The sequence below is a fragment of the Moraxella sp. genome, assembly GCF_030525845.1.
In the GTDB taxonomy this organism is placed as follows: domain Bacteria; phylum Pseudomonadota; class Gammaproteobacteria; order Pseudomonadales; family Moraxellaceae; genus Moraxella.
Genome location: NZ_JAUNDY010000008.1, coordinates 1 through 57,671, shown reverse-complemented (window position 1 = coordinate 57,671; position 57,671 = coordinate 1). Strand labels below are relative to the sequence as shown.

Annotated in this window: 54 protein-coding genes, 1 tRNA gene, 1 other RNA gene and 2 pseudogenes (1 of these 58 running past the window's edge); 26 read left to right on the top strand and 32 right to left on the bottom strand. The window is 44.0% G+C overall.

All coding sequences use genetic code 11. The features are described 5' to 3' along the window. The 3 genes from ssrA to Q4B79_RS04835 all read right to left on the bottom strand — a co-directional run. Position 1: a transfer-messenger RNA gene (gene ssrA / locus Q4B79_RS04845) on the bottom strand (it extends 357 nt beyond the left edge of the window). 50 nt (positions 2–51) lie between these two features. After that, positions 52–879, bottom strand: a complete 828-nt coding sequence (locus Q4B79_RS04840; protein WP_303085301.1) for an ABC transporter substrate-binding protein — start codon at positions 877–879, stop codon at positions 52–54. A gap of 70 nt (positions 880–949) precedes the next feature. Beyond that, positions 950–1,771 carry an ABC transporter substrate-binding protein gene (locus Q4B79_RS04835; RefSeq protein ID WP_303085300.1) on the bottom strand — a complete coding sequence of 274 codons (822 nt, stop codon included), beginning with the start codon at positions 1,769–1,771 and terminating at the stop codon, positions 950–952. A gap of 506 nt (positions 1,772–2,277) precedes the next feature. Here Q4B79_RS04835 and Q4B79_RS04830 point away from each other — a divergent pair. Genes Q4B79_RS04830 through Q4B79_RS04810 form a run of 5 tightly spaced genes read left to right on the top strand, consistent with a single transcriptional unit; the run spans position 2,278 to position 6,321 of the window. Then, entirely contained in the window at positions 2,278–2,904 is a 627-nt protein-coding gene (locus Q4B79_RS04830) for an inner membrane-spanning protein YciB (RefSeq protein WP_303085299.1), read from the top strand. Between the two features lie 23 nt (positions 2,905–2,927). Further along, positions 2,928–3,230 carry a YciI family protein gene (locus tag Q4B79_RS04825; RefSeq protein WP_303085298.1) on the top strand — a complete coding sequence of 101 codons (303 nt, stop codon included), beginning with the start codon at positions 2,928–2,930 and terminating at the stop codon, positions 3,228–3,230. Beyond that, complete coding sequence (locus Q4B79_RS04820; RefSeq protein WP_303085297.1) at positions 3,227–3,667, top strand: hypothetical protein; 441 nt, start codon at positions 3,227–3,229, stop codon at positions 3,665–3,667. The genes Q4B79_RS04825 and Q4B79_RS04820 overlap by 4 nt, the downstream gene beginning before the upstream one ends. 4 nt (positions 3,668–3,671) lie before the next feature. After that, a complete protein-coding gene (gene mnmC / locus Q4B79_RS04815; protein ID WP_303085296.1) occupies positions 3,672–5,564 on the top strand; it encodes an FAD-dependent 5-carboxymethylaminomethyl-2-thiouridine(34) oxidoreductase MnmC in 1,893 nt (630 codons plus the stop codon). A 16-nt stretch (positions 5,565–5,580) separates the two neighbouring features. Next, positions 5,581–6,321: a ribonuclease HII gene (locus Q4B79_RS04810; RefSeq protein WP_303085295.1), complete on the top strand. Its 741-nt coding sequence runs from the start codon at positions 5,581–5,583 to the stop codon at positions 6,319–6,321. A gap of 131 nt (positions 6,322–6,452) precedes the next feature. Here the strand turns inward: Q4B79_RS04810 and Q4B79_RS04805 are convergent, their stop codons facing one another. The 8 genes from Q4B79_RS04805 to der all read right to left on the bottom strand — a co-directional run bounded on the left by Q4B79_RS04805 (position 6,453) and on the right by der (position 12,215). Further along, positions 6,453–6,695, bottom strand: coding sequence for a hypothetical protein (locus Q4B79_RS04805; RefSeq protein ID WP_303085294.1), 243 nt, complete (start codon positions 6,693–6,695; stop codon positions 6,453–6,455). Between the two features lie 16 nt (positions 6,696–6,711). Continuing rightward, positions 6,712–7,155, bottom strand: a complete 444-nt coding sequence (locus Q4B79_RS04800; RefSeq protein WP_303085293.1) for a hypothetical protein — start codon at positions 7,153–7,155, stop codon at positions 6,712–6,714. A gap of 3 nt (positions 7,156–7,158) precedes the next feature. Next, on the bottom strand, positions 7,159–8,370 hold the full coding sequence (locus Q4B79_RS04795) for an RtcB family protein (protein ID WP_303085292.1): 1,212 nt from the start codon (positions 8,368–8,370) through the stop codon (positions 7,159–7,161). Positions 8,371–8,877: 507 nt separating this feature from the next. After that, on the bottom strand, positions 8,878–9,495 hold the full coding sequence (locus Q4B79_RS04790) for an aminotransferase class IV (RefSeq protein WP_303085291.1): 618 nt from the start codon (positions 9,493–9,495) through the stop codon (positions 8,878–8,880). After that, entirely contained in the window at positions 9,492–10,250 is a 759-nt protein-coding gene (locus Q4B79_RS04785) for a hypothetical protein (RefSeq protein WP_303085290.1), read from the bottom strand. Before Q4B79_RS04785 ends, Q4B79_RS04790 begins: the two co-directional genes overlap by 4 nt. A 6-nt stretch (positions 10,251–10,256) precedes the next feature. Beyond that, the gene (locus tag Q4B79_RS04780; protein WP_303085289.1) at positions 10,257–10,505 is read right to left on the bottom strand and encodes a hypothetical protein; all 249 of its coding nucleotides are present in this window, start codon (positions 10,503–10,505) and stop codon (positions 10,257–10,259) included. Then, positions 10,495–10,797 carry a BrnT family toxin gene (locus tag Q4B79_RS04775; protein WP_303085288.1) on the bottom strand — a complete coding sequence of 101 codons (303 nt, stop codon included), beginning with the start codon at positions 10,795–10,797 and terminating at the stop codon, positions 10,495–10,497. The genes Q4B79_RS04780 and Q4B79_RS04775 overlap by 11 nt, the downstream gene beginning before the upstream one ends. Further along, entirely contained in the window at positions 10,797–12,215 is a 1,419-nt protein-coding gene (gene der, locus Q4B79_RS04770; protein ID WP_303085287.1) for a ribosome biogenesis GTPase Der, read from the bottom strand. Before der ends, Q4B79_RS04775 begins: the two co-directional genes overlap by 1 nt. Positions 12,216–12,449: 234 nt before the next feature. On the opposite strand from der, the gene groES reads away from it, so the two are divergent. From groES to Q4B79_RS09640, 5 genes and pseudogenes are all read left to right on the top strand, one after another. After that, positions 12,450–12,737 (top strand): co-chaperone GroES, encoded by a 288-nt coding sequence (gene groES, locus Q4B79_RS04765; RefSeq protein WP_303085286.1) that lies wholly within the window; start codon positions 12,450–12,452, stop codon positions 12,735–12,737. A gap of 58 nt (positions 12,738–12,795) precedes the next feature. Then, positions 12,796–14,427: a chaperonin GroEL gene (gene groL / locus Q4B79_RS04760; RefSeq protein WP_303085285.1), complete on the top strand. Its 1,632-nt coding sequence runs from the start codon at positions 12,796–12,798 to the stop codon at positions 14,425–14,427. A gap of 337 nt (positions 14,428–14,764) precedes the next feature. Further along, positions 14,765–15,592, top strand: a complete 828-nt coding sequence (locus Q4B79_RS04755) for an ABC transporter substrate-binding protein (RefSeq protein WP_303085284.1) — start codon at positions 14,765–14,767, stop codon at positions 15,590–15,592. Between the two features lie 447 nt (positions 15,593–16,039). Further along, positions 16,040–16,273, top strand: coding sequence for a hypothetical protein (locus Q4B79_RS09645; RefSeq protein ID WP_368500046.1), 234 nt, complete (start codon positions 16,040–16,042; stop codon positions 16,271–16,273). Positions 16,274–16,397: 124 nt separating this feature from the next. Further along, positions 16,398–16,622: pseudogene (locus tag Q4B79_RS09640) on the top strand (IS1 family transposase); the annotation flags it as partial. A gap of 182 nt (positions 16,623–16,804) precedes the next feature. Here Q4B79_RS09640 and Q4B79_RS04745 read toward each other — a convergent pair. The 3 genes from Q4B79_RS04745 to Q4B79_RS04735 form a co-directional block, all read right to left on the bottom strand. After that, a complete protein-coding gene (locus tag Q4B79_RS04745; protein WP_303085283.1) occupies positions 16,805–17,554 on the bottom strand; it encodes a glutathione peroxidase in 750 nt (249 codons plus the stop codon). A 189-nt stretch (positions 17,555–17,743) separates the two neighbouring features. Further along, a complete protein-coding gene (locus Q4B79_RS04740) occupies positions 17,744–19,186 on the bottom strand; it encodes an NAD(P)H-hydrate dehydratase (RefSeq protein ID WP_303085282.1) in 1,443 nt (480 codons plus the stop codon). Between the two features lie 15 nt (positions 19,187–19,201). Next, on the bottom strand, positions 19,202–19,876 hold the full coding sequence (locus Q4B79_RS04735; RefSeq protein ID WP_303085281.1) for a tRNA-(ms[2]io[6]A)-hydroxylase: 675 nt from the start codon (positions 19,874–19,876) through the stop codon (positions 19,202–19,204). 445 nt (positions 19,877–20,321) lie between these two features. Between Q4B79_RS04735 and Q4B79_RS04730 the strand changes: the two genes are divergently transcribed. The 3 genes and pseudogenes from Q4B79_RS04730 (at position 20,322) to nadS (ending at position 22,086) form a co-directional block, all read left to right on the top strand. Next, on the top strand, positions 20,322–21,284 hold the full coding sequence (locus tag Q4B79_RS04730) for a porin (RefSeq protein WP_303085280.1): 963 nt from the start codon (positions 20,322–20,324) through the stop codon (positions 21,282–21,284). Between the two features lie 386 nt (positions 21,285–21,670). Then, positions 21,671–21,826, top strand: coding sequence for a hypothetical protein (locus Q4B79_RS04725; protein ID WP_303085279.1), 156 nt, complete (start codon positions 21,671–21,673; stop codon positions 21,824–21,826). Continuing rightward, positions 21,807–22,086 (top strand): annotated as a pseudogene (gene nadS / locus Q4B79_RS04720) (NadS family protein). The gene Q4B79_RS04725 and the pseudogene nadS overlap by 20 nt, the downstream one beginning before the upstream one ends. Before the next feature lie 145 nt (positions 22,087–22,231). On the opposite strand, the gene Q4B79_RS04715 reads toward nadS, so the two are convergent. Beyond that, positions 22,232–23,389 (bottom strand): D-alanyl-D-alanine carboxypeptidase family protein, encoded by a 1,158-nt coding sequence (locus tag Q4B79_RS04715; RefSeq protein WP_303085278.1) that lies wholly within the window; start codon positions 23,387–23,389, stop codon positions 22,232–22,234. A 259-nt stretch (positions 23,390–23,648) separates the two neighbouring features. Continuing rightward, positions 23,649–24,155 (bottom strand): MCR_0457 family protein, encoded by a 507-nt coding sequence (locus Q4B79_RS04710; protein ID WP_303085277.1) that lies wholly within the window; start codon positions 24,153–24,155, stop codon positions 23,649–23,651. 284 nt (positions 24,156–24,439) lie between these two features. Here Q4B79_RS04710 and ruvB point away from each other — a divergent pair, with 284 nt between their 5' ends. Together ruvB and Q4B79_RS04700 are read left to right on the top strand one after the other, a co-directional pair. Then, positions 24,440–25,432 carry a Holliday junction branch migration DNA helicase RuvB gene (gene ruvB, locus Q4B79_RS04705; protein WP_303085276.1) on the top strand — a complete coding sequence of 331 codons (993 nt, stop codon included), beginning with the start codon at positions 24,440–24,442 and terminating at the stop codon, positions 25,430–25,432. Positions 25,433–25,569: 137 nt separating this feature from the next. Next, positions 25,570–26,103, top strand: coding sequence for a glutathione peroxidase (locus Q4B79_RS04700; RefSeq protein ID WP_303085275.1), 534 nt, complete (start codon positions 25,570–25,572; stop codon positions 26,101–26,103). 71 nt (positions 26,104–26,174) lie between these two features. On the opposite strand, the gene Q4B79_RS04695 is transcribed toward Q4B79_RS04700, so the two are convergent. Next, a complete protein-coding gene (locus tag Q4B79_RS04695; protein WP_368500047.1) occupies positions 26,175–26,414 on the bottom strand; it encodes a hypothetical protein in 240 nt (79 codons plus the stop codon). A gap of 153 nt (positions 26,415–26,567) precedes the next feature. Between Q4B79_RS04695 and Q4B79_RS04690 the strand changes: the two genes are divergently transcribed. Then, complete coding sequence (locus Q4B79_RS04690; RefSeq protein WP_303085273.1) at positions 26,568–28,238, top strand: NAD+ synthase; 1,671 nt, start codon at positions 26,568–26,570, stop codon at positions 28,236–28,238. Positions 28,239–28,321: 83 nt separating this feature from the next. On the opposite strand, the gene Q4B79_RS04685 is transcribed toward Q4B79_RS04690, so the two are convergent. From Q4B79_RS04685 to Q4B79_RS04640, 10 genes are all read right to left on the bottom strand, one after another. Beyond that, positions 28,322–28,693 carry a hypothetical protein gene (locus tag Q4B79_RS04685; protein ID WP_303085272.1) on the bottom strand — a complete coding sequence of 124 codons (372 nt, stop codon included), beginning with the start codon at positions 28,691–28,693 and terminating at the stop codon, positions 28,322–28,324. Positions 28,694–29,034: 341 nt separating this feature from the next. Continuing rightward, on the bottom strand, positions 29,035–33,267 hold the full coding sequence (rpoC, locus tag Q4B79_RS04680) for a DNA-directed RNA polymerase subunit beta' (protein ID WP_303085271.1): 4,233 nt from the start codon (positions 33,265–33,267) through the stop codon (positions 29,035–29,037). A 77-nt stretch (positions 33,268–33,344) separates the two neighbouring features. Beyond that, positions 33,345–37,451: a DNA-directed RNA polymerase subunit beta gene (gene rpoB / locus Q4B79_RS04675; RefSeq protein WP_303085270.1), complete on the bottom strand. Its 4,107-nt coding sequence runs from the start codon at positions 37,449–37,451 to the stop codon at positions 33,345–33,347. A 320-nt stretch (positions 37,452–37,771) separates the two neighbouring features. After that, entirely contained in the window at positions 37,772–38,143 is a 372-nt protein-coding gene (gene rplL, locus Q4B79_RS04670) for a 50S ribosomal protein L7/L12 (RefSeq protein ID WP_303085269.1), read from the bottom strand. A gap of 62 nt (positions 38,144–38,205) precedes the next feature. Further along, entirely contained in the window at positions 38,206–38,709 is a 504-nt protein-coding gene (gene rplJ, locus Q4B79_RS04665) for a 50S ribosomal protein L10 (RefSeq protein WP_303085268.1), read from the bottom strand. A gap of 258 nt (positions 38,710–38,967) precedes the next feature. Beyond that, positions 38,968–39,669 carry a 50S ribosomal protein L1 gene (rplA, locus tag Q4B79_RS04660; RefSeq protein WP_303085267.1) on the bottom strand — a complete coding sequence of 234 codons (702 nt, stop codon included), beginning with the start codon at positions 39,667–39,669 and terminating at the stop codon, positions 38,968–38,970. Next, positions 39,669–40,100 (bottom strand): 50S ribosomal protein L11, encoded by a 432-nt coding sequence (rplK, locus tag Q4B79_RS04655; protein ID WP_263075707.1) that lies wholly within the window; start codon positions 40,098–40,100, stop codon positions 39,669–39,671. Before rplK ends, rplA begins: the two co-directional genes overlap by 1 nt. 155 nt (positions 40,101–40,255) lie before the next feature. Continuing rightward, positions 40,256–40,789 carry a transcription termination/antitermination protein NusG gene (nusG, locus tag Q4B79_RS04650; protein WP_303085325.1) on the bottom strand — a complete coding sequence of 178 codons (534 nt, stop codon included), beginning with the start codon at positions 40,787–40,789 and terminating at the stop codon, positions 40,256–40,258. Positions 40,790–40,817: 28 nt separating this feature from the next. Further along, positions 40,818–41,318 carry a preprotein translocase subunit SecE gene (gene secE / locus Q4B79_RS04645; RefSeq protein ID WP_303085266.1) on the bottom strand — a complete coding sequence of 167 codons (501 nt, stop codon included), beginning with the start codon at positions 41,316–41,318 and terminating at the stop codon, positions 40,818–40,820. A 59-nt stretch (positions 41,319–41,377) separates the two neighbouring features. Then, positions 41,378–41,453, bottom strand: a tRNA-Trp gene (locus tag Q4B79_RS04640). 130 nt (positions 41,454–41,583) lie between these two features. On the opposite strand from Q4B79_RS04640, the gene Q4B79_RS04635 reads away from it, so the two are divergent. The 6 genes from Q4B79_RS04635 (at position 41,584) to Q4B79_RS04610 (ending at position 49,982) form a co-directional block, all read left to right on the top strand. Continuing rightward, on the top strand, positions 41,584–42,057 hold the full coding sequence (locus tag Q4B79_RS04635) for a DUF302 domain-containing protein (RefSeq protein ID WP_303085265.1): 474 nt from the start codon (positions 41,584–41,586) through the stop codon (positions 42,055–42,057). Between the two features lie 211 nt (positions 42,058–42,268). Next, a complete protein-coding gene (locus Q4B79_RS04630; protein WP_303085264.1) occupies positions 42,269–43,048 on the top strand; it encodes an ABC transporter ATP-binding protein in 780 nt (259 codons plus the stop codon). Continuing rightward, entirely contained in the window at positions 43,045–43,965 is a 921-nt protein-coding gene (locus Q4B79_RS04625) for an ABC transporter substrate-binding protein (RefSeq protein ID WP_303085263.1), read from the top strand. The genes Q4B79_RS04630 and Q4B79_RS04625 overlap by 4 nt, the downstream gene beginning before the upstream one ends. Next, positions 43,955–45,904 carry an iron ABC transporter permease gene (locus Q4B79_RS04620; protein ID WP_303085262.1) on the top strand — a complete coding sequence of 650 codons (1,950 nt, stop codon included), beginning with the start codon at positions 43,955–43,957 and terminating at the stop codon, positions 45,902–45,904. Before Q4B79_RS04625 ends, Q4B79_RS04620 begins: the two co-directional genes overlap by 11 nt. A gap of 225 nt (positions 45,905–46,129) precedes the next feature. Next, on the top strand, positions 46,130–48,310 hold the full coding sequence (locus Q4B79_RS04615; RefSeq protein WP_303085261.1) for a TonB-dependent siderophore receptor: 2,181 nt from the start codon (positions 46,130–46,132) through the stop codon (positions 48,308–48,310). Positions 48,311–48,386: 76 nt separating this feature from the next. Then, positions 48,387–49,982 (top strand): multidrug ABC transporter permease/ATP-binding protein, encoded by a 1,596-nt coding sequence (locus tag Q4B79_RS04610; protein ID WP_303085260.1) that lies wholly within the window; start codon positions 48,387–48,389, stop codon positions 49,980–49,982. Here the strand turns inward: Q4B79_RS04610 and Q4B79_RS04605 are convergent. The 5 genes from Q4B79_RS04605 to Q4B79_RS04585 all read right to left on the bottom strand — a co-directional run bounded on the left by Q4B79_RS04605 (position 49,976) and on the right by Q4B79_RS04585 (position 55,219). Beyond that, positions 49,976–50,872, bottom strand: a complete 897-nt coding sequence (locus tag Q4B79_RS04605; RefSeq protein ID WP_303085259.1) for a DMT family transporter — start codon at positions 50,870–50,872, stop codon at positions 49,976–49,978. The genes Q4B79_RS04610 and Q4B79_RS04605 overlap by 7 nt on opposite strands. Positions 50,873–50,884: 12 nt before the next feature. Continuing rightward, a complete protein-coding gene (ligA, locus tag Q4B79_RS04600) occupies positions 50,885–52,927 on the bottom strand; it encodes an NAD-dependent DNA ligase LigA (protein ID WP_303085258.1) in 2,043 nt (680 codons plus the stop codon). A 77-nt stretch (positions 52,928–53,004) separates the two neighbouring features. Next, entirely contained in the window at positions 53,005–53,889 is an 885-nt protein-coding gene (locus Q4B79_RS04595) for a cell division protein ZipA C-terminal FtsZ-binding domain-containing protein (protein WP_303085257.1), read from the bottom strand. A gap of 107 nt (positions 53,890–53,996) precedes the next feature. Next, a complete protein-coding gene (hemH, locus tag Q4B79_RS04590) occupies positions 53,997–54,959 on the bottom strand; it encodes a ferrochelatase (RefSeq protein ID WP_303085256.1) in 963 nt (320 codons plus the stop codon). 101 nt (positions 54,960–55,060) lie between these two features. Then, complete coding sequence (locus Q4B79_RS04585) at positions 55,061–55,219, bottom strand: oxidoreductase-like domain-containing protein (protein ID WP_303085255.1); 159 nt, start codon at positions 55,217–55,219, stop codon at positions 55,061–55,063. A gap of 80 nt (positions 55,220–55,299) precedes the next feature. Here Q4B79_RS04585 and Q4B79_RS04580 point away from each other — a divergent pair, with 80 nt between their 5' ends. The 4 genes from Q4B79_RS04580 to Q4B79_RS04565 all read left to right on the top strand — a co-directional run bounded on the left by Q4B79_RS04580 (position 55,300) and on the right by Q4B79_RS04565 (position 57,571). After that, positions 55,300–55,620, top strand: coding sequence for a BolA family transcriptional regulator (locus tag Q4B79_RS04580; protein ID WP_303085254.1), 321 nt, complete (start codon positions 55,300–55,302; stop codon positions 55,618–55,620). Positions 55,621–55,661: 41 nt separating this feature from the next. After that, positions 55,662–56,060, top strand: coding sequence for a hypothetical protein (locus Q4B79_RS04575; RefSeq protein ID WP_303085253.1), 399 nt, complete (start codon positions 55,662–55,664; stop codon positions 56,058–56,060). A 124-nt stretch (positions 56,061–56,184) separates the two neighbouring features. Next, the gene (gene lgt, locus Q4B79_RS04570; protein WP_303085252.1) at positions 56,185–57,060 is read left to right on the top strand and encodes a prolipoprotein diacylglyceryl transferase; all 876 of its coding nucleotides are present in this window, start codon (positions 56,185–56,187) and stop codon (positions 57,058–57,060) included. 34 nt (positions 57,061–57,094) lie between these two features. Beyond that, complete coding sequence (locus tag Q4B79_RS04565) at positions 57,095–57,571, top strand: hypothetical protein (protein WP_303085251.1); 477 nt, start codon at positions 57,095–57,097, stop codon at positions 57,569–57,571. Positions 57,572–57,671 lie beyond the last annotated feature (100 nt).

Here is a 57,671-nt window from a genome sequence, read left to right as displayed (position 1 = left end):
CAGAGACTTGATTTTAGCAAATTTTATTACAAAAATCAAGTCCATCTACTTTTATTGGGTTTGAGCATTATTGCTATTATCAAACCATTTCTTTTCAAGACGAGCAAGCTCGCCTGAGGCTTTCATGTCGGCAATGCCTGTATTGAACATCTGTATGAGTGCCGTTTGATTTTTTGAGGCAAGTGCCACTGTGTATGAGCCTTTATCGTTAATATCGCCAGCCTCCAAAAGATTAAACTGATAGTCAGGATAATTATCCGCCATATGTCCAACAATCTGCTTACCAGCAATGATGGCATCGACATCACCACGCACCAAGTCTTTAAAAGTCAAGAAGTTTTTACTTTGAAATACCACTTGGTCAATACCATGAGCGTTGGCAAAATTTTGAAAAATAGAACCCGATAACATACCCAAACGCAAGGGCTTTAAATCCTCCACCGAAGAGATCCCTGTTTTTTCTAGTGATAAAATGCTAGCAGGCATGTACGTATAAGGATTGGATAGTAGGTACTTACCCTCACGCTCGACAGAATATAAGATGGCAGAAATCGCCATATCACTACCACCACTTTCCACCGATGGGAATAAATCCTGCCATGGCAAAATGTTGAATTTGACCTCATAGCCATTTTTGGTGGCGATGTGTGTGATAACATCAACATCGAAGCCGATAGGTAAGCCCTTGTTATCCACAAATGTAAAGGGGGCTCTATTGCCAGTTACCGCAACCTTTAAGGTTTTATTTTCAGGTTGTGCCACTCTGTCTTTGGTGTCTGCCTCATCGCCACAGGCAGATAAAAGAACTGCCATACCAACAACACCCATCACAGCACCGAATTTTAAAAACGACGCATACTTTGCACGAGAGGATTTCATCATATCTCCTTATACTTGATTAAAATTTATGGACTTGGGCAAACCAAGCCCACATTCATGCTCATTAATTTTACTGAACCTTTGTGGTATCTCCAAACCATTTCTTTTCAAGACGAGCAAGCTCGCCTGAGGCTTTCATGTCGGCAATGCCTGTATTGAACATCTGTATGAGTGCCGTTTGATTTTTTGAGGTAAGTGCCACTGCATAAGACCCTTTGTCATTGACATCGCCATGCTCTAAAATATTAAATTTATAATCAGGATAATTATTAGCAATATAACCAACAATCTGTTTGTCAGAAATGATGGCATCGACATCGCCACGCACCAAGTCTTTGAAACTCAAAAATATCCGTTCCTTGACCACAGTTTGGTTGATGCCGTGCGTAGTTGCAAATTCCATAAATACCGAGCTTGGCATCATACCCAAACGCAAGGGTTTTAGGTCTGCCACTGACGTAACACCTGTTTGCTCCAACGACAAGATACCAGCAGGCATGTACACATAAGGGTTACTTAGTAGATACTTACCCTCACGCTCAACAGAGTAAGAAATCGCCGACAAAGCCACATCACTATCGCCCTTTTCTACCGATGAAAATAAATCCTGCCATGGCAAAATGTTGAATTTGACCTCATAGCCATTTTTGGTGGCGATGTGTGTGATAACATCAACATCGAAGCCGATAGGTAAGCCCTTATTATCAATGAACGTAAAGGGAGGCATGTTGCCACCTACCGCAACCTTTAAAGTTTTGTTTTCAAGTTGTGCATCATCGGATTTGGCAGCCGCCTCATTACCACAGGCAGACAGTACAGACGTTAGAGTAACCATGCCAATCACAGCACCAAATTTTACCAGTGAAGTGTATTTTTTAGTAGAGCATTTCATAAAATTTCTCAATGTTTTATTAAGCATATGTTAATTTTGTTATAAATGAAAGATGGTTTTTATAAACCACACATATCTATAATCGCCAATAATCATACCTCAAAAAATTTAAATTATCAATACAATAAATTAAAAATTTTTACAAAAAAAATCTATTAATAAAATTATGGAATTTTTTTATAACTCATTGAAAATATTACATTTTTTATAATTTGATTAATTCACTGTTTAGTATATTTTAATAAAAATATGTTTCTTTGTTTTTATTAAAATAACTTTTTAATACATATAAAAAATAATTCAATAATCATTTTATGGATTTAACAAATATAATTTTAAAAAATAATGCCATTTCATTTAAATAACATCCAATTTATTATGAATGGTTGTAAACAAATTGCAATAAATCAAAAAACAACGGTCAAACTTTCATGTGTGGTTTGGCAAATTTTGCTTTTTATGCCAAAAACGTGTAAAATAGGCAGATTTTATTATGTTTGAACATCATGAAAGCCCTGCTTGATTACATACCACTGATTGTGTTTTTTTATCTGTACAAGACCACAAATAAGACCGACCCAAACCACCCCCTGCTGGCATTTTTTGGTCTCACAGGGGGGGACAGCAATAATCACATCATCGTTGCCACCGCAGGGCTTACGCTGGCAACACTGGCGGTTTATGGATTTTTATTCATCAATCAAAAATTTCGCCTAGAAAAACAGCAAATTTTTGTACTTGCCATGACGGTAATATTTGGCGGTCTGACGCTGGCACTAAGAGACGACTTTTATATCCGCCTAAAAGCGGTACTGATTAATCTTGGTTTTGCCATCGCACTTTTTTTATCGCCCTTATTTTTAAGCAACAAAGAATCCGCCATTCAAAAGTTATTTGCCCCCATTTTTGAGCTTTCGCCATCAGGTTGGAAAAAACTCAACTGGACGTGGTCAGGATTTTTTGTACTCATGGCAAGTTTGCACGCCTTTTTTGCCTTTGTCTTTATGGGGGGCGAATACTGGGGCGAGTTTACCGCTTTTGGCGATATGATTGTGATGATAACTTTTATGATTGCGATGTTTGTCGTTTTAAGAAAGCACCTAAAATTAGACGAAAACGCCGCTAAAAAATAACCCCACTATGTTGAGGAAACTTTATGCCTTTATTTGCCATCATCGGACATGACGTGGCGGACAGCACCGCCAAACGAGCTGAGATTCGCCCTGCTCATTTAGAGCGATTGACCGCCTTAGATGCCCAAAACCGCCTTGTCATCGCAGGTCCTACCCCCATCAATCATGGCGAGCCTGCCATGAGCGGTAGTCTTGTCATCGCTCATTTTGATGACATTGAACAAGCAAGAGCGTGGGTCGCTGATGAGCCATATTTGCACGGTGGTGTGTATAGCCATGTGGACATCAAACCTTTTATTCAAGCCCTACCCCAAACATCATCATGAATAATCAAACCAAGTATTTTCCGAAAACCACCTTGATGGCTTCCTTGTTGTGCTTGTGTATGGCAACTGGTGCGTACGCCCAAAATACCGCCCAAGAACCAAAAAAACAAGACGCCACAAGCCAAGAGACAACCAACCAAGAGGATGCAGACCAAGAAGCTCCTGCCCAGCCCATTCCCAAAAATCCTCACGACACCGACGCTCCCACATTGGCAGATCTACAAGACCCTAATGAGAGCGAACTTTCCCAAGCCAACATGGATTTGCTCGCCAAAAATTCTGAACTTCAAGGGCGTATTGATGAGCTAACCACACAGGTAAACGTCCTAGTCAACGAAAGAAGCGGGCAATTGTTTCTCTATGGGGCGGTCAGTACCTTTATGTCGTTTGTAGCAGGATTTGGTTTAGCATGGATTCTTGCCAACAAAAAGCAGTAAAATCATGAGCTTAACAAATGCTGACATCACATGGCAAACAGACGAGCTGGGTAACATTACGCCCATCTCAACCCTCTTTGACGATGTCTATTTTTCAAAAACGGGCGGACTTGCCGAGACGGATTATGTCTTTTTACAGAGCAATCATTTGCCCGAGCGATTTGCCAATTTGCAACCCAATCAATCCTTTATCATCATGGAAACAGGCTTTGGCACGGGGCTCAATTTTCTTGCTACCTGTCAGCTTTGGCAAAGAGTTGCTCCGCCGTCCGCTCGCCTATACTTTGTCAGTACAGAAAAATACCCACTCACCAAAGATGATTTACGCCAAGCCCTAGCCGTCTGGCAAAATGACGATAACGCTCACATTATCCATGCGTTAATCCAAAACTACCCTTTGGCGTTGGCAGGTTGTCATCGTTTGCATTTTGGCAACATCGTGCTGGATTTGTGGTTTGGGGACGCTTTGGAAAGTTTTAAGCTCATGCACGCCAAAGCCGATGCGTGGTTTTTGGACGGTTTTGCCCCTGCCAAAAATGGCGAGCTGTGGTCTGATGATATTTTTAATCAAATCAAATACTTATCCAAGCCCAACGCCACCCTTGCCACTTTTACCAGTAGCGGAGCGGTTCGCCGTGCCTTACAAGGTATTGGCATGAATGTCCAAAAAATCAAAGGCTTTGGGCGTAAGCGAGAAATGATAACCGCCCATTTTACAGGCGACTTCGCCCCCACACCCACGCCCAAAACCGCCACCGTCATCGGGGCTGGCGTGTCAGGACTATTTACCGCCCATGCCCTTGCCAGTCGTGGCGTTGCTGTTACACTCGTGGACAAAACCGCCCCGCTCGCAGGTGCGTCAGGCAACCCCAAAGCCCTGTTCGCCCCCAAGCTCACGCAAATCAGCGAAGTCGCCCACCATTTATCCACGATAAGTTTTTTGTACAGTGAGCGGATTTATCGCACGCTAAACACCCTTGCTGATGATGAGATTTTTACACAAACGGGCGTGGTCGATTTTATGCTCCCCACCCAAAAATCCCATGAGAAATTGGCAAGTTTGGTTAAAGATTATCCTGATGAACTTATTCAGCTTTTTAATGGTGAGTTTAATTCGGATAATGAGGATTTTAATCAGCAAATCATCAATACTTTTATTGCCAAAGCAGGGCTGATTGATACGGCAAAATTGGCAAATTGTATATTAAAACACCCTTTGATAAACTTTAAACAATTTAATGTAAAAAGCATTTATCAAGATGATGATAAAGTCATTATCGGCAATGACACCGAACAACATTCATCAGACATCGTGGTGATTTGTGCAGGGTTTGAAAGTTATTTATTGCATGATGAGTTATTTAATCCCAGAAAAATTCGTGGACAAGTTTCATGGCTGAATATCAACGACAAATCCGCCGAATTAACCCAATCCTTAAAAACGCCCATTAAATATGACGGTTATTGTGCCACTTTCACCCAAAATAATAATACGGTATTTTTAATGGGGGCAAGTTTTGTGCGTAATGATACGGACATGAGCGTACGAGCTGATGAACATCAGTTTAATTTGGATAAATTAGCCCAAAGTTTGCCCAACATCTCCACGCAATTAAATATCAACATCAATGATTTAGAGGGGCGTGCCAGCATTCGAGCCCAAACGCCTGATTATCACCCCCTAGTCGGAAAAGTTGCGGGTAAAACTGGCGAACAAAATAGCCGAATTTATAGCCTGTATGGCATGGGTTCAAAGGGCTTTTGTTTTGCTCCATTGTGTGCAGATATTTTGGTTGCCCAAATATTTGATGAGCCACTACCCATTTCTCAAAATCTACTTAATAAATTAAATCCACACCGTCCAAGATTACAAACACCCATTGACCAAAATCATTAGATACCATAACTACACCATGACAAAAGCCCATACCCAAAATACTCACACCCATGACTGTTCTATCATCTGCCATAAAAATCATGAATTAAACAGCGATACCATTGTGATTGGTATTGATGAAGTGGGGCGGGGGTCATTATTTGGACAAATGACGGTGGGGGCGGTGATTTTGGACAATCATCTGACGGGCGAATTTGGACAAATTGATTTAACTCATACTCCCCTTTCATTCATCAATGATAGTAAAAAATTATCTGAGAAAAAACGAACCCAATTATTTGACCCCATTAAACAGCATTGTCAAAGTTATGTCATCGTTGATATTCCTGCTTTTGTTATTGATGAGATTGACATTTATCAAGCGACTTTATTAGGCATGCGTTTGGCGATTGAAAAACTCATCACTCTCAATCAAATTACCGCCAATCATGATTTGACCATTTTAATTGATGGTAATGCCACGCCAATATTATCAGATGATTTTAAAACATATCAAAACAATATCCAAACACTCATAAAAGGCGATAGTATTCACACCGCCATTTCTTGTGCCAGCATATTGGCAAAAGTACATCGTGATAATGCCATGAATGAATTTGCCAAAATCTATCCTGATTATCAGATAGATAAACATAAAGGCTATGCCAGCAAAACTCATCGTGATGCGATTATGCAATATGGCATATTAAAAGAACACCGCAAAAGTTTTAACCCCATGCGGACGATGTTAGAAAATGGGCAGGGGGAGTTGTTTTAATCATTATCAAAATAATTTAACTTTTTAATCTTTAAATAAACATCAGTAAGGTGCGTACCACGCACCATTTAAAAGCCTAAGCCCCAAACAGTGCGTAATACACACCTTACGCTTGCCCTTGACTTCAAAATTCAATCCAACTCCACCCCCTTCAACCAATCCGTTCGCCTTAAATCTTGCTTACATTGCCGTCTTTGTTTTTTGCGGGCAAGGGCGACATCGTCTTTATCGTGCAATCCGCCTTTTTGTAATAGCGGATTTAGGGCAAGATAATTTCTGGGTTTAATGGGTTTTTGCGACTGGGCGATTAAATTAGGATTTTTTTCTAATTGTTCGCCAAGTTTAATTAGAGATTTTTGGGTTTTAGGTTTCATAACATTTTCCTTTAAATTAACCATACTGCACAATCAATGTATAATTTTTACTTAATTGCACAAATTCAATCAAATCGTTGCAAACTGCAATCAAATTATCTTTACACCAAAAATCTTGATAGATTTTCTCGCTATCCAAAAATAATTGAATGTTTTGCATAAAATTATCCTTATCATAAATAATTGATTGTTCAGGATTTTCAAAATCCAAATCACGACAATTATCAAGATAATCTGACAATAATTGACACGGATTTATTGGAGAAATTTCCGCCAAACCATTCAATAACAGCTCAATATAATAAGTTGCACAAATAAAATAATAAGTATCATTATTTTGTTTATAACAAAATTCAACACTTTGCAACATATCTGTATAAGCATCAAAATACTTAGAAAATATATAAGTGCTTTCTTTTTGCAATAATGGTTTAGACGCTTCTACAAATTGAATTACCATAGTTCACCCCTTAATACACATCACTTGTTTTAGCGTATGCACCACTTCCACCAAATCATTTTGATTTGCCATTACCGTATCAATGTCTTTATACGCCATTGGAATTTCGTCCATTACGCCTTTATCTTTTCGGCATTCAATGCCTGCGGTTTGAGCTTTTAAATCATCAATCGTAAACGACCGAATCGCCTTGCCCCGACTCAGCCGACGCCCCGCCCCGTGCGAACACGAGCAAAAGCTCTCGCTGTTGCCCTTACCCCGCACGATATACGACTTCGCTCCCATAGAGCCGGGGATAATGCCAAGCTCGCCGTCATAGGCACTAATCGCCCCTTTTCTGGTGATGAACACTTGTTCGCCAAAATGCGTCTCTTGGTTGACATAATTATGATGACAATTTATCGCCTCGCGGGTCGGCACAAAATGGGGCAATTCATTTTTTAAGACATTTAAAATAAGTCTCATCATCTCCTTGCGGTTCTCATAGGCATAATCCTGAGCCCACCCTAGGGCTTCAATATAGTCATCAAAACTGTCCGAGCCCATCGCAAAATACGAAAGCTCCCTATCAGGCACATAGCCCAGACGGGTCTCGCATTCTTTTTTGGCAAGGGTGATAAAATACTCGCCAATGCACGCCCCAATGCCCCGACTGCCCGAATGGAGCATTACCCAGACATCGTCATTTTCGTCCACGCACAGCTCAATAAAATGGTTGCCCCCACCCAGCGTGCCAAGCTGTTTTGCCCAAGTGCGGTCAAAATTACGGAGCATTTTTAATAAGCCTTTGTGCTTGTCGGTGATTTTTTTCAGGCGAATGGCGAGCGGGTCAAGGGTGCTCATTTTGACCGAAATGCTTTGGTGCTGATTAAAGCCGACAGGGACTTTTTGTTCAATTGCCGAGCGGATTTTGCTAAGATTATCAGGCAGTTGCGAGCCTTTGATAGACAACCGCACCGCATTCATACCACAGCCAATGTCCACACCAACGGCGGACGGGATAATGGCGTTTTTGGTAGGAATCACGCTCCCCACGGTCGCCCCTTTGCCGATATGCACATCGGGCATTACGGCAATGTGCGAATGAATAAAGGGAATTTGCGACAGCGTTCGCAGTTGGCGAATGGCATCGTCTTCAATGTCGTTTGTAAAAATTTTGACAGGAACGCCTTTACCGATTTTGGCATTTTTGTTTAAAGTTAGTTGGATTGGCATAATAAAAATCTCTTGTTTTGGTATTTGGGATTTTAAAAAAAATAAAAATCAACAGACAATAAAATCCCATTACCATAAATATGAATTTTTGGTATTTTAATAATTAAAAGACAACACTTCCCCAATCATTTTTAATCATAAAAATGACATAAATCAATGAATTGGAAAAGCAAAGCCGAAAAGGACTTTAAGAGATGAAATTTGGGCAATAAAAAACGGCGTAAGCCTTGATAATAAAGGCTTTCACCGTCTGAAAGTGGGTGTGAAATTAAATAAAAATCACAAACGAATTGCCCAAACAGTCAAAACGGCTTGTCTTGTTAGTGTGTAAGAAAATACAGACATCTTTTACTCCTATTGCTGTTTGGGTGGATAAAATGTGCCTTAGCACGATGAATGTGTATATGATAAATGTTTAAAATAAAAAGTCAAGCAGTTTTTAAATAAAAATGGCGATTTTTATAAATGAAAATAAGTTATCATAATTTATAAATAAATAACTTATTTTTATGATAAATCATCGTGAATAACATGAGCAACGTCTACCGCCCCACACTCATCAAAAGGATTTAGGGCGTTTATCATCATCACTTTTTCATAATGGCAGATATCGTCTTTTTTAATGCTTGCCAGCTTAATTTTATTATTATCCAATAAATACGCCCTTTGTGTGCCGTTTAATAAAGGCGTATCAGGCGTATACCAAATGCCATTTTTTAAAAATAATAAATTACCAATAGAGCAATCAGTAACAAAACCATTTTTTATAATGATAATTTCATCACAAGTTTCTTTTTGGGATAATAATGTATTTAATACACTTCTATCATCATATTTATAATAATAGTCAATGTCATTACATTCTATCACTTTAAAAGAATAAATGGATTTTGGTGTATAATCAAAATATTCTACTTTAATATCACTTTTATTATAAGTAACTCGTACACGGATTAACTTATCGTTATCAAAATGTGTGGGAATGTTAATTAAAGTCGCAATATCATCAATAAGATTTTTACAATTTAAAAAAACTTGCCCCTTTTTAAAACGGTCGTTATGATAAGATAAGTTTAAAATTTGCTTGTTTTTAATGGCTAAGGTTTCAAATAGCGTGATTGTCATTTTTCCACCCAGCCAATTTCTTGGGCGGTCATTTCCCCAATAACGGTTTGTTTTAACTCTCGTGCCATTTCAAATTGCGTTTGAGTAGTCGGAATGTGCATCGCCATAAGTTCAGCTTGCTTTTGGGGGTGCAGGGGATTTTGATTGGGATTGGCATAGCCCTGCGGATAAATGGGAATGCCATTTGACACATCATATTTATCACTTGCTCCAAAGGCGTGGAGGGTTTCGTGAGCAATGACAACATTGTTATTGGCGGTTTTTTGAGTCATGCCAAATAGATTGACCACGCCAATCCGCCCATTTTGTAGGGCGGTGGAAGTTTCGGTAATGATTTTTTTGTCAGGGTTGTGAAATTGCAAAAATAACCGTAAATTGGTCGGCACGCCCACATCGCTCCCATTTTTATAGGCATAATAGCGAAATTTCAAACTCCAAATCATTGCATCCATGATACCGCCATTTCTAGGCACAACAGGGGGCAATTCGCTGACGGTTGCCCCCAGACGATAATAGATGTTTGCCGTTTTACCGTATTTTTTACTTTCGGCATTTAAATAATCGTCAATTTCCTTAAAATCATCATTGGATAAAGTTTTTATATAATTATCCACCACAGGCGAATTATCGATGTTAATTGGATAAATAGCGACATAGACGGGTTTTTTCCAATCATGGCTTTTATCACGGATACTATTTACCGCTACGATAAGCAAAATACAAAGCAGGATAAGAATACGGATTTTTTTAAACATGGGATTTTAAGCGTAAACCGCCCGAATAAGACCATTGATAATTTGTCTATCTTTACTGGTTTTGGGTAAATTTAATAAAATGTTTAGCACATCATCATCAAACCAATCACCAATTTTATCATTCTGCATTTTGCTTTGTGCAGGTTCTGTATTTTTATTGGCGTTATAACGTACCAATACACTTGGCATGACATTATCTTTGGCAGTTACCACAAAATCCGCCACTTCAATTTCTTTTACTGGTTTATCTTGCATGTTGATACTCCTTTAATTGTGTGTGAGCAGGTTTAAATACAGTAATAATGGTAATTTCATCATCAGAAGTTTGTACCCACGCTATCACCAATAATCTACCTTGATTGGACATACCGACCGTTCTCATACGAAGTTCATCATAATCAAAACGGTTATCAATATTGGTTAATTGATAGGGGTCATCAAATACCGAAATTACCTCATCAAAGCTGACTTCTCTATTATCATACACCAATTTAAATTTATTGTCATTCCAATAAAAATAAACACCATTTTTAAATAGCGTTGGCATTACTTTCTCTTTTTCTCTCTTTTCTTAAACTCAGCAATACGTTTTTTCTCACGCATGGCTTTGGCTTTATTGACCACTTTGGGATTTTTCTTATCTTTATAAGGGTTGTCATTTTGTTTAAATTCAATGTGCAAAGGCGTACCTTCGAGTTTAAACACATTGCGATAAACATTTTCCAAATAACGCTGATAAGATTTAGGCAAAGCCGAAGTTTGGTTACCGTGAATGACAATCACGGGCGGATTATGCCCACCCAAATGGGCGTAGCGAAGTTTGATACGGCGACCACCCACCATTGGTGGTTGATGATTTTCCACCGCATCTTGGAGAATTTGCGTCAGGCGAGAGGTGGACACCTTAAACATAGACGCATCGTACGCCTTATGAATGGACGGATACAGATTACCCACGCCATTGCCATATAGGGCAGAAATCAGGTGAATTTTTACCCAAGGAATGAAGTTAAAACGTCTGTCCATTTCAATTTTGACGATGTCTTTTTGCTCTTGGGTGAGATTATCCCATTTGTTAATGGCAATCACAATCGCCCGCCCAGCGTCCAGAGCATAGCCCAGCATGTGCAAATCTTGGTCAACAATCCCCTCGTGAGCGTCCACCACAAGCACCACGACATTGGCATCTTTAATGGCTTGTAAGGTCTTGATAACGCTAAACTTTTCTACTTTTTCATCAATGCGTCCACGCCGTCTCACGCCCGCTGTGTCAATGAGTGTATACTGATAACCTTCCCGCTCAAAAGGAATATAAATACTATCCCTCGTTGTGCCGGGCATATCAAACACCACCACACGCTCCTCACCCAAAAGGCGATTCACCAGCGTGGATTTGCCGACATTGGGGCGACCGATGATGGCAAGTTTTAGCGCGTCCGCTGTCTCGTCCACACTTTCTATGGCTGGCATGTCTGCCGTGATGATTTCAAGTAGGCTTGTTACCCCCTTACCATGACTGGCACTCGTGGGGATAGGCTCACCAAGCCCAAGCCCAAAAAATTCTGCCACGCTCGCCTCATGCACGCCGTCCGTTTTGTTGGCGACCAAAAACACAGGTTTACCAAGCGTATGCAAAAACTTGGCAATCTGCTCATCACTTGGGGTCAGTCCTGCCCGTGCGTCCACCACAAACACCACGATGTCCGCCTCATGCATGGCGGTGTATGACTGTGTCGCCATATAATCATCAATGTTGCCCGTGCCGTCATCTGCCTCGCCAATGCCCCCCGTGTCAACCACGATGAACGATTTTTCCTCAAAATAGACATCGCCATACTGACGGTCTCGGGTTAAGCCTGCCAAGTCTGCGACTAGGGCTTGGCGGGATTTGGTCAGCTGATTAAACAGCGTGGATTTGCCGACATTGGGACGACCGACAAGGGCGACAACAGGTTTTAGGGACATGGTTTTCTCGAGATTTTATTTAAATTGATTAAACTCGTTATTATAGCATAAATTTTCATGCGTTTTCATAGTGGGTAAATCAATCAAAATAAATATAATTTTTTTAATAAAATCAATAAATTAAAATCAAATTATCAACACAACATCATCGTTTGCCTTGAAAATTTCCACCCAAACCCTATTTTTACAAGCAATCTGGATTAACCAGTCTTTTATCATTTAATGGAGAAATTTATGTCAATTCGTCCCCTACACGACCGTATCGTGGTTCGCCGTACCGAAGAAGAGCAAAAAACCGCAGGCGGTATCATTCTGCCAGGTTCTGCCCAAGAAAAACCCCAACAAGGCGAAATCATCGCAGTGGGCAAAGGTCAAATTCGTGATAATGGCGAGGTGCGTCCCCTAGATGTCAAAGTGGGCGACAAAGTGTTGTTCGGTCAATACGCAGGTCAAACCGTCAAAGTGGATGGCGAAGAACTACTCATTATGAAAGAGAGCGATGTTTTGGGCGTACTTGAATAATTTGCCCCAAAACCCAAACCACCTTACCGAAATTTAAACCTTTTTGGAGAGAAAAACAATGGCAAAAGATGTAAAATTTGGCGTATCTGCCCGTGAAAAAATGATTGATGGCGTAAACATTCTGGCTAACGCTGTCAAAGTAACCTTGGGTCCAAAAGGTCGCAATGTTGTGATTGACAAATCTTTTGGTGCTCCTACCATCACCAAAGATGGTGTGTCGGTTGCCAAAGAGATTGAGCTAGAAGACAAATTTGAAAATATGGGTGCAAGCCTTGTGCGTGAAGTCGCCTCCAAGACCAATGACGTAGCAGGCGACGGCACGACAACCGCCACCGTGCTTGCCCAAGCCATCTTGGTAGAGGGCATGAAAACGGTTGCGGCGGGCATGAATCCTATGGATTTAAAACGTGGTATTGATAAGGCAACCCGTGCCGTTGTTGAGCAAATCCACGCCCTATCTACCCCAGCCGATGACTTTAAAGCCATCGCCCAAGTTGGCTCAATCTCAGCCAACTCCGACACCAAAATCGGTGAGCTTATCAGTGAGGCTATGAAAAAAGTCGGCAAACAAGGCGTGATTACCGTAGAAGAGGGTTCGGGCTTTGAGGACACCCTAGAAGTTGTTGAGGGTATGCAGTTTGACCGTGGCTATATCAGTCCTTATTTTGCCAACAAGCAAGACAGCCTAACTTGCGAATTTGATAATCCATTCATTTTGCTGGTGGACAAAAAAATCAGCAATATCCGTGAAATCGTGTCATTGCTTGAACAAGTCATGCAGACCTCTCGCCCGCTACTTATCATTGCCGAAGATGTAGAAAACGAGGCATTGGCGACTTTGGTGGTAAACAACTTGCGTGGCGGTCTAAAAACTTGTGCGGTTAAAGCTCCTGGTTTTGGCGACCGTCGTAAAGCCATGCTCCAAGACATCGCCATCTTGACAGGCGGTATTGTGATTTCTGAGGAAGTGGGTCTATCACTTGAAACTGCCAGCATTGAGCATTTGGGTACTGCCAAAAAAATCACCGTAGGCAAAGAAAACACCGTGATTGTGGACGGTGCAGGCGACAAAGCCCAAATTGACAGCCGTGTAGAAGCCATTAAACGTCAAATCGAAGAATCAACTTCTGACTATGACCGTGAGAAACTCCAAGAGCGTGTTGCCAAACTTTCTGGTGGTGTGGCGGTGATTAAAGTGGGTGCTGCCACCGAAACCGAAATGAAAGAGAAAAAAGACCGTGTCGATGATGCCCTACACGCTACCCGTGCGGCAGTAGAAGAAGGCATCGTACCAGGCGGTGGTGTAGCTTTGGTGCGTGCGTTGTCTGTACTTGAAAATCTAAAAGGCGACAATGACGACCAAAACGCAGGTATCAACATCCTACGCCGTGCCATCGAAGCACCACTTCGCCAAATCGTAACGAACGCTGGCGATGAAGCAAGTGTGGTTGTTAACCAAGTTAAAAACGGTTCTGGTAACTACGGCTACAACGCTGCTACGGGCGAATATGGCGACATGCTTGAAATGGGTATTCTTGACCCTGCCAAAGTAACTCGCTCTGCCCTAGAAAACGCAGCTTCTGTGGCAGGCTTGATGCTGACCACCGAAGTGATGATTACCGACATTCCAAAAGACGAACCAGCCATGCCAATGGGTGGCGGTATGGGCGGTATGGGTGGCATGATGTAATCCTCCATACAATCCTCAAAGTCCTCCAAGCCGATGGTTTGGGGGATTTTTTTGGATATTTGACTGATCCATCTGCTCGATTTATGGGTTTGGTTGTTTTATGTTGGCTCATTTTTGCTTGACAAATGGGGGGGGGGGGGGTAAAATCAGCACAACTTCATGGACTGTTTAGGTATTTTCACATTACTCAAAGCACCGTAAATAAGGTGTACCACCCCACTTCGGTATTGATAAAAAAACACCGACCATCGCCAATTCTCTCAGGCGATAAAGTGTCATTAAGTGGGGTATGCCCCTTACCATGAATGCCATGTCATCTACAATACGAGGTCATGTTATGAAAAAACCATTATCCATCTTAGGGTTATCTCTATTACTTGGTGCCTGTGGTAGTGAAGATAAGCCAGCCCAAGCCACCACCGCACCAAGCGAGACACCTTCCACCCAAAACACTGGTAAGACTTATTTGGTGGTTACCGAAAACGAATCTGCACCATTCATCGTCCGTGATGAAAAAGGTCGGGTTTCAGGATTTGAGCACGACTTACTTCAAGCCATCGCCCAGAAAAAAGGCTTTAACCTAGACTTCATCTCAAAGACGTGGGACGGCATGTTTGCCAGCTTAGAGTCAGGGGAAGCTGATATCATCACTTCCAATATCTCAGTTACCCCAGAGCGTCAGCAAAAATATAACTTTGTAACACCGCATTTTCAATCAGCCACCTACGCCCTGCACACCACAAACACTGCCATCACCAACTGGAAAGATTTGGCTAATAAACAAGTAGCAGTACAATTTGACACACTTCAACAAGAATTGGCTGGTAAATATAACATCAATCACACTACTTATGATACGCCTTATTTGGCATTAAAAGCGGTATTTACAGGCGAGCAAGATGTCTTTATCGGCGATAAAGGTGTAATCATGCACTTTCATGGCAAATATCCAGACAGCAAGATAGACGCATTGCCTGATGAGGGCGAGCCAGATATGATTGCCATGGCAGTCAAAAAAGACGACACAGCATTACTAGACATTCTAAATGACGGCATGAAACAAATCCGTGCTGATGGCACATACGACCAAATTTATACCAAATGGTTCGGTAATGACGTTGCCGCTACCAACAACGAAATCTCAGATGCCACCGAAGCCAAATAAATCCCTTAGCGTCATTTGACCACAATTCCCCATTATTTGGGGAATTTTTATTATAAAATACCTCACAAATCATGCATAACACTCAAAATTATCCACAAAACCCGCCGATATGGCATAAGTCAAATACCGTTAATGACATCACAGGAATACCCAAGAAATAAATAAAAACGCCATATATTAACTTATTGATTTTGTTGGTATTATTTTCACATTAATATTTGTATAATTTTTAACCAATTAACTTACTGCATTGATAAATTGGGGTTTTTGGCGAATAATCATAAAGTTATCCACATAGTTATCCACAGGATTTGTGGATAAAGAGCGGATAAGTTTCAAAATATTGATTTGGGTACAAACATGGTATTTTATAAATTTAAGGCATTATTCAACCCCTATACCTAGGCTATAATACCCAATCCACAACAACCAAAGACCAAGCAATCCATGATACTCTTAGATTATTGTCCAAAATGTCAATCCAATCACATTGTTAAGGCAGGCTTTGCCTACGGCAAACAAAGACATCGATGTAAAGACTGTAAATATCACTTTACCGTGCTTTATAAGAGTAACAAAAAAGATGAAAGTGTTAGAAAGCTAGCCATTGACATGTATCTTGAAGTTTTAGGCTTTCGTGCCATTGGTCGTGTGCTGGGTATTGGACATATATTGGGTTAAAAACTCAGGCATTAAACATCAAGACATCTACAATGCCAATTTAACCCAACACAATGAACCCATTGACATTGTAGAGCTTGATGAAATTCACAGTTACAGCAAGTTTAAAAAACTACTGCTGGACATGGATTGCCATCAAGACAGACACCAAGCAAGTCTTAGGTTTTGTTGTGGCAAACGAGACAGTAAAACCTTTAAAAGATTGTACGGTCAGCCAAACAGACATAACATTACTTTGTTTTGTAGCGATTACTGGAAAACTTATCAGGAAGTTATTCCAAGCCACAAACACCGACACAGCAAGAAAGAGACTTTTACAATAGAAAGTCATAATGGTAGAATTCGCCACTATCTTGCAAGGTTTAAACGCAAAACCAAGTGTTATTCCAAATGCCAAAAGATGATAGAAAACTCACTGAACTTGCTGTTTGCTAAGTGGAATGGTAGGTTGAGTTATGTATGGTTTGTGAATAATGCCAAATTTAAAAAACCACCATCTAATGAGATAGTGGTTAAAATGGTAGCTAATAATTACAGTAGGCACTCGCCGCCACTAAGATACGCCTCCAAATCATCGAAGCCGCCGATATGCTTGCCACCCACAAAAATCTGTGGTGCAGTCTCACGCCCCGTCATGGCACGCACCGCCGTCATGGTAATATCACGACCAAGCACAAGCTCCTCAAATGAGACGCCACGAGCCGTCAGAGCTTCTTTGGCTTTGATACAAAACGGGCAACCCGCCTTAGAAATCACCGCCACCGATGGTTTATCCGTCCATGTTGGGTCAAGATACTTAATCATGGTATCAGCGTCCGACACTTCAAAGGGGTCGCCGTCTTTTTCTGGTTCGTCAAAAATTTTGACAATCACGCCATTATCCACAAGCATCGAGTAACGCCATGAACGCTTACCAAAGCCTAAATTTTCTTTGCCCACCAATCTACCCATACCATCGGTAAACTCGCCATTACCATCAGGAATGACAGTGATGTTGGCACATTCTTGGTCGGCCCTCCATGCATTCATTACAAAAGTATCATTGACCGACAGACAAATAATGTCGTCCACACCAAGCTTCTTAAACTCGCCTGCAAGCTCGTTATAGCGTGGCAGGTGCGTTGACGAACAAGTGGGTGTAAACGCACCAGGCAAGCTAAACAATACGACTTTTTTGCCGTTAAATAGCTCATCAGTGGTTACATCCACCCAGTTATCGCCCTGACGGGTACGAAAAGTTACGCTTGGGACGTGCTGCCCTACCATATCTTTAAATGCCATAATCATCTCTCTTGATTGATTTGTATTGGAATTAGAATTTCAACATTAGTGCGTGTTGAGCATTTATAATATTCTTTACAGATGAAAAATAATTGACAAATTAACGTCATCATGTTTGCATTAAAAATGGGACACACCCCAAATCCACAACCATTATACAAAATTTTCTGACATTAAACAAATGTACATTCACTCCATCATCGCCTTTGCCACGCCTGCCATGTCATGAGCATTTATCCCAAACACACTTCGCCCTGCCAGCTCATCGCCCAGCACCCCATGCCATGCCACAACTTCATGCACATCAGCATCTAGCCCTACCATCATGCCAGCCAGCACATCGCCCATGCCTGCTGTCGCCATCATCGGATTACCAAAAGGACATACGCACACCGTTTTGCCATCAAAACTAAGCGTATTTGCTCCCTTGATGACCCACCCCCCACCATATTTGGCATGCAGGTTGTGTAAAGCCGTCAACTTATCCCTATCCACGTCCGCCACACTCACGCCCAGTAGCCGTGCCGACTCTGCCGAGTGAGGGGTGCAAATAACATGACTTGGTAGTTTGACGGGGTTTTTTGCCAAAAAATACAAAGCATCAGCGTCCAGCACCACTCTATCAAAAGCATGTGCCAAAACAACCGACATCATCTTTTTATAAACCGCCTCCGCCCAGTCATCACGCCCAAGCCCCATGCCAAACGCCACACGGTCAAATGCCCCCAAATCCACATCATATTCAATATCCGCCACCATCACATTGGGCGAGCGAGCGAGCATGGCGGTGTGGTGCTTGGCATGGCAAACCGCCGTTACTCGCCCTGCCCCCATGCTCATCGCCATCTCGCTTGCCATGATGACCGCTCCACCCATACGCTCATGACCGCCCACCACCACCACCGTGCCAAAATCGCCCTTGTGAGCGGTAAGTTTTCTGGGTTTAGGCACAGGCTTATCGGGCAAATATGCCACCGCCGACAACCCATCATCAGGCGGTATCAGGGGTAGATTTATCACTTGACCGACAAACTCCTTTGCCACACCTGTAAACAGTCCGATTTTTAGCCCCATCACACACAGCGTCAAATCCACCTTGGTGCAGACAGGCAGGGGCGTGCCTGTGTCAGGGTGCAGACCACTGGGTAGGTCAATGGCAATTTTTGTGCCGCTTTGGGCGTTGAATTGATCAATGATGTGCCAAGCATGCTTATCAAGATTTCTGTCTAGCCCATTACCAAATAACGCATCTATGTGTATTATTTTTTCAAAATGACGTTTTATCTTGGTTACATTATCACAAATATATATGTCAGTACACTCACTTTTTGCACGGGTACAATCAAGACTTCTGGGCAAATCAGGGGCGATGATTTGTACATGAAAACCATCATTGGATAAATGATGGGATAAATATTTGGCGGTCAAATAGCCATCGCCACCGTTATTGCCCGTTCCACACCAGACGACGATGTCGGCTTGGGCAATATGGTTTTTATCCATAAAATCAGTGATTTGTAATGCCATCGCTAGGCTTGCTTGCTTCATCAAGCCAAACGAGCTGTTACCTTCATTAAACCAGCGTCTCTCCCAATCTCTGATGGCTTTGGCGGTATAAATCGGCGTTTTCATCACACCCCCACACCATCAGGCAAAATCAGGCACACCGCTATGAAAACGCAGTTCGCCATCAGGGCTATCGATAAGCTCTGCTTCCACCTCCCTAAAAAACGCCACTCGCTCATCTATCGGCTCATCAGACACCGACTGAGCAAGAGCCAGATAATCTTCATAATGACGGCTTTCAGATTTGAGTAAGTATTTATAATATTTAGACAGTTTTTCATCATCAATCACATCAGCGAGTGCCGAGAATCGCTCACACGACCGTGCTTCGATAAACGCTCCGATAATTAGCACATCGACCATGCCCGCAGGCTCCCACGTGCGTTTGTGTTTGAGTAGTCCCTTAGCATAGCGACCTGCTGGCAAGTGCGACCATGCGATGCCACGCTCGTCCATGAGTTCTAACACTTGTTCATAGTGGAGCATTTCTTCACGCACCAGTTGGGCGAGTTTATGCTGTAAATCTCGATGAAATTCATAACGAAAAATCAAATTCATCGCTGTCCCCGCCGCCTTTTTTTCGCAGTTGGCGTGGTCGAGCATGAGCAGTGGTAGATTTTTTTTGGCAACTTCTAGCCATTTTTGGGAAGTTTTTGCCCCCAAAAACACATGAATGTGGCTGATATCCGTTTTGGCTTTGGCACGGCTTGCAATCACATTCAAATCATCGTCGTTCAAAATCGTTACATCAGTCATGATATTCTCCTAAAATCACGCTTATTTTGGCAGTTTTGTATTTGATATTTTAGCATGGATTTGTCAAATTTATCCAAAATAGCCAAAAGAACCCAACCCATTCCCCAAAAACCCACCAAGTAACTAATAAACATTCTCAATTTTTACAAAAATCTTTACAAAACTTAACATAATAACTCATTGAAAAATATCAGTATTTCAAAAAACCCTTAAAAAAATGTGAATTTTTTTAATAAAAGGTGTTGCAAAATATGTCAAAATTGGTATTCTATATGTGCGGTATGATTTTATATGCCCTTTGTGTCTATATCATAAACACAAAGCATACTATCTACCCTAGTAACAATTTTAATAACCGTGATAAGCCATCAAGTGATTGACAGCCTATCACACTGGGTGCAAGCGTACAGCAGCCCCATCACTAAAAATGTCAGTGGAGAAACCCATGAAAAAACTACTTTTAGCGTCAGCTGTTGCTGCTTTGTCTATCTCTGCACAAGCTGCCCCACAAGTGTACGGTAAAGCATTCCTTACTCTTGACCTACAAGACGGTAATAACGTTGCTAAGGAAGCTGGTCTTGACACTCGCACCCAACTTAACTCTAATGCTTCACGTATCGGCTTTAAGGGTGCAGAAGCCCTAACTGCTAACACCAACCTTATCTATCAACTAGAATACCGTGTAGAAGTAGACGACAACACTCGTACTTTCGAAGCTCGTGACAGCTATTTGGGTCTATCTAACGAACAATACGGTACGCTACTTGCTGGTCGTCTAACTGCCATTGACGGCATGGTAGACTACGCTAACGTTACCGAAGGTGGCGTAGTAGGTGGCGATAACGTTCTAGCTTCTTTTGATGCACCACGTGCTAACAACGCATTTGCTTATGTATCTCCAAGCTACAACGGTCTAAACTTCCTAGGCATGTATGTACTTGATGAGAACAACAGCACTGACAGCCTAGGTCGCGATGCATGGGGCGTAGGTGCTCAGTACGAACCAAACGGTGCAGCATACCGTGCAGGTGCTACCTACATCCAAGCTGGCAACTTCAAAGCAACTCGTGTAAGCGGTGCTTATGACCTAACTGATGCGACCACCATCGGTGCTCTATATCAAAACACTCAGTTTGGTGGCGACCTCAAAAAAGAAAATGCCTTTACTGTGAGTGCTACCCAAAAGCTTGCTCAAACCCCATGGACTGCTTATGGTCAGCTTGATTTCGTAGACAACGCAGCTGGCATCAAAGATGACGAAGTATTCCGTGTGGCTGCTGGTGGTAAATACGCATTTAACAAAGCTACCACAGGTCACATCTATGGTGCTTACCTAACCAACAAAGGTGAAGGCGTAGAAACCGCCAAAGCCTATGGCATCGGTACTGGTATTGAATACAAGTTCTAATCCATACCCAACCACAAAAGCCTGCCTCAATGGTGGGCTTTTGTTTTTTATATTGCACATAAAACTACGCCCCATCATCTCCAAGTTTAATTTTCTGTGATGTCGTCAGGGAGCCTTATTTTTGCCACCACTGAATATCCTTGACAACCACTCTAATGAAGTATACAATCTATCGAGATTGGAGGTATTTTCGTGAAGTTATTAACATTCATTGAAACCAGCTTTTCTACAAAAGCCATCAAAGAATTATTTACCGATGATGAATATCAACAGATACAAAGGAACTGTTAAACAACCCCAAAAGAGGCGACTTAATACAAGGCACTGGCGGACTTAGAAAAATCCGTTTTGGTCGTAATAGTGGCAAGAGTAGCGGTGTTAGAGTCTTGCATTATTATACTGATGAATATGGACGCATTTATATGTTTGCCGTCTATCCAAAATCAGTCAAAGACAACATTACCAATGCCGAAAAGCAAGTATTTAAAACCTTAATTTCAATCCTAAAACAGGAGCTAAAAAATGGACAAACAACTCTTTAATGATATTGTAGCTTCCATGAATGAGGCAGCAATCACAAAGGGCGAACAAGCTCCGAGCCGTGTTTTCACCTACGAACCGCCCAAACATCAAAGAAATTAGGGCAAAAACAGGGTTATCACAAATCCAGTTTGCTAAAAAACTCAATATCAGCCCCAAAACCCTGCAAAATTGGGAACAGGGCACACGAACCCCAACAGGTCCCGCCATCACGCTTATGAGAATTTTGGATAAAAACCCTGAGTTGATTAGTACAGCTTAATAACACAAACACCTTGTTTTCTGTGCAATTTGACAGATAAAAACCCACTTTGCCTCACGATTTGCACACCAGAATTTTTGAATTCACAAAAACTTAAATCGCAAAAAAGACGTGCCACAGCACGCCTTTGTATCAAAAAATCAGATTAAAACAATCCCTTAATCCATGCTGTCAAGCTCTGCCACATCCGACCGACAAAACCAGCCTGCTCCACGTCCTCACTGGCGATAATCGGTGTGCTGGCGACTGCGTTGCCGTCCATCATCGCCATCATCTGACCAAGCTCCTGCCCTTTTCTGATAGGAGCGGTAATATTATCATTGAGTTTAATGGCGGTGGTAAAGTTGCTTTTTTGGTTTTTGGCGGTCAGTACTTTTAGGTCATTTAGCGTGCTGGCATGCACACTACCCACCTTGCCAAACTTCACAGAAACCGTACCTACATCACTACCTTGTGGCGAGATGACTACATTTTCAAAATGTCCAAACCCAAAATCTAGTAACTCACGTGCTTGCTTGGCTCTCGCCTGCTCGCTCTTCGCTCCTAATACGATGGCGATGAGTCGCATGTTGTCTTTTTGACTAGACACCGCCAAAGAGTAGCCAGATTCTGAGGTATGTCCTGTTTTTAGACCGTCCACAGTCGCGTCGGTAAATAGCAAGGCATTGCGGTTACCTTGTTTGATGTTGTTGTAGGTAAATTCTTTTTCACTATACAGTACATAATATTGGGCAGAATTCTTGATGATGGTACGAGCAAGCACCGCCAAATCCCTCGCACTTGAACGATGTCCCTCTGCTGGCATGCCCGTAGCGTTCACAAAATGCGTGCTGTTCATGCCAAGTTTTGCCGCTTCATCATTCATGATAACCGCAAAAGCTGACTGCGACCCCGAGATATGCTCCGCCACCGCAGCGGAGGCATCGTTACCTGATTGAATGATGATGCCACGTAGCATGTCGATGGCAGTAGCACTCTCGCCTAGCGGTACATACATGCATGACTCCCTGCTAGAACCACGACACCACGCCGTCTCACTCATCTTAATGGGAGTTGTCTCAGACAGCTCGCCCGATAGAAGCTTTTGTTCAAGGATATAACTCGTCATCATCTTAGTCAGAGAAGCTGGTGGCAAAGGCGTATCAGCATTACTCTGGGCGAGTATCGTGCCTGTGTCATAATCCATCAGCACATAGGCGGAGTTATCTTGCTTGGGCGGGCTAATGCCGTTATCAGCAAAACTGACAACCGAGACCGCCAAAAGTGCCATCGTCAGGGTTGTTTTTTTTAAAAGGCTCATCATACCAAATTTTTCACACTAAAATAAAAAGCAATCACTATACCAAAATTTACACAAAATATAAATGGTTTTTTGGGGTGTATATCATATTGACAACATTATTTGCAAATAAGCAAGATTTTAGAAAGATTAGACCATCCCAAGTTTTGACATCAAACCCATCAGGGTAAATTTAACACACTCAAAACACATCGCTTTGACATTATCAGACATACTCCAAAACAAAGACAATGCCACCCCCATCCAACATCCATCAATCCACTTAAAATGTCCGCCCAATGTTAGCAAAATCCACACAAAGCTCACGGTTCTCGCTGGCAGGAAAACTTGCCGTCCACGCACGCACACTCTGTAAGACTGCACGATAATCTCGCTGACTGCCAAGATAGTCTAGGACTTGTCTAGGATTGTTTGCATTGGGAATAAACACTCGTAGCTGATTTTCATAAGCCTCAAAAAATCGCTTCTTTTGGCGTTCGTTGAGCATTTGGGGACATATCTCTGCCATCACTTGTACCAATGCCAGCTCGTATTTGGTAACACGAATATTGGCAAGCTCACTCACGTTAATGGCTGATGAGCGTGTGGTAATTTTTATGGAGTGCTGTGTGGTAGTTTGGGCGTATGCTGACAGGGCGACATTGGCGAACAACGCCAACATGAGCGTTATTTTTTTGGCACGCACCACAAGAGATGTTCTGCCAACGATAAATTTGGCAGGCATGGCAGGCAGTTTTGGTGTATTTGGTATCATCGTATCAAGATTCATGGACGATTTTAATTTGACTATAATACCCACAAAACTTTAAAATAATATCTCAAATTTGACAAAAAATGTAGAATAATTGTTTTAAAAAATCACTTGCAGTAACCAAACAGCAACACAAACCCCCTAAACACTCCCACGCTCTCAATGTCTCGCATGGTGCTATATTTGAAGCTGATTTTTATGTTTCTATAATATTGCTAAATTGTAAATAATATTATCCATGTGGGGATATTCCCCCAAATTTCTTTATAATACCACACCAAACCCATCTATCTAAATCCACCATGAACCATAACCGCATCATCGACCCAAACCTAAAAAAAGACGATAACCTTGACCGTGCCATTCGCCCCACTTCCTTAGCTGATTACATTGGTCAGCCCAAAGTACGTGAGCAAATGGAAGTATTCATCGGTGCTGCTCGTGGGCGAAGCGAAGCCCTAGACCATACCTTGATTTTTGGACCGCCTGGACTGGGTAAGACCACCCTCGCCAACATCATCGCTCGTGAGATGGGAGGCAATCTTCGCTCCACCAGTGGTCCTGTATTGGAGCGTGCAGGCGATTTGGCAGCCATGCTAACCAACTTAGAGGCGGGCGATGTGCTGTTCATCGATGAAATTCATAGGCTTAGCCCCATCATTGAGGAAATCCTCTACCCTGCCATGGAAGATTTTCAGCTTGACATCATGATAGGCGAAGGCCCTGCGGCACGCTCCATCAAGCTTGACCTACCCCCCTTTACGCTGGTGGCGGCGACCACACGAGCAGGGCTTTTGACCTCTCCGCTACGTGATAGATTTGGGATTGTGCAACGACTTGAATTTTATGAGGTGTCAGACCTTACCACCATCATCAAACGCTCGGCACGACTTTTGGGTATTGCCATGCACGATACGGGTGCGTTGGAGATTGCCAGACGCTCACGCGGTACGCCTCGCATTGCCAACCGCCTACTTCGCCGTGTACGTGATTATGCTGAGGTCAAAGGCGATGGCGTGGTTAGTGCAGACATCGCCTCTCTTGCCCTTGACATGCTTTCGGTAGATAAGCGAGGACTGGATCATCTAGACAGACGCTATTTATCCATGCTTGCTGAACGTTTTGATGGCAGACCTGCTGGCGTAGAAGCAATCGCCGCTGCGATGGCAGAAGACAGAGGCACACTTGAAGATGTGATTGAGCCTTATCTTATCCAACAAGGCTATATCCAACGTACCCCAAAAGGTCGTGCCTTACTCGAAAAAGGCGTGCTTGCTGCTCAGCTATCAACCTAAACCCATCTTTGATTATTTAATATCACTTAAAAATAACCAAACAATACATAAAAATTCACACGCCACTCCCAAAATGCGATATAATAACAAGTGTACTGTAAACCAGTCTTGTTAGTTTGGATTGACGGAGATTTGCAATGTCAATTTATCAATTTCATGCCAAAGACATTCATGGCAATATGGTCAGTTTTGAGCAATTTAAAAATAAAACCCTACTGATAGTTAATACCGCTACCAGTTGTAGTCTCACACCTCAACACGAAGAATTAGAAGAGCTTTATCAAAAATATAAAAACCAAGATTTTATCATATTAGGATTTCCAAGCAACGGATTTGGAGAGACCTCTGAAACCGAACCAAAAATCCTCGAATTTTTGCAAGCAAATTATCCTGTAAGTTTTCCATTATTTGCCAAGATTGATGTCAATGATGATAATGCCCACCCATTATACACTTACCTAAAAGCACATCGGCATGATGAAATTACCAACAAAAAATACGATGTATTGCTTGAAGTTGTCGCTGAGATGGGCTTGGCACGCACAGGAAGCGACATTAAGTGGAATTTTACCAAATTTCTCATCAACAGGCACGGCGAGGTGGTGGCACGCTTTGCTCCTACGGTAGGTGCCTCGGAAATGGAGAGCGTCATTATCAAAGCACTAGCTTGATACCTAGATTGGGGAACATTTAGTCATTTATCGCAACCCTTTTTATCCTCAAAAAAATCATACTCGCCAGCTTAATAAGTCTTACCCTTTAAAAAAGACGCTTGATGGTCATCATTACAAAAAAACAACCCATCGTCCCGCAAAATCCCCCGATAAGTCGCCAACGAATGGCCACAATAACTGCATGTCCGAACTGTGGTATCATCGCCCTCTTGTGCAAAAAAGTGCTTGGGGGGCTTTGGGTACATGAACTTAAAAAACACCTTCATCACAATTGCGATGATAATCACATTTAAAATAAAAGCAAACATATCATAAACCACACAAAATAATGCCATACTATATCACAAAAACTAGGCAGAGTGTGATATACTAACAGGTGATTTGCTTGACAAATCACAACAGACAACCTCAGCCTTGTAAATCATGGATAATTTACAGCTGACCATTTAGGATAATTACAAATGTCAATACAAGAAAATTTGAGCGAAATCAGCACCCCCAATGGCACGATTACCTTTGCACTCATGCAGACGAATTTTTGGGTGGGGGATATTAAGGGCAACGTCAACAAAATGAAAGCCCTTGCCCTAGATGCAAAAGCACGTGGTGCAGATATTGTTATTTTTCCAGAGCTGGCACTGGTGGGCTACCCCCCAGAGGATTTGCTACTAAGACCCACGCTTGCCGAACGTGTCAAAATCGCCATGAATGAGCTAGCAAAAGTAGATGGCATCGTTACCATCTTGGGCTATCCACACGTGGACTCTCACGGCACATTTAACTCAGCCGCCATCTTGCAAGGTGGCACTCAAAAAGGCTTTTATCACAAACAATGTCTGCCTAATTATGGCGTGTTTGATGAGTTACGCTACTTCAAGAAAGGTCGCAACCAAGTCTTATTTGACTATAAGGGCTTGACCATCGGACTGCTCATCTGCGAAGACATTTGGCATGACGCTCCCATTGCCGCCCTAAAAGAATCAGGGGCAGAGCTTGTCATCGTACTAAACGCCTCGCCCTTTGAGATTGGCAAACAAGACGAACGCAAAGCACTCATCACACGTCAGTCTGCCACACATGGTCTACCCATCGTCTATGTCAATACGGTTGGAGCCCAAGACGACATCGTCTTTGATGGTGGCTCACTCATCACTCAATCAAATGGCGAGATTGCTCACGAGGGGGCAAGATTTTTAAATCAGCTCATCATGGCAAAATTTGATGTCGCCAATAAATGCTTTGATACGCAAGCCAAAGCACCGCTTGATTTATCCGAAGAATCCCAAATTTACCAAGCCCTCGTGGTGGGACTGCGTGATTATGTCAATCGCTCTGGGTTTAAGGGGGTAATTTTGGGCTTATCAGGTGGTATCGACAGTGCATTGACGCTTGCCATCGCCGTAGATGCACTCGGTGCTGATAAAGTCTATGCCGTCATGATGCCGTACGAATACACTTCCCAAATCAGCCTAGATGATGCTGCTGCACAAGCTGCAAGACTTAATGTCTCCTACACCATCTGCCCTATTCACGATGCCGTTGCAGGACTAAAATCCACCCTCGCCCCCCTCTTTGCAGGGGCAGCCCCTGATGTTACCGAAGAGAATCTACAAGCTCGGGCAAGAGGCGTGATTTTAATGGCATTATCCAATAAATTTGGACATATGGTCATCAGCACAGGCAATAAATCCGAAAATGCGGTTGGTTATTCTACACTCTACGGCGACATGGTCGGCGGTTTTGATGTCCTAAAAGATGTCTACAAAACAGACGTGTATCGCCTAGCCAACTATCGCAATCGCCTAGAAGATGAGCCTGTTATTCCTGAGCGTGTCATTTCACGCCCACCATCAGCAGAGCTTCGCCCAAACCAAACCGACCAAGACAGTCTGCCTGACTACCCCCTACTCGATACTATTTTAAGAATGTATATCGACGAAGATTTAGGCTATAAGGCCATTTGTGAGACAGGACTTGACCCCAAAGTAGTTGAACGGGTACTCACTATGGTGGATAAAGCCGAACATAAACGCCGTCAAGGGGCTATCGGCACCAAAATTACCAAAAAATCCTTTGGGCGTGAACGTCGCTATCCACTGGTCAATGGTTGGTCAGTAACTGGCGAGTTTTAACCATCAATCATAAAGCCGTTAATGATAAATTGACGGCTTTTTTATCAAAATCGTATGATTTTTAAACGCTCTAATGACAATCTTTAAGTATTTTGAGTTAATTGCGATTTGATTTTTAATTCATCAATCAGTTGCTCCAAATGCTCTTGGTTTATCTGATTGAGTGTAACCGCATATGGCTTAAATCTTTGAGCAATGCCAATCAAGGTTTCTCCCAACGAATGACGAAATACCTCTTTATCTATCCTCCCATTTATCAAAGAAACCCTAACATGCTCCAAATAATTTAACACCAAAATCACTGATTGCTCCAATTCTGGATTTTGTTCAATTTTTTCAATCAATTCATTAGATGATAAATCGTTTTGTTCTTTTTTAATGTCTCTGGTTAACTGCCTAGCATTTAAATAATGCTCGTCATCCCAACGCAACAGCAGATGAAAAGTATTTTCCATGATACTAAATTTTCTTTGCAAGTAAATATTAAGCCCAGAAAAAAATAGATGGATGCAATAACGCCAGTACCTCCAATACACAGCAGGAACATTTTTATTGCCTCCAAAACAGCAGAATCATGCCAAGAGGCAGACAAATAACAGGATATTATCGTGATGATGATTGACATTAATAATAGCACAATAATCATTACCCAAAAAATCTTCCAAGCCAATTTCTCGTTCACATACACCTCCTTTATTGGTTAAAAAAATAATTGACGGCATTAAACACAAGTCTCCAAGACATTGCCAAATACAATAAAAGCCCACCGAAGTGAGCTTTTTATTTGATGGGCAATTTATTCACTTTGACCAAATTCGCTGGCAAAAGCAGCTGCAAAGTCATCTTTTGCGTCGACACCGCCAAACAATGGGTCAGTGGCTGGCTTAGTATAAGGGTCTTCTGTTACCGTAATAACAGGCTCCAAACCACGCTCTGCAAGGCGTTGTCGGTTTTGATGATAAGCCAAACCTGTACCTGCTGGAATCAGGCGACCCACAACGACGTTTTCTTTGAGACCTGACAAGTCGTCCACTTTGCCCATCGTAGCCGCTGCCGTCAAGACACGGGTAGTCTCTTGGAAAGACGCTGCCGAGATGAACGATTCGGTTGCCAAAGACGCTTTGGTAATACCCAATAACTGACGTTCGTACACCACTGGGAATTTATTGTTGGCAATCAATTCCTCATTAAGGATACGCACTTTGGCATATTCCACTTGGTCGCCTTTAAAGTAACTAGAATCACCACCATCGATAACCTCAACCTTGCGAAGCATTTGACGTACAATCACTTCAATGTGTTTGTCATTAATCTTAACACCTTGTAAGCGATAAACTTCCTGCACCTCATTCACTACGTAGTTGGCGAGTGCGGTTTCACCTTTTAGACGCAAGATATCATGCGGATTTAGTGGGCCGTCAGAGACAATTTCGCCACGCTCTACATGCTCGCCCTCAAAGACGTTGATTTGACGCCATTTTGGAATAAGCTCTTCATGTTCATTGCCCTCCTCATCAGTAATGATAAAGCGGTTTTTGCCTTTGGTTTCTTTACCAAATGACACGACACCACTGACTTCTGCCATGATGGCATGGTCTTTTGGTTTACGGGCTTCAAAGAGGTCAGCCACACGTGGTAGACCGCCTGTAATGTCTTTGGTACCCGAAGTGGCTTGCGGTACACGACCTAGCACCGTACCTGCGGTTACTTGCTCACCCTCTGTAACACGAATCACAGTCTCGGCAGGCAAGAAATACACCACTTCTTTGCCATCTACGGTATCTAAAACGATGGCGGGACGCAAATCCTTGGATAGACTTGGGCGGTCTTTTGTCGCTAAAATCTCAAAAGAACTCATACCAGTGGTTTCATCTATCTTGACAGTAGCGGTCATGCCATCAGCGATATCACTAAAACGCACCGTACCTGCAAATTCGGTAATAATTGGGTGGGTATGTGGATCCCACTTAGCAATGGTATCGCCAGCATTCACTTCTGAGCCATCACGTACCAAAACGTTAGAGCCATAAGGCACTTTATAGCGTTCACGCTCACGACCTTGTGTATCTGCCACACCAATCTCTGCCGAGCGAGACACCACCACCAAATGACCATCAACATGCTCAACGGTTTTCATGTTATGGAAACGCACCAAACCGTTATTGCCTACTGAAACACTGTTATCCACAGAAGTAGCAGAGGCGGCACCACCCACGTGGAAAGTACGCATGGTAAGCTGTGTACCTGGTTCGCCAATCGACTGAGCCGCCATTACGCCAACAGACTCGCCAATATTTACCAAATGACCACGAGCCAAATCACGACCATAGCACTTAGCACACACACCTTGCGTTGCTTCGCAGGTAATCACTGAACGCACGTAGACTTCATCAATGGCTTGATTGTCCAGCACCTCTACCAAACGTTCATCAATCAAGGTATTTTTGGCAATAACGACTTCGCCATCGGCATTAACCACGTCTTTGGCAGTTACACGACCCAAGACACGGTCGCCCAAACGCTCAACAATCTCTCCACCGTCAATGATGGGCGTCATGCGTTGTCCAGCATCAGTACCACAGTCATCATGGGTGATCACTAAATCCTGTGCCACATCCACCAAACGACGGGTCAGATAACCTGAGTTTGCGGTTTTAAGGGCGGTATCCGCCAAACCTTTACGAGCACCGTGCGTTGAGATAAAGTACTGCAATACCGACAAACCTTCACGGAAGTTTGCTTTAATCGGCGTTTCAATAATCGAGCCGTCTGGTTTTGCCATAAGGCCTCGCATACCTGCAAGCTGACGAATCTGGGTGGCACTACCACGAGCCCCTGAGTCTGCCATCATGTAGATGGAATTAAAGGATTTTTCTTTTTCAAGTTCGCCTTTGCTATTAACAACATTATCGGTAGATAAGTTATCCATCATCGCATTGGCAATTTTGTCAGAGGTGCGAGACCAGATATCAACAACTTTGTTATAGCGTTCGCCTGCGGTTACAAAACCTTTTTCAAACTGCTGTTCAATCTCACGAACCTCACTATCAGCACTCTCTACAATGTCTTTTTTGTTTGGCGGAATCACCATGTCTTCCATACCAATCGAGATACCTGACAAGGTTGCTTGGGCAAAGCCCAGATACATCAAATGGTCGGCAAACAATACTGATTCTTTAACGCCCAGTTTACGATAGCAAGAGTTTAAGAGTTTAGAGATGTTTTTCTTGGTCATCTCTTTGTTGCACTCTTCAAACGCCATGCCCTCTGGCATGATATTCCAAATCAAAAGACGACCAGCAACCGTGTCTTTGATTTCGGTTTTAGTGGTTTTTTCGCCAGTTTTTTCATCCAAAATCGTCTCGGTAACACGCACTTTGATTTTGGCATTGACAGACAAATCGTCCGAACCAATCGCACGCAAAGCTTCATTAACCGTACTAAACGCCATGCCCTCACCTTTGGCAGTAATGTGGCTACGACTGATGTAATACAGACCCAAAACAACGTCTTGTGATGGCACAATAATCGGCTCACCGTTCGCTGGCGACAAGATGTTATTGGTAGACATCATGAGGGCGCGAGCTTCAAGCTGTGCTTCTAGGGTCAATGGTACGTGTACCGCCATTTGGTCGCCGTCAAAGTCAGCGTTAAATGCCGCACAGACCAGCGGATGAAGCTGAATCGCTTTACCTTCAATCAGCACAGGTTCAAAGGCTTGCAAACCCAAACGGTGCAAGGTCGGTGCACGGTTAAGTAGAACAGGGTGTTCGCGAATCACGCTAGCGAGCATGTCCCAAACCACAGGTTCTTCACGCTCTACCATTTTTTTGGCAGCTTTGATGGTTTGGGCAATGTTGTTTTGTAGCAGTTTGGCATAGGTAAATGGCTTAAAGAGTTCAAGCGCCATTTTCTTAGGCAGTCCGCATTGATGTAGACGTAACGTAGGACCAACCACGATGACCGAACGACCTGAGTAGTCGACACGTTTACCCAAAAGGTTTTGACGGAAACGGCCTTGTTTGCCCTTAATCATGTCTGCCAAAGATTTTAGCGGACGTTTGTTAGAGCCAGTGATGGCACGACCACGACGACCGTTATCAAGCAGAGCATCCACCGCTTCTTGGAGCATGCGTTTTTCGTTACGCACGATAATGTCAGGGGCGTTTAGTTCCAATAGACGCTTTAAACGGTTGTTACGGTTGATAACACGACGATACAAGTCGTTCAAATCAGACGTGGCAAAACGACCACCTTCAAGCGGTACAAGTGGACGCAAATCAGGTGGCAACACAGGCAATACTGTCATTACCATCCATTCTGGTTTGTTGCCAGAATCACGGAAAGCCTCCAAAAGCTGTAAGCGTTTGGACATTTTTTTAAGCTTGGTCTCAGAGCTGGTTTGTGGAATGCTGGCACGAAGCTCATCAATTTCGCCATCGACATCAATGTCTTTTAACAAATCTTGAACGGCTTCTGCACCCATTTTAGCAATAAATTCATCGCCATATTGCTCTAAGGCGTTAAAGTATTGTTCATCGTCCAAAAGCTGATATTTTTCAAGGCCTGTCATGCCAGGGTCGGTTACGATGTAGCTTTCAAAATAAAGCACACGCTCAATATCACGCAAAGTGATGTCAAGCAAAAGACCGATACGGCTTGGTAAGGATTTTAAAAACCAGATGTGAGCAACAGGCGAGGCAAGCTCAATATGCCCCATGCGTTCACGGCGAACTTTGGCAGCAGTTACTTCTACGCCACATTTTTCGCAGATGATGCCCTGAAATTTACGGCGTTTATATTTACCGCACAAACATTCAAAATCTTTGACAGGTCCAAAGATTTTTGCACAAAACAGACCATCACGCTCAGGCTTAAAGGTGCGGTAGTTGATGGTTTCAGGCTTTTTGACTTCGCCATGCGACCATGATTTGATGGTGTCAGGGCTTGCCAAAGAGATTTGAATGCTGTCAAATTCTTTTACCCCACCATCGGTCGGGCCTTTCATGATGTCTAATAAATCTTTCAAATGAGTTCTCCGCTTAGTTTTATTTCATCGTTTCAACGACAGCCCACCACACCTGATGAGCTGTCATTTAACAGCAATTACTTTTTCTCTTTAAGGTCAATGTTAATACCCAAAGAACGAATTTCTTTGGTCAATACATTGAACGACTCAGGCATACCAGGGTTCATGTACTGCTCGCCATCCACGATGTTTTTATACATGCGGGTACGACCTTCAACATCGTCCGATTTGACGGTAAGCATTTCTTGTAGGGTGTAGGTTGCCCCATACGCCTCTAATGCCCAGACTTCCATCTCGCCAAAACGCTGACCACCAAACTGGGCTTTACCACCAAGTGGCTGCTGAGTAACCAGCGAGTAAGAACCAGTCGAACGAGCGTGCATCTTGTCATCAACCAAGTGGTTCAATTTAAGCATGTACATATAACCGACAGTGGTTGGACGGTCAAAACGTTTACCTGTACGTCCATCATATAGGTACTGCTGACCTGTTTCGCTTAGACCTGCCAATTTTAACAGCTCTTTGATTTGTGTTTCTTTAGCACCATCAAACACGGCAGTACCCATTGGTACACCTGCACGTAAGTTCTCTGCCATCGCCAAGATGTCCTCATCAGACAAGCTGTCCAAATCTACCTGCTCACCACCGACTTGGTTGTAAATTTTATCTAAAAATTCACGAAGTTCGGCAACCGCCACTTGTGAGCGGAGCATGTCATTAATCTTGTCGCCCAAGCCACGAGCTGCCATGCCCAAATGCGTCTCTAACACCTGACCGATGTTCATACGAGACGGTACGCCAAGCGGGTTAAGCACGATGTCCACAGGGTTGCCGTTTTCGTCATAAGGCATATCCTCCACAGGCATGATGCGAGAGACAACACCCTTGTTACCATGACGACCTGCCATCTTATCGCCAGGCTGGATACGGCGTTTGACCGCCAGATATACCTTAACGATTTTTTGCACGCCATGAGCTAGGTCATCACCTGCGGTCAGTTTGGCTTTTTTCTTGGCAAATTTTTCGTCAATTTCTTTTTGCTTATCGGCCAAGTATTCAGCAATTTGTGTCAGACGCTCAGAAATCTCTTCTTCAGCTGGCTGAATATCCAGCAATACTTCAAGAGATAAATTCTCCATGTCAGAAGTACTAAGCACCGTACCTGCTTTAAAACCAGCACCACCAGAGACTTTCTTGCCCTCTAACAACGCAACAATACGTCCACGAGCCGCCGCCTCAAAAATCACAAGCTCCTCTTTTAGGTCTTTGCGATAATTGTCAAGCATGGATTTTTCAATGGCTTTGGCACGGCTGTCTTTTTCCAAGCCATCACGGGTAAATACCTGCACGTCAATTACCGTACCTTTGGTGGCAGATGGCACACGTAGCGAGGTGTCTTTAACATCAGCTGCTTTTTCACCAAAGATAGCACGCAGAAGTTTTTCTTCTGGGGTCAGCTGACTTTCGCCTTTGGGGGTTACTTTACCCACCAAAATGTCGCCTGCATCCACTTCCGCCCCAATGTAGACAATACCTGCTTCATCAAGGTTGGCAAGGGCTGCTTCGCCCACGTTTGGAATATCGCCCGTAATTTCCTCTGGACCTAGCTTGGTATCACGAGCCACACAAGTGAGTTCTTGAATATGAATGGTGGTAAAGCGGTCTTCTTGGACAACACGCTCAGAGAGCAAAATGGAGTCCTCAAAGTTATAACCATTCCACGGCATGAACGCCACACGCATGTTTTGACCTAATGCCAACTCGCCTAAATCGGTCGATGGACCGTCCGCCAAAATATCACCACGAGCAATCACGTCGCCTTCTTTGACGATCACACGTTGGTTAATACAGGTGTTTTGGTTAGAACGGGTGTATTTGATGAGGTTATAAATGTCAATGCCTGCTTCGCCAGCGGTCATTTCATCTTCGTTGACACGCACGATGACACGACTGGCATCCACCTCTTCAATGACGCCACCACGCTTGGCAACTACGCACACACCGCTATCACGAGCCACATGACGCTCCATGCCTGTACCCACAAGCGGTTTATCGCTACGCAAAGTTGGCACGGCTTGACGTTGCATGTTCGAACCCATCAAAGCACGGTTGGCATCGTCATGCTCCAAGAAAGGAATGAGAGATGCTGCCACTGACACCACCTGACGTGGCGATACGTCCATGTGCGTAACCTTTTCAGGACTCATACGCACAGACTCGCCATGATAACGCACCATGACCATCTCTTCGGTCAGCTCGCCATACTCGTTCATGGGCGAGTCTGCCTGTGCAACCACCATACCTACTTCTTCAATGGCGGACACATATTCAATTTCATCAGTTACCTTGCCATCAATAACACGACGGTAAGGTGTTTCTAAGAAACCAAAATTATTAGTTTTGGCAAAGACCGCCAAAGAGTTAATCAAACCAATGTTTGGACCCTCAGGTGTCTCAATCGGACAAACACGACCATAGTGAGTGGTATGTACGTCACGCACCTCAAAACCTGCACGCTCACGAGTCAAACCACCTGGCCCTAAGGCAGACACACGACGTTTGTGAGTGATTTCTGAAAGTGGGTTGTTTTGGTCCATGAACTGTGAAAGCTGACTTGAACCAAAAAATTCCTTGATGGATGCTGCCACAGGCTTAGAATTAATCAAATCTTGTGGAGATAGGTTATCCGACTCCGCCACGCTCAAACGTTCTTTAACCGCACGTTCCACACGAGCCAAACCGATACGGAATTGGTTCTCGGTCATCTCGCCCACCGAGCGGATACGGCGGTTACCCAAGTGGTCAATGTCATCGACCTCGCCACGACCATTGCGGATTTCAATGAGGGTTTTAACCACATCAATGATGTCTTCTTTGGAGAGTACACCCTGCTCACGCTGAACATCAATGTCATCGCTTTCGACAAAATCACGACCCAAACGACGGTTAAATTTCATGCGACCAACATTGGATAGGTCATAACGCTCATGGCTAAAAAACATAGCTTCAAAGAGCTTCTCAGCTGTCTCTAAGGTTGGTGGCTCGCCTGGACGCATGACTTTATAAATTTCAATCAGTGCCTCTTCACGTGTGGTAATGGTATCAGCACGCAACGTATCGGCGATATAAGCACCGTGATCAATATCATTGGTAAATAAAATCTTAAAGCCTTTGATGTCTTTATCAATTAATTTAACCAATAGTTCATGGTCAATCAACGTATTGGCACGTGCTACTACTTCGTCATGATAAATGATATCTTCGGCAAGCACACGCTCGTACAGATATTCATCAGGCACGGCAAGTTTAGTCATACCAGAGGCAACAATCTCTTTGATGCGACGAGCATTGATACGTTTACCCTGCTCAACGATTACCTTACCATCTGGGGCAACAATGTCAAACTGAGCCATCTCACCTTGCAAACGCTCTGCAACCAGCTCCACCTCAAAGCCATTTTCTCCTTTAAACACCTCTACGGTTTCAAAGAAAGTGCTTAAAATATCCGTAGTATTCATGCCAATAGCACGTAAAATAATGGTAGCTAATAGCTTACGGCGGCGGTCAATGCGAGCATACACCAAATCTTTGACGTCAAATTCAAAATCAAGCCATGAACCACGATAAGGAATGATACGGGCATTATACAGCACCTTACCACTTGAATGTGATTTACCTTTATCATGGTCAAAGAACACGCCTGGCGAACGATGAAGCTGGGAAACAATCACGCGCTCTGTGCCGTTGATGATAAATGTACCATTATCAGTCATCAGTGGAATTTCACCCATATAAACCACTTGGTCACGCACATCTTTAATGGCTGCTTTGCTCTCCTTATCCTTAGCATCTTTATCTTTGACCACAAGGCGAATTTTTACACGTAGTGGTGCTGCAAAGGTTGAGCCACGCATGATGCACTCACGCTCATCAAACTCAGGCTCGCCCAAGTAATACTCCACAAATTGAAGTTCAGCATTACCAGAATGACTCACAATAGGGAAAATAGATGAAAATGCCGCCTGTAAACCTATATTGGCACGAGCCGCAGGTTTTTTATGCTCTTGCAAAAATTGCTCGTAAGAATCCACCTGAATGGCGAGCAAATACGGCACGTCCATCACATCAGGCAAACGAGAAAAGCTTTTACGAATACGTTTTTTTTCAGTATAAGAATATGCCATTAAGAATCCTTACGTTAAACTTAAAAAAGCACCAAGAAAGTACCAAGAAAACACCAATTTATTAGAGCTAAATTACAAGCAAAAACAGGCCAAACACGTTAACGCATTTAGCTTGACATTAAAACTCTAAAAATATGGCAATGTGCATAGGAAGCAGTTGTCCTTTTTGAAGTGTGCCGACACTAACTTAAAAGACCGTGTTAACACAAAAGGTCAAGTGCGTTATTATACAGAAAAAAACTCCATAATGCAATACGCAAAATGGAGTTTTTCAACTTAAATAAACTTATTTTATTCAAGCAGACACTAGATATAAGCTATTATTTAAGCTCAACGGTAGCACCAGCTTCTTCAAGTTTCTTTTTAAGCTCTTCAGCTTCTGCTTTAGAAGCACCTTCTTTAACAGTTTGAGGTGCACCTTCAACTAAGTCTTTAGCTTCTTTAAGACCTAGACCAGTTACTTCACGTACCACCTTAATAACAGCAACTTTCTTGTCACCGCCGTTAGTAATAACAACGTTAAAGTCGTCTTTTTCTTCAGCAGCAGGGGCGTCACCACCAGCAGCAGGAGCAGCAGCTAGGGCAGCAGCAGATACACCGAATTTCTCTTCCATCGCAGAGATAAGCTCAACGATTTCCATAACTGATTTAGCTGCGATAGCATCTAAGATTTGTTCGTTAGTCAATGACATAGCAATTATTCCTATGAAATAAAAATTGAAGATATTTAGTTAAATATACAAAAACCGATATATTAAGCGGCTTCTGCTTGCATTTTGTCGCGAAGAGCTGCAAGAGTACGAGCCAATTTGCCCGCTGCTGCTTCTTTCATAGTACCCATTAGACGCGCAATTGCTTCGTCGTAAGTAGGTAGAGTCGCAAGTTTATCAATAGATTTTGCATCGATAAATTCGCCTTCAAAAGCTGCGCCCTTGATTTCGAACTTGTCGTTACCTTTGGCAAACTCTTTGAACAAACGGGCAGCTGCACCAGGGTGTTCGTTTGAGAACGCGATTAAGGTAGGACCCACAAAAACATCATTCATGCAAGCGTAGTCAGTACCTTCTAAGGCACGACGCAATAGCGTGTTACGTACAATACGCATATCCACACCAGCTGCACGAGCTTGTTTGCGAAGTTCAGTCATCTGACCCACTGTTACACCGCGAGAATCGGCAACAACAGCAGATAGGGCAACTTTGGCAGCTTCATTTACTTCAGCAACAATTGCTTGTTTGTCTTGAAGATTTAGTGCCATGGGTTGTCTCCATATTTATCACAAAGTGATAAGTCAATTTCACAAATACAAAAGTATCTGCACCATTTACGGCGACTTTGCTCACCGTCTGCGTAGGCAGGTTGCCCTTTTAAATCTTATGATAAGAAACCTACGGTCTTAGACAGCACAACCCGTGTGCTGAACTAATAGTGTTTTATGTGGCTGAAAAAAATGTTTCAGCCACAAATCCAACTTATTATAATCCAAAATAAGATTAAATCAAGTCAAATTACAAAATTACTTATTCACACGGTGTGGTACTGGGTCAATAACGATACCAGGACCCATGGTGCTAGATAGAGTAATTTTCTTGATGTAAATGCCTTTTGAAGTGGCAGGTTTTGCACGCTTCAAGTCATTTAGTAGAGCAGTAGCGTTTTGCTCAATTTGTTCAGCGGTAAAGCCTACTTGACCGATAGAAGCATGGATAATACCAGCTTTATCAACACGATATTGAGCCTGACCTGCTTTGGTATTTTTAACAGCAGTTGCAACATCAGCGGTTACTGTGCCAACTTTTGGGTTTGGCATCAAACCACGAGGGCCTAGGATAGTACCCAACTGACCAACGATACGCATTGCATCAGGAGAAGCGATAACAACATCAAAATCCATGTTGCCAGCTTTGATGCTGTCTGCTAGGTCTTCAAAACCAACCACATCTGCACCAGCTTCTTTGGCTGCATCAGCTGCTGCACCTTGTGCAAATACAGCAACACGCTTGGTTTTACCAGTACCAGCAGGTAGATTGGTTGCACCACGAACCACTTGGTCAGATTTACGAGGGTCCACGCCCAAGTTTACTGCGATATCAATAGACTCTTTGAATTTTGCTGCTGGCAAATCATTCAAGATTGCAACCGCTTCTTCAATGGTGTATAGCTTGTTGCTGTCTACACGGTCTTTGATTAGCTTTTGACGCTTAGTTAGCTTAGCCATTATACACCCTCCACAGTGATACCCATTGAGCGAGCAGTACCAGCGATGGTGCGAACAGCCGCTTCTAGGTCAGCAGCAGTTAGGTCTGCTTGCTTGGTTTTTACGATTTCTTCAAGTTGAGCACGAGTTACTGAACCAACTTTTGCACTGTGCGGAGTGCTTGAACCTTTAGCAATACCAGCTGCTTTGCGTAGCAATACTGCCGCAGGTGGTGATTTCATGATAAAGGTAAATGACTTGTCGTTAAATACAGTGATAACAACAGGAATTGGCAAACCTGGTTCAAAGTTCGCAGAAGCTGCGTTGAACTCTTTACAGAATGCCATGATGTTTACACCTTTTTGACCCAAAGCTGGACCAATAGGTGGTGATGGGTTTGCCTTACCAGCAGGCACTTGTAGCTTGATGTAACCATCAATCTTCTTTGCCATGAGAATTTCTCCAAATGGTGGGTAATAACGCTAAATAAAATAGCTCCCCATGATACTAAAACTTAGAATAAACCATTCTAAGTTTACCAAAATTAAAATCAGCCTTGATATTGAGTCTAACAACCCCTCAAAGCTAACTTTGAATTATAACATACTTAGACTATTTTTTCAACTTTTGCAAACTCAATTTCCACATCAGTTGGACGGCTAAACACACTTACTGTCAAATAAAGCTTAGATTTTTCATAATCCACTTTTTTAACCTGACCTTTAAAGTCGGCAAATGGGCCGTCAATGATAAGCACCTCTTCACCTGGCTCAAATAACGTCTTGGGACGAGGGGCGTCAGCACCTTTATTAATACGATTTAGGATACGGTCAGCTTCTACCTGAGTGATGGGAGCTGGCTGGTCTTTGGTACCGCCAATAAATCCTGAGATGTTAGGACAGTCTTTAACAACATGCCAAGTGTCCTCACGCATCTCCATGTTAATCATCACATAACCAGGGAACAACTTATGCTCAACGGTACGTTTTTTGCCATCACGCATTTCAATGACTTCTTCGGTTGGCACAAGTACATCGCCAAAAAATTCGGTCAATTCGCTACGTTTAATACGCTCAATCAACGCACGCTGAACTTGTTTTTCATAACCTGAAAACGCTTGAATAATATACCAACGCATGATAGCTTCCTAAATTGTTACAAAGTAGAAATTATGAATACAGAACAAAACCCAAAAGATAATTAAAAAAGTTATCCAATAGCCACACAATAAACCCAACAATAATCATAACCACAATGACTTGCCAAGTGTATTTGACAGTTTCGTTTTTGGTGGGCCATGTTACACGACGAAGTTCAATGCCAGCGTCTTTTAACAAAACCTTAAAGGCACGTCCTTGATGAGTAAACGCCAAGCAAATGACCGCCAACACCACCAATCCTGCGGTAATCATCAGCTGATTAATCTCGCTGGTGGCAGGTGCCCAATAACGAGGCAAATAAGTGGAGATCAGCGTTGAGCCAATCAATGCCATGATTGCAATCAGCCAAAGCACAATGTCCACGCCAGAGCGGGTGGTAGCGACATCAACCACGTTTTCTTTGGATACCACAACAGCTTTTTTCTGATTTAGCATTTTTTCGGCGGTGGCTTTTGCGTCCGCCAGTCGATTTTCTAAATCGTTTTTGGGGTTGTTTTTATTATCGCTCATGCAAAAGATTTCCTTAAAATAAGGAATGGCTAATTAAAAAAGGGAAGTGATAGAAAAGATGGCAGGCGATGAAGGACTCGAACCCTCAACCTGCGGATTTGGAGTCCGCTGCTCTACCAATTGAGCCAATCGCCTGTAAGGTGTTAAGGACTGCTATTATATACTTAATTTTGATTTTTGCAAGTACTTTTTGCAAAATTAATAAAATTTTTGACTTTATTTTGGGTGGATTTGATGTTAAGATATTTTTATTTGGAAAAATACCATGAAAATCCTTTACTTACCCCTAATCGCTGTCGCTTTATCACTAGGTGCGTGTGCCACCACTAATCCCACCTCCAAAACCACAAGCATCATGACAACCAAAACCACCACCCTAACTAGCCCATATGGATTTGATGATACCGTTCGTCTCCTAAAAAACACCATTGAAAGCAAGGGCATGACCATCTTTGCTGTCATCGACCACAAACAAGCAGGTCAGAATGTTGGCTTATCCATGCAACCTGCCACCGTACTCGTCTATGGCAACCCCAAAGCAGGCACGCCACTCATGCAAAAAGACCCCACTTTTGCTCTAAGCCTACCCCTAAAAGTGCTCGTTACCGAAATCAACGGTCAAGTGCAAGTCATTTACACGCCTGCTGATGAACTCATCAAAGGCAGTAAAATTGAGCCTGCGGACGTAGCAAATACGCTTGCTAATGCCGAAAAGCTGATACAGGCAACGGTAAAATAATCAGTAGTCACTCAAAAAGTATGCTGATGAGATTTTCCGTTCGTCCTGAGCTTGTCAAAGGGTAGGAAAATAGTAGTGATTCGACAAGCTCGCTACGAACGATTTTCCTTTTGAACATATTTTTAAACCAAAACCCAAAATTCTAATAATTCTCATTTTAAATCAACCAATTTTGTGATATAATGGGTGGCTTATTTTTTGATAACCCTCCATGACAAACACTTTTCAAATTCATGCAACCAATGTCTGCGTTCGTATCAGCGACAAAACCCTACTCCATGACATCAATTTTACCCTTCAAACGGGCAAAGTCTATGGCTTGATTGGGCACAACGGTTCTGGCAAATCCACCCTCATCAAACTGTTGGCAGGCGAACAAAAACCCAGCACAGGCTCAATCACGCTCAACAACACACCACTGCACCAAATGAGTACCAAAACACTCGCTCGCCACATCGCTTATTTACCCCAAAAACTGCCCCTAGCTCCCACATTTACTGTCGAAGAGCTGGTCATGCTTGGTAGATACCCCTATCAAGGATTTTTGCAAAAACCCAGTCAATCTGACGCTCAAATCGTGGCTGACTGCCTAAACCAAACGCATCTGTCCCACAAAAAATCCCAAAGCGTTGCCACCCTCTCTGGCGGAGAACGTGCCAGAGCGTGGCTTGCCATGTGTCTTGCTCAGCAAAGTCAATATCTGCTCCTTGATGAGCCGTTGGCGGCACTCGATGTTTTGTATCAAGTAGAAGTGCTAAAACTGATTCGCACGCTGGCTGACACCATGAATTTGGGTGTGGTGATTATCATTCATGATTTAAATCTGGCAGTAGGGTTTTGTGATGAGTTCATTGCCCTAAAACATGGCAAAATCTGCCATACAGGTGCGGTCAATGACATCATGCAGACGGATGTTTTAGAAGACATTTTTGGCATCAAACTGCACGTGGTCAAGCACCCCATCCACGCACGAAATATGGCGGTGGTATGAAAACAATCCACCCTATATTATTGGTGCTTGGTGCGTTGTCCGTACTCCTGCTGTCATCTTGCACACAAAGCCCCACCAACCAAAGCTCCCCAAACACCCAAAACGTCAGCCCAAAAGTCATCACGCCTGACTGGAGCATTGCTCAAACTCTCATCGCCTTAGAACATCCACCCATCGCCACAGGCGACATCAACAGCTACGCTGATTGGGCAAGCACGCCTACCATTCCTCGTAACGTGGTCGATGTGGGGCTCAGATTTTCGCCCAATGCCGAGCTGTTTGCTCAGCTTGATGGTGATTTGATTATTGATAATGCTTTTTATCAACATCTACGCCCTTTGTACAAAAATATCCCCCACCAAGAAGTCTCACTCACACTGGATGAGACAGCAAACTGGGAAAATTTTGAAAGCTACACCCATCAAATTGGCAAACTCATTGGCAAACAAACACAAACAGCACAATACCTAAAACACAGCAAAACCGACATCGCTCATCACGGTGCTTTGTTTCGCCAAAAAAACCCAACCATCCACACCCTTGCCATCGTTCAGTTTGCCAACGCCCAAAACTACCGATTGTACACCAAAAATAGCCTGTTTTATGTGGCGGTCAAAGAGATGGGTTTGACACTGCACGCCCCCACGCAGGGCAACGCATGGGGTTTTGCCAACCAAAATTTGGGAGATTTGGTACAGCTACCACCCAATGTCTGTTTGGTCATCATCCGCCCATTCAGCCAAATGCTCGAACACGAACTTAACAAAAACATTCTGTGGCAAAACATGGGGTTTGGTCAAAATCGCTGTATGATGGTTTTGCCACCTGTGTGGATTTCTGGAGGCGTGCCAAGTTTGGTGAATCTTAGTCATGCCCTATCACAAGCCACCGTTATGGGGGTACGCCATGATTCATAAATCAGCAGTGCTTGGCATGCTTGGGGCATTGGTTGTCATCAGCAGTGTGGCACTCGTCAGCACGCAGTGGGCATATCCTGTACACGAACTGTTTGCCCATGACACCCCCTTGATACAACTTGCCAAACAATACGAAATCATCGCCACCATGATGGTTGCTCTGTTGGCAGGAGGCATTTTGTCCGTTGCCAGTTTGCTTTTACAACAAATCATCGGCAACACCCTAGCCTCCGACACCACCCTTGCTGTCGGTAGTGGAGCGAACATGACCATGATGCTTGTGGCGTTGTTTTTGCCAAATTTGGGGTTATATGGCAGTTTTTGGGTGGCGATGATGGGGGCACTGCTCAGCATTGGGGCGACATTTTTGCTGTCGTTGCGGTCAAATTTCAATCCAATCACGCTCATGCTCAGTGGCTTAATGATTAACATTCTTTTGTATGCGATTGCCAATCTACTGCTCATCTTTTTTTCAGAAATGAGTCTGGGCGTGATGATGTGGAGTGGTGGCATTCTTACCCAAAGCAGTCTGGATACGACATACCATCTTGGCATCATTGCCGTTGCTTCATCACTGGCTCTGATGCCACTCATCAAACCTTTGATACTCATGGGTTTGGATGATAGCACCGCCAAAAGTCTGGGCGTGTCCGTCCAAAAAATCCGCCTCATCAGCGTGATGTTGGTCGCCATCATGGTGGCAACGGTCGTCAGTCAGCTGGGCGTGCTTAGCTTTGCAGGGCTGGCTGGAGCAACGCTTGCCAACGCACTGTCCATTCATCATGTGGGACGCAGACTGGCAGTAGGCTTTGTGGCAGGTGGACTGCTTTTGTGGCTTACCAGCAACGTCTCAGCCTTGTTGTCAGCCAAATTCAGCCTCATCATTCCTGCAGGTGCGATGAGTGGTATTTTGGGTGCTCCCATCATTATTTACTTGATTTTAAAACAAAAAAATCAGCACATCAACGATGACGCCCCCATCAGTATTCCCAAAAGAAAACCCATTAACGTTTTGGCGTACTTAGCCCTCTTGGTCGTCATCACCATCATAGCTTTGACCATCACGCCACACGCTTTGGGATTTGGGTTTAATGCAGACATGGCACTCATTGGTGAATTTCGCCTATCTCGCACTTTGGGTGCGTTGTCTGTCGGTGCCATGCTCGCCATCGCAGGCACTCTACTGCAACACCTCACCCAAAATCCGATGGCAAGCCCAGAAGTGCTCGGTGTCAGCGGTGGGTCTGCGTTGGGAGTGGTTGCCTTTTTTGTCATCGGCTCATGGCTTGGTTTGGTACATTCAAACACCTTCATCATCGCAGGAGGTGTGCTTGGGGCATTGGCGGTGCTTGGGGTGATTTTGTGGCTGTCATCTCGGCTATCTCATGGACACTTACTACTTGTAGGAGTTGCCATCTCTGCACTCACCACAGGCGTCATGACGCTGTTACGCCTGAGTGGCGACCCTCGCTTACAAACCATCCTAACGTGGCTGTCTGGCAGTACTTATCATCTCAATCTGGGCACAGCGATGATGCTGTGCGTGTGTCTGATGATGTCTGTGATCATCACGCTCATGTTGTCAAAAACCGTACAGCTCATCAGTTTGGGCGATGAGGTTGCTCGTGGGCGTGGCGTGTCGGTGAGATTTTTTTATGGATTGTTACTTTTTATCATTGCCATACTGTCAGCGATTGCGACATTGGCGATGGGACCTTTGAGCTTTGTGGGGTTGGTTGTGCCACATCTTGCCATATCAATGGGGGCTACCACCTTGACCGCCCAGTTACGCCTGTCAGCACTGCTAGGGGCGATGTTACTGGTGGTGGCAGATTATGTGGGGCGTTATGTGATTTTCCCTTATGAAATACCTGCAGGCACATTATCGGCAATTGTGGGGGCGGGGTATTTTGTTTATTTGACATTACGTAAAAAATAAACAAAACCAATATATCCATCATCATTCAAAACGCCACAAAATAAATCACCGACCCAAATACCAAAAATCAAATTTTTAAAACATTATCAAATACTTAATCACAAATACATTATGGTTATGGATTTGATTGATTTGATGAAATTTATTTTGCAACAATCGTGGCTTTATATTGCTTTTTAATCACATTATATGTAGAATTAGCCACCCTATTTTTTAAGGATTCACATGCGTTATTCCACCCTTTTTATATGTATGTTTGTGGCAGGTTTGAGTGCGTTTAGCATCACTGCATTTGCCAACGACCAAACCCCTCACGTCCAGCTCGAAGCGATGGTGATTGATGTCAGTGCTGACGCCAGCCAAGCAGGTTTAGCACGCAGTTATGCAGGTGGGCAAGTGGCATCAGGTAGCCGTGTTGGCATTTTGGGCAACAAACACTACATGGACACGCCATTTTCTACCACCGCCTACACCCAGCAATTCATCAAAAACACCCAAGCCGATGGCGTAGGCGATGTCCTTAAAAAAGACCCAACCGTAACCGTTGCTCGTGGATTTGGTAACTTCCAAGAAGCCTACGTCATGCGTGGCTTTGTCACTTATTCTGACGACACCATGTACAACGGCTTGTATGGCATTTTGCCACGCCAATACACTTCAAGCGAGTTGTTTGAACGTGTGGAAATTCAGCGTGGGGCAAGCACCGCCCTAAATGGTATTTCGCCAGGTGGGGCAAACACTGGTGGCACAATTACCCTATTGCCCAAACGAGCCACCAGCCAGCCTTTGCGTGAAGTGAGCGTTGGTTATGAAGGTGATGGCAGAGCCAAAGTATCTGCTGACGTAGGGCAACGCTTTTTGGACAACAAACTGGGCGTACGCACCAACCTATCGTACACCAAAGGCGATGGTGCGATTAAAAACGAAGAAAAAGAAGTCAGCCTCATCTCGGTGGGAGCGGATTATCGTGGCGACAAATTCCGTTTGTCTGCCGATGTCGGTTATCAAGATTTGACAGACACCGCCAAACGTAGCAGTGTGGACGTCAATGCTGTTACCGCCACCCCTACCGCCCCCAACGGCAAAACCAACTGGTCTCAGACATGGGCAAACACCCAATCCAAAGATGTGTTTGGGACGGTGCGTGGCGAATATGACATTACCGACAACCTGACCGCTTATGGAGCATATGGCGTCCGTCAAGGCAAAGAAAGCAACGTATTAGGCGGTGGGTTCTTTTACGTGACAGATGGCAACACAGGCGATGGTTATTACACCCTCACCAAAAACAAACGCCAAGACGACATTCATACAGGCGAGGTTGGTTTAAAAGGCTTTTTTGAAACAGGCAACATCACTCATCGCTGGGGCATGGTCGCCAACACTTATCAAGCCAAAGAAAAAAACCATTTCATCGCTGATTATCCCTCTTCGTGGAACAACTTTGCAGGGGCAAACAACAGCAATCTACACAACCCCACCTTTGCTGACATGCCAAGCTGGTCAGCCTCAAAATGGGCAACACCCACAGGCTCTTTGGACAACCCTGCTTTGACCGCCAAAACCACCCTAAACAGTGTCGCTTTGGTAAACACATTGGGCGTGCTTGATGACAACCTCCAACTCACGTTGGGCGGTCGTTACCAAGAGATTGACAGCCAAGACGTAACTTGGAACACCTTTTACAAAGACAAAACGCTCTCACCTGTCGCTGGCATCAACTACCGTTTTGGCAACTGGTCGGCATTTGGTAATTACAGCGAAAAACTCACCGCAGGCAAACAAGTCAGCATCAACCAAAACCACCTCATGCTCAAACCCTACGTTTCCAAACAAAGCGAAATCGGTGTCAAGTATGACGATGGCAATCTTGGGGCAAGCCTCACCGCCTTCCAAATCAAAGAGCCTCGTGCCTCCCTCGCCAATGGCAGTGCCACCACCAAAGGCGATAACGTTCATCAAGGTTTGGAAGTTTTTGTCTTTGGTCGTCCTACCGACAACCTACGTCTGATGACAGGCGTGGCACTGCTAGATGCCAAACAGAAAAACACTGACGATGCTTTTGATGGCAAACAAGTCATCGGTACTGCTAAAATCCGCTCAAACATCGGCATGGAATATGACGTAAACGCCCTAGAAGGCTTGACGCTCACAGGTGATTTGTCTTACACAGGCTCACGCTACGCCAAAGCGGACAACTCCCTAAAAGTGCCTGATTATGCCCTGCTCAATCTTGGAGCAAGATACGCCACCTCAGTTGGAGCAACCCCTGTTACACTGCGTGTTGGCGTGGATAATGTTACTGACAAAAAACACTGGGCATCGGTGGGCGGTTATCCTGGACAAGGCTATTTGGTGGCAGGCGACCCACGCACCGTCAAAGCCTCTGTGAGTTTTAAATTTTAATCAAAAACACCACAAAAGGGCGAGTTGTTCGCCCTTTTTTATCAACTTTCAAATCACCTAAAGTCCAAAGTTTGCCATGACAACCAATCCAATTGCCCTGATTTTTCGCCACAACCCCAAACTACTCGCCCTGACCCTGCTATTGACTCTCATGAGCATGCTGGTCAATGTGAGCGTACTCATGTTTATCAACACGCACCTACTGAGTCAGCAACACCTTGATTGGGGAAGTTTGGTGCAGTTTTTGGGGTTGATTGGGATATTGCTCGTCATGACTTTTACTGCGCAATTTTTCATGACTTATCTGGGTCATCAGTTTGTATATCGCCTAAGAACAGATTTGGTGGGGCGAATTTTAACCACGCCTTTTGCTGATTTGGAAAAAACAGGTAGCAGTCGCCTGCTTGCCAGTCTGTCTGAGGACATTCAGACGCTCAACATCGCTTTTGTGCGTCTGCCAGAGCTTGTGTACGGCATCATCTTGGTGGGCGGTGCTGGCGTTTATTTGGCGTATTTGTCCTTGCCACTCTTTGTGGTGATTGGGCTGTGGAGCGTGGCGGTGGTTTGGGCGAGTGTGGTCTTGGTCAATCGTGTTTATCATTTTTTGGATAAATTACGACAAATCGGCGACAAACTCTACCAAAATTACCAAACCGCCATTCACGGCAAAAAGGAGCTCGATTTCAACCACGAACGTGCCTGCGATTTTTTTAACACCTTTGACACGCACGCAAGCGACTATCGCCAAACCATCATCAAAGCTGACACCTACCATTTGTCAGCGGTCAATTGGTCAAACATCATGATGTTTGCAGGGGTTGGGTTGATTTTGGTGCTCGCTGGCATTGGTGATTTGGCGGATAAATCAGTAGCAACCACCTTTGCCCTGACCATACTGTTTATACAAACACCCCTACTCAAAGCAGTGGGGGCTTACCCTGTCTACCAAACCGCCAAAGTCGCCCTCAAAAAAATCCACGAACTTCACCTTGCTACGCAAACATTCGACAAACACAAAATCCTCCGTCCTCGTGCGTGGCAAACGCTCACTTTGCACAACGTCAGTTATCAATACGACAACCAATCCTTTGCCCTACATGACATCAACTTAACACTCCATCAAGGTGAAGTGGTGTTTTTGGTGGGCGATAACGGCTCTGGCAAATCCACCCTCGCCAAGCTCATCACAGGGCTGTATCAGCCCAATTTAGGCTTCATCAAACTTGACGATACCGTCATCACCGATGACAACCGTACACAATATCAAGCTCAATTTGCGGGGATTTTTGGGGATTTTTATTTGTTTGATAAAATTTTAAGCAGTGATGAGGCGTTGGTTGATACGTGGCTTGATTTGTTGCAAATGAAGCACAAACTCATCATTGACAACCACATCATTACCAACACCGAGCTGTCCACAGGTCAAAAAAAGCGAGTGGCACTGCTCCTTGCCATCACCGATGACAAACCCATTTTGCTCTTAGATGAATGGGCTGCCGACCAAGACCCCCATTATCGCACTGTATTTTATGAACAGCTCATCCCCATCATGAAACGCATGGGCAAAACACTCATCGTCATCAGCCATGATGACAGATTTTTTGGGTGTGCTGACAGGGTTTTACAACTCAAACAAGGACGTTTGCAAGCCCTCGCCACGTCAAATCAATGAGATTTGACCCTCAGCGACCCCAAATAAATGGCAAGCATCACCAAAAACGCCCCACCCCATTGCATGGCGTTAATCGGCTTATGTAACCAAAAATAATCAATGAGTAGCGTGGCGACAGGCTCGGTTAGGAGCAAAAGCCCTGTGAGCGACAAAGCGATTTTGGGAATGCTATACGCAATCAGCCCCCATGCCATACATTGCATGACCGCCCCATAGACCAAAATCCAGCCCCATTCGGAAAGCGTGGCGGGTAGGATTTGACCTTGATTAAACATCAACATAAGTGGCAATAATGCCAACGCCCCACCCACCCCCACGAGCGTCATCATCGGAAAAATCGCCACTTCCGCCACTTCGTGCGTGCGTCTGACAAAGGACATGGACACCGCCAAAAATGCCCCCGACAAAATCCCCGAAACAAAACCCCACAAGGCGGACGAGTTGTGAGCAAACTCTGGGCTTGCGATGAATGCGACACCAATGGAGGCAAGGATTAGACTACCAATTTGCAGTTTAGATTGTCGCTCACCAAACCACACAAAGGCAATGAGTGCCAAAAAGAAAATTTGTAAACTGTTTAACAGCGTAGAAATGCCTGGCCCTACTGCATGAATGCTCTCATGCCACAACCCCAAATCCAGTCCCAACGCCCCGCCAGAGACGAGGGCGAGCACAATCGCTTTTTGTGAAGTTGGAAAAGTTTGACGACACAAAAGAGCAAGCAGGGCAAAAATCCCTGTCGAAATCAAAAGTCGCCAAAACGCCATGGCATACGCCCCCACGCCGTCCACATGAGCGACAATCAGACTGCCAAGCCCAAACAGCACACAGCCGACCACCAGCCCCACCATAGAAAATAGGTTGGTGGGATTGGCATTTTTCTTATTCATATCAACCACTCATCATCTGCCATGCTCGGCAAGTAAATTCATAAATTCGTCCTCGCTCACCACACGCACACCTAGCTCGGTTGCTTTATCGAGTTTAGAGCCTGCTTTTTCGCCTGCCAAAAGTGCGGTGGTTTTGGCAGAGACTGAGCCTGAGACTTTTGCCCCGAGTGCTTGCAAATGAGCTTTGGCTTCATCTCGTCCCATGCCCGATAGCGTGCCTGTTACCACCCAAGTTTGTCCATCAAGCGGGGCATTGCCCATCTCCTTAACCACCGTCTGCCAATGCACACCTAATGATATTAAATCATTCACAATTGCCATGTTATGTGGGTTGTTAAAAAATTCATGGATATTACAGGCGGTAATCTCACCAATGTCCACCACCTTTAAAAGCTCATCGACACTTGCCTTTTGTAAATTATCCAGCTCGCCAAAATGCTGTGCCAAGTTTAACGCCGTACTCTCCCCCACCCCACGAATGCCTAAGGCAAAGATAAAACGAGGGAGCGTGGTGGCTTTGGATTTGTCAATGGCGGATAGCATATTGGCGACTGATTTTTCGCCCAAACCTTCTAGGGTTTGTAAAACATCCACCTTATCGGATAGGCGGTAAATGTCAGCAACGGTTTTGATAAACCCTATCTCAAAAAATTTCACCAGCCACTGACTGCCCAGCCCATCCACATCCATCGCACGGCGAGAAACGAAGTGTTTTAGGGCTTCTTGGGCTTGGGCAGTACATACAAACCCCCCCGTACAGCGTGCCAATGCTTCACCCTCAGGCAACACCACAGGCGAGGCACACACAGGGCAAGTGGTGGGTAAGCTCACCGCACGCACATTGTCATCACGCAAATCCATCATCACGCCTGACACCTTAGGAATCACGTCCCCCGCCCGATGCACGCTCACGACATCACCAATCATCACACCCAAACGCCCGATTTCGCCAAAGTTGTGGAGCGTTACATTCGACACCGTAACCCCACCGACATTGACAGGGTCGAGCTTGCCAACGGGGGTAAGCTGTCCTGTCCGCCCCACTTGCCACTCCACATCGACAAGGCGAGTGGTGGCAGTGGTGGCAGGGAATTTATAAGCGGTCGCCCAACGAGGCTCACGGCTTAAAAACCCCAAGTCCTCTTGTAAGGCAAGCGAGTTTACTTTTACCACCATGCCATCAATTTCAAAAGGCAAATCATCACGCCCGCTCATGGTCGCTTGATAAAAATCATCAATCTGTGCCAAATTTGCCACCACTTTAAAGGGCGACACCTCAAAGCCTTGATTTTGTAAAAATGCCATTGCCCCACTTTGGGTGGTAATGTCGCTAGGCAACCCTTGATTGACTGAATAGCCATAAAACGCAAGGGGGCGAGCTTTGGCGATGTTGGGGTTTAATTGGCGTAAACTGCCTGCGGCGGCGTTACGAGGATTGGCAAAGGTTTTCTCGCCTTTGGCTTGGCTGTCTGCATTTAGTTTGGCAAAGCCCGCCTTTGGCATTAATACCTCGCCACGCACTTCTAGAAGCGGTATATCTTGGCAATCACTTAGCACGAGTGGCAAATTGCGAATCGTTCGCACGTTGTGCGTGATGTCCTCGCCCACTTTGCCATCGCCACGAGTAACCGCTTGGGTAAAGACACCGTTCACATATTTTAAAGACACCGCCAAGCCGTCCAGTTTAAGCTCCATTTCAAATTCAGGATTTTTACTTTTGTCGTCCAAACGGTCATTGACACGGCGAACAAAATTGGCGATGTCGTCTTTATCAAAGACATTACCGAGTGAGAGCATGGGAATGTCATGGGTAATTTGGGTAAAAAATGGCAACGGCTCGCCCCCCACGCTGTCAGTTGGGCTATCAGGCTGTTTTAGGTGGGGAAAATCGCTTTCTAGCTCAACAAGTTTAGCACGCAAACTGTCATACTCGCCATCGCTGATGGTGGGGTTATCCAGCACATAATAGGCGTGGTTGTGTTTTTTGAGGGCGTTTATTAACACACGCATTTGGGCGATGATGGCTTCATTGGTGGTAGCAAATAAATCATTCATGACAATAAATTTAAGTAGTGGGTTTAACGTTAAAAAACCGCCTTAAATGAAAGACGGTTTTAAAAAAAGTCTATCAATCAGCGATAATCTGACACTCTGGCACGTAGTTTTGCCAAATATGCCCCATCAAGCAGATAGCCCTCCTCATCATGCACATCTGCACTGATGTCTTTGGCAATCATCTGAGCAACTGACACCATACTATCAAAACCTCGCAGGGCATGAGGATGCGGAAGCGACAAAAAGAGTGATAAGCCTGTAAAATGAGCATCTGGCAGAGTATTTAAATCAAACGCCTCTACACCCTCGTGAGTTACCCCCAGCATACTAAACCACAAATGCCCTGCACCGTCTTCACGCTCGTAGCGATGATACATATTCATTACACCGTATTTAAGTCCGTAGGCACGTACGATGTCAAGCACGGTCTTGCCAGATAGTCCATTATATTGGTCTTTTGGTGTGATCACCACCGTTACCGTCTCTTGGGCGTTTAGTAGCGGGTCGTTGTTTTGGTCAAAGACTTGTTGTTGTTCCAAATGACGGTCTAGCACAGGCGAGTTTTGGGTGAAATCATTAGACGGTACAGTAAAACGCTCTCTTTTGGCGGTTTCGTCTTTTTTGAATAAGTCATCCTTAAAGATGTCATCAGTAATATCGCTACCTGCCTCGTCATCTTGAATGCTGGTCGTCTCGGTTGGGTTTTGGCTGGCTACCATCGCAAGACTAGATAGAGCGTCTGCTTTTGTCTCTTCGGTAGGCTTTTCTGATTCTGGTTCGGTTGCTACGCTATTTTCTAGGGTTGCTGACTCACGCTCATCTCTTGGCAAAATCGGCAAATCGTCCTTGTACGCTAGCGTCTTCTCGTCGCCACCAAATTCTTTACTGCGAAGTGCCTGAACCATCAGCACGATACCAACAATCACTGCAAGTAAAAGAATGATACTAAAAAATGTGGTCATAAGCCAAAATCCCAAACATTATCGTATAAAATTTTGATAGTTTACCATGCTTCATTTGTTTCGTCATTAACTTTGCGACATTTGGTAAAAATTTTTCGGTTAATATCTTACAAATACCGCCCCACAATCTGCCTCATCATCTCAATGTGCAAATCATCTGTGTTGAGTGCAGGGATATATTCGTAGGATTTACCTCCCGCATTGATGAAGTTATCACGGTTCTCGACCGCCAGCTCTTCTAACGTTTCTAAGCAATCGGCACTGAATGCAGGGCTGAGCACTTGCACGGACACGCCCTGAGCCCCCCATTCACCCAACAGCTCATCGGTATAGGGTTTGAGCCACTCCTGAGCCCCAAAGCGAGACTGAAAACTTACCGCCCACTCGTTCGCCCCAAGCCCAAGCTCACTTGCCACCAGTACGGCAGTTTTACGGCATTGCTCGGCATAGGGGTCGCCTTTGTCAGCATAGGGCTTGGGAATGCCATGAAAACTCATGAGCAGTCGGTCGGCTCGTCCATGCTCCGCCCAATGCTTTTTAATGCTCTCCACCAACGCCTGTATGTACAATGGGTGGTCATGGTACTCACGAGTAAACTGTATGGCAGGCATGTTGCGTTCACGCATGCAATACTCTGCCACTTTATCAAATACCGCCCCTGTGGTCGTGGCAGAATACTGTGGGTACAATGAAAACACGATCAAATCATCATAACCTTTGTCGTGTAACTCTTTCATCACATCTTTGATGTTAGGGTTGCCGTAGGTGGTGGCAGGAAATACAGGGATATTTTTACCATCATTGGCAAGGGCGGTTTGGAGTAAACTCGCCTGCTTTTTTAAAATCGCCAAAAGGGGCGACCCCTCATCCGTCCACACGCTCTCATAGGCGTGGGCAACCCGTTTGGGGCGAGTAGTTAGCACAAATAAATTGAGAATGATTTGCCAGATAAAAGGGGGAATCTCAATCACTCGAGTATCGGACAAAAACTCACGCAAATAACGGCGAACCCCCGTTTGCGTGGGTTCATCAGGCGTACCTAAATTGACAAGGAGAATGGCGGTTTTCATGAATATTTATCATTTAAAATTTGCCTTAGTGTAGCATTTTTTGGCGATGTCCGCCCAATTATTTTTTGAAATTTTATCTTTTAAAAGACCAACCAGCACCATCAATCATGGGAATGACCACCCCATTTGGCTTCGTAGTCTGCTTTTTGTTGGCGATAAATCTCAAACACGCACAACTCCTCACAGCCATTATGACAGCACTCGATGTCCTCTGGTGGCTCTGGTGGTGGCGGTATTTCGGTATTTTGGTCGTCTGCCATGATGATACTCAACTAAATATGATAAAATTTTCAGACTGTGTTATTATAATCGTGTTTTATTCATCTTGGCAATATTTATCATGACAACACAAATCGCCCTAACCCAAGCCTTGCAAACGCTAAACCCCACCCATCTTAGCCTTGATAACGAAAGCCACATGCACGCAGGGTATTTTGAAGGCAAAGAAAGTCATTTTAAGCTGGTTATCGTCAGTTCAGAGTTTGTAGGTAAGCGTCTTGCCAGCCGTCATCAGCTGGTTTATGGGGCGGTTGCCCCTTATTTGACACATGGCGGTGGCACGGTTCATGCACTTGCTATCCATGCTTATACGCCTGATGAATGGGCGGATTTGACCGTTGCTCCTGACAGTCCACGCTGTGCAGGGCAAAATAAAAACTAATTTCACTTTTAAAAATTTTATCCCATCAATAGGACCATATCATGAAAAAAATTATCCTTACCCTAACTGCCACCACCGCCATACTAACAGGCTGTGCCACCACCAGTATTGCACCCCAATACATCAACCCTGCCAACTACCAAAGCTATGACTGCTCCACCCTACAAAGCGAAGTGACTCGTATCAGCAATGTCGCCAAATCCACCGAAAAACAAAACATCGGATTGTCCAGCACGGGCGTTGGTATCGGTATCGTGGGTGGTCGTGGCGGTATTTATCCCTCTATTAGCTTGGGGGCAGGTCTAGGTAACGGCAACGCCAGACAAGCTAAAACCAACACACTTGCCAAGCTCTACGGCGAACACGATGCGATGGTCATTGCTGGTCGTCAAAAGGGCTGTACATTCGCCCAAAACATCAAAATCTATGGCGAACAGTAATTGATAAATGGGTATCGCAAAGATACCCTTTTTAATACCCATCATCAACCCCCAAATCCCATTTTAAAATCCCCAAAAATTTGCTATCATAGGCAGATTTTATACGACAAATTTTCATCATTTTATGGCAATCACACACCCACAATTTAACCCTGTCGCCCTTGATTTGGGCTTTTTGCAAGTACATTGGTATGGACTGATGTACTTGCTTGCTTTTTTATCCGCTTATCTACTGGCAACTTTTTGGGGCAAAAAGCGGGGCGACTTTACGGGCGAGGCGGTCTCGGATTTGATATTTTTTGGGGCAATGGGCGTGATTTTGGGTGGTCGCATTGGCTATGTGATTTTGTATAATTTTAGTGAATTTTTAGCCAATCCCGCCTATCTGTTCAAGGTCTGGGAGGGAGGCATGAGCTTTCACGGAGGCTTTATGGGCGTGGTCGTTGCCATGTTCTTTTTTGCCAAAAAATACAAAAAATCACCCTTTACCGTGCTGGACTTTGTCGCCCCTTGCGTGCCGTTAGGCTTGCTGTTTGGGCGGATTGGTAACTTTATTAACGGCGAGCTGTGGGGGCGTGTCTCGCACGGCGATTATGCACACCTTATGTACTTTCCACAAGCGGTGTCTGCCGACCACGACCTCATCAATGCCGACCAAAGCCTACACGCCATTGCACACCAAATGGGCGAATACTACCTACTGCCACGCCACCCAAGCCAGCTTTATCAGGCATTTAGTGAAGGCGTGCTACTGTTTATCTTGCTTTGGTGGTTTAGTAGCAAGCCTCGCCCTCGCTATGCCGTGTCTGCTCTGTTTTTGCTGGGTTATGGGTGTAGCCGTTTTACCACCGAGTTTTTCCGTCAGCCCGATGTGGGCTATGAACTCATCTTTGGCTGGATGAGTAAGGGGCAACTGTATAGTCTGCCGATGATTATCGCAGGGGTGATTTTGTTGGTGCTGGCTTATAAAAAGAATATTTACGACTGGCAGAAAGCCTAAATAAAGCACGGTTACAACAATGTGAAAAAATCAAATGGATACATTTAATTTTGACGGCAAAACTTTTGAATTTCCCATTGCCGTCTATGCCACGCCCCATTCGGAAAAAGCCCTATTACTAACCGCCATACTCATAAACCTTATCGGCTTTGGTGTGGCGGTGGGGTTTGCCATAATTACTCAAAACGCATGGACATTGGCGATATATGCCATATTTGCACTATTGATAACGTCGGCATTATTATCCGCAAAAAAGCCTGCCATGATATTACACGCCGACAAGGTGGTCATAACAAGACCCACGCCACGCCATATCGCTTGGCAGGACTTGCATTTTTTGGAACAGACAATAATAAACCAAAACGGCAAGCAGTCTTTATTGTATTTTTATACCCTTGATAACAATGATAAAGATAAGGAAAAACTGCTTGTTTATCTTAATCCAAAAAATGCGTATTTTGGCAATCAAAAACATCATTTTGACCAACAAAAAAACCTTAGCATTTTTTAATAAGATTAAATTGGGAAATATGACATGAATACATTTACCTTTGATGGCAAAACTTTTGAATTTCCAATTGGGGTTTATGTTTATTTTGGGCGTATCGGTC

Coding starts and splice junctions, on each gene's coding strand:
- Q4B79_RS04840 (WP_303085301.1), bottom strand. CDS start 879: ATGAAATCCTCTCGTGCAAAGTATGCGTCGTTTTTAAAATTCGGTGCT.
- Q4B79_RS04835 (WP_303085300.1), bottom strand. CDS start 1,771: ATGAAATGCTCTACTAAAAAATACACTTCACTGGTAAAATTTGGTGCT.
- Q4B79_RS04830 (WP_303085299.1), top strand. CDS start 2,278: ATGAAAGCCCTGCTTGATTACATACCACTGATTGTGTTTTTTTATCTG.
- Q4B79_RS04825 (WP_303085298.1), top strand. CDS start 2,928: ATGCCTTTATTTGCCATCATCGGACATGACGTGGCGGACAGCACCGCC.
- Q4B79_RS04820 (WP_303085297.1), top strand. CDS start 3,227: ATGAATAATCAAACCAAGTATTTTCCGAAAACCACCTTGATGGCTTCC.
- mnmC (WP_303085296.1), top strand. CDS start 3,672: ATGAGCTTAACAAATGCTGACATCACATGGCAAACAGACGAGCTGGGT.
- Q4B79_RS04810 (WP_303085295.1), top strand. CDS start 5,581: ATGACAAAAGCCCATACCCAAAATACTCACACCCATGACTGTTCTATC.
- Q4B79_RS04805 (WP_303085294.1), bottom strand. CDS start 6,695: ATGAAACCTAAAACCCAAAAATCTCTAATTAAACTTGGCGAACAATTA.
- Q4B79_RS04800 (WP_303085293.1), bottom strand. CDS start 7,155: ATGGTAATTCAATTTGTAGAAGCGTCTAAACCATTATTGCAAAAAGAA.
- Q4B79_RS04795 (WP_303085292.1), bottom strand. CDS start 8,370: ATGCCAATCCAACTAACTTTAAACAAAAATGCCAAAATCGGTAAAGGC.
- Q4B79_RS04790 (WP_303085291.1), bottom strand. CDS start 9,495: ATGACAATCACGCTATTTGAAACCTTAGCCATTAAAAACAAGCAAATT.
- Q4B79_RS04785 (WP_303085290.1), bottom strand. CDS start 10,250: ATGTTTAAAAAAATCCGTATTCTTATCCTGCTTTGTATTTTGCTTATC.
- Q4B79_RS04780 (WP_303085289.1), bottom strand. CDS start 10,505: ATGCAAGATAAACCAGTAAAAGAAATTGAAGTGGCGGATTTTGTGGTA.
- Q4B79_RS04775 (WP_303085288.1), bottom strand. CDS start 10,797: ATGCCAACGCTATTTAAAAATGGTGTTTATTTTTATTGGAATGACAAT.
- der (WP_303085287.1), bottom strand. CDS start 12,215: ATGTCCCTAAAACCTGTTGTCGCCCTTGTCGGTCGTCCCAATGTCGGC.
- groES (WP_303085286.1), top strand. CDS start 12,450: ATGTCAATTCGTCCCCTACACGACCGTATCGTGGTTCGCCGTACCGAA.
- groL (WP_303085285.1), top strand. CDS start 12,796: ATGGCAAAAGATGTAAAATTTGGCGTATCTGCCCGTGAAAAAATGATT.
- Q4B79_RS04755 (WP_303085284.1), top strand. CDS start 14,765: ATGAAAAAACCATTATCCATCTTAGGGTTATCTCTATTACTTGGTGCC.
- Q4B79_RS09645 (WP_368500046.1), top strand. CDS start 16,040: ATGATACTCTTAGATTATTGTCCAAAATGTCAATCCAATCACATTGTT.
- Q4B79_RS04745 (WP_303085283.1), bottom strand. CDS start 17,554: ATGGCATTTAAAGATATGGTAGGGCAGCACGTCCCAAGCGTAACTTTT.
- Q4B79_RS04740 (WP_303085282.1), bottom strand. CDS start 19,186: ATGAAAACGCCGATTTATACCGCCAAAGCCATCAGAGATTGGGAGAGA.
- Q4B79_RS04735 (WP_303085281.1), bottom strand. CDS start 19,876: ATGACTGATGTAACGATTTTGAACGACGATGATTTGAATGTGATTGCA.
- Q4B79_RS04730 (WP_303085280.1), top strand. CDS start 20,322: ATGAAAAAACTACTTTTAGCGTCAGCTGTTGCTGCTTTGTCTATCTCT.
- Q4B79_RS04715 (WP_303085278.1), bottom strand. CDS start 23,389: ATGATGAGCCTTTTAAAAAAAACAACCCTGACGATGGCACTTTTGGCG.
- Q4B79_RS04710 (WP_303085277.1), bottom strand. CDS start 24,155: ATGAATCTTGATACGATGATACCAAATACACCAAAACTGCCTGCCATG.
- ruvB (WP_303085276.1), top strand. CDS start 24,440: ATGAACCATAACCGCATCATCGACCCAAACCTAAAAAAAGACGATAAC.
- Q4B79_RS04700 (WP_303085275.1), top strand. CDS start 25,570: ATGTCAATTTATCAATTTCATGCCAAAGACATTCATGGCAATATGGTC.
- Q4B79_RS04695 (WP_368500047.1), bottom strand. CDS start 26,414: ATGTTTGCTTTTATTTTAAATGTGATTATCATCGCAATTGTGATGAAG.
- Q4B79_RS04690 (WP_303085273.1), top strand. CDS start 26,568: ATGTCAATACAAGAAAATTTGAGCGAAATCAGCACCCCCAATGGCACG.
- Q4B79_RS04685 (WP_303085272.1), bottom strand. CDS start 28,693: ATGGAAAATACTTTTCATCTGCTGTTGCGTTGGGATGACGAGCATTAT.
- rpoB (WP_303085270.1), bottom strand. CDS start 37,451: ATGGCATATTCTTATACTGAAAAAAAACGTATTCGTAAAAGCTTTTCT.
- rplL (WP_303085269.1), bottom strand. CDS start 38,143: ATGTCATTGACTAACGAACAAATCTTAGATGCTATCGCAGCTAAATCA.
- rplJ (WP_303085268.1), bottom strand. CDS start 38,709: ATGGCACTAAATCTTCAAGACAAACAAGCAATTGTTGCTGAAGTAAAT.
- rplA (WP_303085267.1), bottom strand. CDS start 39,669: ATGGCTAAGCTAACTAAGCGTCAAAAGCTAATCAAAGACCGTGTAGAC.
- rplK (WP_263075707.1), bottom strand. CDS start 40,100: ATGGCAAAGAAGATTGATGGTTACATCAAGCTACAAGTGCCTGCTGGT.
- secE (WP_303085266.1), bottom strand. CDS start 41,318: ATGAGCGATAATAAAAACAACCCCAAAAACGATTTAGAAAATCGACTG.
- Q4B79_RS04635 (WP_303085265.1), top strand. CDS start 41,584: ATGAAAATCCTTTACTTACCCCTAATCGCTGTCGCTTTATCACTAGGT.
- Q4B79_RS04630 (WP_303085264.1), top strand. CDS start 42,269: ATGACAAACACTTTTCAAATTCATGCAACCAATGTCTGCGTTCGTATC.
- Q4B79_RS04625 (WP_303085263.1), top strand. CDS start 43,045: ATGAAAACAATCCACCCTATATTATTGGTGCTTGGTGCGTTGTCCGTA.
- Q4B79_RS04620 (WP_303085262.1), top strand. CDS start 43,955: ATGATTCATAAATCAGCAGTGCTTGGCATGCTTGGGGCATTGGTTGTC.
- Q4B79_RS04615 (WP_303085261.1), top strand. CDS start 46,130: ATGCGTTATTCCACCCTTTTTATATGTATGTTTGTGGCAGGTTTGAGT.
- Q4B79_RS04610 (WP_303085260.1), top strand. CDS start 48,387: ATGACAACCAATCCAATTGCCCTGATTTTTCGCCACAACCCCAAACTA.
- Q4B79_RS04605 (WP_303085259.1), bottom strand. CDS start 50,872: ATGAATAAGAAAAATGCCAATCCCACCAACCTATTTTCTATGGTGGGG.
- ligA (WP_303085258.1), bottom strand. CDS start 52,927: ATGAATGATTTATTTGCTACCACCAATGAAGCCATCATCGCCCAAATG.
- Q4B79_RS04595 (WP_303085257.1), bottom strand. CDS start 53,889: ATGACCACATTTTTTAGTATCATTCTTTTACTTGCAGTGATTGTTGGT.
- hemH (WP_303085256.1), bottom strand. CDS start 54,959: ATGAAAACCGCCATTCTCCTTGTCAATTTAGGTACGCCTGATGAACCC.
- Q4B79_RS04585 (WP_303085255.1), bottom strand. CDS start 55,219: ATGGCAGACGACCAAAATACCGAAATACCGCCACCACCAGAGCCACCA.
- Q4B79_RS04580 (WP_303085254.1), top strand. CDS start 55,300: ATGACAACACAAATCGCCCTAACCCAAGCCTTGCAAACGCTAAACCCC.
- Q4B79_RS04575 (WP_303085253.1), top strand. CDS start 55,662: ATGAAAAAAATTATCCTTACCCTAACTGCCACCACCGCCATACTAACA.
- lgt (WP_303085252.1), top strand. CDS start 56,185: ATGGCAATCACACACCCACAATTTAACCCTGTCGCCCTTGATTTGGGC.
- Q4B79_RS04565 (WP_303085251.1), top strand. CDS start 57,095: ATGGATACATTTAATTTTGACGGCAAAACTTTTGAATTTCCCATTGCC.